This is a genomic window from Ramlibacter sp. (assembly GCF_035655895.1).
Taxonomy (GTDB): domain Bacteria; phylum Pseudomonadota; class Gammaproteobacteria; order Burkholderiales; family Burkholderiaceae_C; genus Ramlibacter.
Genome location: NZ_DASRTN010000014.1, coordinates 387403 through 441702 on the forward strand (window position 1 = coordinate 387403; position 54300 = coordinate 441702).

General features: G+C 70.5%; 57 protein-coding genes, 1 pseudogene and 2 riboswitches (2 of these 60 cut by a window edge). Of the genes and pseudogenes, 27 read left to right on the forward strand and 31 right to left on the reverse strand.

The window, feature by feature from the left end; genetic code table 11:
* The 3 genes in view from VFE82_RS18845 to ntrC are tightly spaced (at most 38 nt apart) and all read left to right on the forward strand, a layout consistent with a single transcriptional unit that may run on beyond the window.
* Positions 1-231: the final stretch of a hypothetical protein gene (locus tag VFE82_RS18845; RefSeq protein ID WP_325001875.1), read on the forward strand. It extends 267 nt beyond the left edge of the window; 231 of the gene's 498 nt are visible here — the last part of the coding sequence; the start codon falls outside the window, past its left edge; the stop codon is at positions 229-231.
* 4 nt (positions 232-235) lie between these two features.
* The gene (glnL, locus tag VFE82_RS18850) at positions 236-1324 is read left to right on the forward strand and encodes a nitrogen regulation protein NR(II) (RefSeq protein ID WP_325001876.1); all 1089 of its coding nucleotides are present in this window, start codon (positions 236-238) and stop codon (positions 1322-1324) included.
* 38 nt (positions 1325-1362) lie between these two features.
* Entirely contained in the window at positions 1363-2850 is a 1488-nt protein-coding gene (ntrC, locus tag VFE82_RS18855) for a nitrogen regulation protein NR(I) (RefSeq protein WP_325001877.1), read from the forward strand.
* Positions 2851-3011: 161 nt separating this feature from the next.
* Here the strand turns inward: ntrC and xth are convergent, their stop codons facing one another.
* The 7 genes from xth to VFE82_RS18890 form a co-directional block, all read right to left on the reverse strand.
* Entirely contained in the window at positions 3012-3788 is a 777-nt protein-coding gene (xth, locus tag VFE82_RS18860; RefSeq protein WP_325001878.1) for an exodeoxyribonuclease III, read from the reverse strand.
* 71 nt (positions 3789-3859) lie between these two features.
* On the reverse strand, positions 3860-4834 hold the full coding sequence (locus tag VFE82_RS18865; protein ID WP_325001879.1) for a tripartite tricarboxylate transporter substrate binding protein: 975 nt from the start codon (positions 4832-4834) through the stop codon (positions 3860-3862).
* A 76-nt stretch (positions 4835-4910) separates the two neighbouring features.
* Positions 4911-5528, reverse strand: coding sequence for a DUF4337 domain-containing protein (locus tag VFE82_RS18870; protein ID WP_325001880.1), 618 nt, complete (start codon positions 5526-5528; stop codon positions 4911-4913).
* A 1-nt stretch (position 5529) separates the two neighbouring features.
* On the reverse strand, positions 5530-6030 hold the full coding sequence (locus tag VFE82_RS18875) for a dihydrofolate reductase (RefSeq protein WP_325001881.1): 501 nt from the start codon (positions 6028-6030) through the stop codon (positions 5530-5532).
* Positions 6030-6845, reverse strand: a complete 816-nt coding sequence (locus tag VFE82_RS18880) for a thymidylate synthase (RefSeq protein ID WP_325001882.1) — start codon at positions 6843-6845, stop codon at positions 6030-6032. The genes VFE82_RS18875 and VFE82_RS18880 overlap by 1 nt, the downstream gene beginning before the upstream one ends.
* 112 nt (positions 6846-6957) lie before the next feature.
* A complete protein-coding gene (locus tag VFE82_RS18885; protein ID WP_325001883.1) occupies positions 6958-8370 on the reverse strand; it encodes an FAD-binding oxidoreductase in 1413 nt (470 codons plus the stop codon).
* Entirely contained in the window at positions 8367-8762 is a 396-nt protein-coding gene (locus VFE82_RS18890) for a DUF2069 domain-containing protein (RefSeq protein WP_325001884.1), read from the reverse strand. The genes VFE82_RS18885 and VFE82_RS18890 overlap by 4 nt, the downstream gene beginning before the upstream one ends.
* Before the next feature lie 23 nt (positions 8763-8785).
* Here VFE82_RS18890 and VFE82_RS18895 point away from each other — a divergent pair, with 23 nt between their 5' ends.
* Positions 8786-9988 (forward strand): YihY family inner membrane protein, encoded by a 1203-nt coding sequence (locus VFE82_RS18895; RefSeq protein WP_325001885.1) that lies wholly within the window; start codon positions 8786-8788, stop codon positions 9986-9988.
* A gap of 73 nt (positions 9989-10061) precedes the next feature.
* Here VFE82_RS18895 and VFE82_RS18900 read toward each other — a convergent pair whose 3' ends face one another.
* The 4 genes from VFE82_RS18900 to VFE82_RS18915 are packed head-to-tail and all read right to left on the reverse strand — an operon-like array spanning position 10062 to position 13808.
* Positions 10062-10394, reverse strand: a complete 333-nt coding sequence (locus tag VFE82_RS18900; protein WP_325001886.1) for a DUF962 domain-containing protein — start codon at positions 10392-10394, stop codon at positions 10062-10064.
* 30 nt (positions 10395-10424) lie between these two features.
* Positions 10425-11705 (reverse strand): cytochrome P450, encoded by a 1281-nt coding sequence (locus VFE82_RS18905; RefSeq protein WP_325001887.1) that lies wholly within the window; start codon positions 11703-11705, stop codon positions 10425-10427.
* Positions 11702-12508, reverse strand: coding sequence for an alpha/beta hydrolase (locus tag VFE82_RS18910; RefSeq protein ID WP_325001888.1), 807 nt, complete (start codon positions 12506-12508; stop codon positions 11702-11704). Before VFE82_RS18910 ends, VFE82_RS18905 begins: the two co-directional genes overlap by 4 nt.
* Position 12509: 1 nt before the next feature.
* A complete protein-coding gene (locus tag VFE82_RS18915; RefSeq protein ID WP_325001889.1) occupies positions 12510-13808 on the reverse strand; it encodes an O-acetylhomoserine aminocarboxypropyltransferase in 1299 nt (432 codons plus the stop codon).
* Between the two features lie 99 nt (positions 13809-13907).
* On the opposite strand from VFE82_RS18915, the gene VFE82_RS18920 reads away from it, so the two are divergent.
* The 6 genes from VFE82_RS18920 (at position 13908) to VFE82_RS18945 (ending at position 20584) form a co-directional block, all read left to right on the forward strand.
* Complete coding sequence (locus VFE82_RS18920) at positions 13908-14372, forward strand: CBS domain-containing protein (RefSeq protein ID WP_325001890.1); 465 nt, start codon at positions 13908-13910, stop codon at positions 14370-14372.
* Positions 14373-14404: 32 nt separating this feature from the next.
* On the forward strand, positions 14405-15502 hold the full coding sequence (aroC, locus tag VFE82_RS18925) for a chorismate synthase (protein WP_325001891.1): 1098 nt from the start codon (positions 14405-14407) through the stop codon (positions 15500-15502).
* Between the two features lie 8 nt (positions 15503-15510).
* A complete protein-coding gene (locus VFE82_RS18930) occupies positions 15511-16680 on the forward strand; it encodes an MFS transporter (RefSeq protein WP_325001892.1) in 1170 nt (389 codons plus the stop codon).
* Positions 16681-16882: 202 nt separating this feature from the next.
* Complete coding sequence (locus VFE82_RS18935; protein ID WP_325001893.1) at positions 16883-19003, forward strand: hybrid sensor histidine kinase/response regulator; 2121 nt, start codon at positions 16883-16885, stop codon at positions 19001-19003.
* Between the two features lie 15 nt (positions 19004-19018).
* Positions 19019-19477 (forward strand): TerB family tellurite resistance protein, encoded by a 459-nt coding sequence (locus VFE82_RS18940; RefSeq protein ID WP_325001894.1) that lies wholly within the window; start codon positions 19019-19021, stop codon positions 19475-19477.
* Positions 19478-19567: 90 nt separating this feature from the next.
* Positions 19568-20584, forward strand: a complete 1017-nt coding sequence (locus VFE82_RS18945) for an SDR family oxidoreductase (RefSeq protein WP_325001895.1) — start codon at positions 19568-19570, stop codon at positions 20582-20584.
* Here the strand turns inward: VFE82_RS18945 and VFE82_RS18950 are convergent.
* The 11 genes from VFE82_RS18950 to VFE82_RS19000 form a co-directional block, all read right to left on the reverse strand.
* Positions 20581-21042, reverse strand: a complete 462-nt coding sequence (locus VFE82_RS18950; protein WP_325001896.1) for a response regulator — start codon at positions 21040-21042, stop codon at positions 20581-20583. The two genes, VFE82_RS18945 and VFE82_RS18950, sit on opposite strands and share 4 nt — an antisense overlap.
* Before the next feature lie 106 nt (positions 21043-21148).
* Positions 21149-21547 (reverse strand): response regulator, encoded by a 399-nt coding sequence (locus VFE82_RS18955; RefSeq protein ID WP_325001897.1) that lies wholly within the window; start codon positions 21545-21547, stop codon positions 21149-21151.
* Positions 21548-21627: 80 nt separating this feature from the next.
* A complete protein-coding gene (locus VFE82_RS18960; protein WP_325001898.1) occupies positions 21628-22029 on the reverse strand; it encodes an Hsp20/alpha crystallin family protein in 402 nt (133 codons plus the stop codon).
* A 10-nt stretch (positions 22030-22039) separates the two neighbouring features.
* A complete protein-coding gene (locus tag VFE82_RS18965) occupies positions 22040-22489 on the reverse strand; it encodes an Hsp20/alpha crystallin family protein (RefSeq protein WP_325001899.1) in 450 nt (149 codons plus the stop codon).
* 107 nt (positions 22490-22596) lie between these two features.
* Positions 22597-25491, reverse strand: a complete 2895-nt coding sequence (gene gcvP, locus VFE82_RS18970) for an aminomethyl-transferring glycine dehydrogenase (RefSeq protein ID WP_325001900.1) — start codon at positions 25489-25491, stop codon at positions 22597-22599.
* A 79-nt stretch (positions 25492-25570) separates the two neighbouring features.
* The gene (gene gcvH, locus VFE82_RS18975; RefSeq protein WP_325001901.1) at positions 25571-25945 is read right to left on the reverse strand and encodes a glycine cleavage system protein GcvH; all 375 of its coding nucleotides are present in this window, start codon (positions 25943-25945) and stop codon (positions 25571-25573) included.
* 34 nt (positions 25946-25979) lie between these two features.
* A complete protein-coding gene (gcvT, locus tag VFE82_RS18980; RefSeq protein WP_325001965.1) occupies positions 25980-27041 on the reverse strand; it encodes a glycine cleavage system aminomethyltransferase GcvT in 1062 nt (353 codons plus the stop codon).
* Positions 27042-27153: 112 nt separating this feature from the next.
* Positions 27154-27256: riboswitch (glycine riboswitch) on the reverse strand.
* Between the two features lie 18 nt (positions 27257-27274).
* Positions 27275-27351, reverse strand: a riboswitch (glycine riboswitch).
* A gap of 55 nt (positions 27352-27406) precedes the next feature.
* Positions 27407-28684, reverse strand: a complete 1278-nt coding sequence (locus tag VFE82_RS18985) for a TRAP transporter large permease (protein WP_325001902.1) — start codon at positions 28682-28684, stop codon at positions 27407-27409.
* Complete coding sequence (locus VFE82_RS18990; RefSeq protein WP_325001903.1) at positions 28681-29175, reverse strand: TRAP transporter small permease; 495 nt, start codon at positions 29173-29175, stop codon at positions 28681-28683. The genes VFE82_RS18985 and VFE82_RS18990 overlap by 4 nt, the downstream gene beginning before the upstream one ends.
* A gap of 66 nt (positions 29176-29241) precedes the next feature.
* Positions 29242-30168 carry a TRAP transporter substrate-binding protein gene (locus tag VFE82_RS18995; RefSeq protein WP_414708786.1) on the reverse strand — a complete coding sequence of 309 codons (927 nt, stop codon included), beginning with the start codon at positions 30166-30168 and terminating at the stop codon, positions 29242-29244.
* Between the two features lie 207 nt (positions 30169-30375).
* Positions 30376-32061, reverse strand: coding sequence for an electron transfer flavoprotein-ubiquinone oxidoreductase (locus tag VFE82_RS19000; RefSeq protein WP_325001905.1), 1686 nt, complete (start codon positions 32059-32061; stop codon positions 30376-30378).
* A 125-nt stretch (positions 32062-32186) separates the two neighbouring features.
* On the opposite strand from VFE82_RS19000, the gene VFE82_RS19005 reads away from it, so the two are divergent.
* The 3 genes from VFE82_RS19005 (at position 32187) to VFE82_RS19015 (ending at position 34357) form a co-directional block, all read left to right on the forward strand.
* Complete coding sequence (locus tag VFE82_RS19005; protein ID WP_325001906.1) at positions 32187-32969, forward strand: SDR family oxidoreductase; 783 nt, start codon at positions 32187-32189, stop codon at positions 32967-32969.
* 84 nt (positions 32970-33053) lie between these two features.
* Positions 33054-33941: a DMT family transporter gene (locus tag VFE82_RS19010; protein WP_325001907.1), complete on the forward strand. Its 888-nt coding sequence runs from the start codon at positions 33054-33056 to the stop codon at positions 33939-33941.
* A complete protein-coding gene (locus VFE82_RS19015; protein ID WP_325001908.1) occupies positions 33938-34357 on the forward strand; it encodes a thioesterase family protein in 420 nt (139 codons plus the stop codon). Before VFE82_RS19010 ends, VFE82_RS19015 begins: the two co-directional genes overlap by 4 nt.
* A gap of 25 nt (positions 34358-34382) precedes the next feature.
* On the opposite strand, the gene VFE82_RS19020 is transcribed toward VFE82_RS19015, so the two are convergent.
* The 6 genes from VFE82_RS19020 to VFE82_RS19045 form a co-directional block, all read right to left on the reverse strand.
* Positions 34383-35363 carry a glycerophosphodiester phosphodiesterase gene (locus VFE82_RS19020; RefSeq protein WP_325001909.1) on the reverse strand — a complete coding sequence of 327 codons (981 nt, stop codon included), beginning with the start codon at positions 35361-35363 and terminating at the stop codon, positions 34383-34385.
* A 43-nt stretch (positions 35364-35406) separates the two neighbouring features.
* Positions 35407-36144, reverse strand: coding sequence for an amino acid ABC transporter ATP-binding protein (locus tag VFE82_RS19025; RefSeq protein WP_325001910.1), 738 nt, complete (start codon positions 36142-36144; stop codon positions 35407-35409).
* Complete coding sequence (locus VFE82_RS19030) at positions 36128-36781, reverse strand: amino acid ABC transporter permease (protein ID WP_325001911.1); 654 nt, start codon at positions 36779-36781, stop codon at positions 36128-36130. The genes VFE82_RS19025 and VFE82_RS19030 overlap by 17 nt, the downstream gene beginning before the upstream one ends.
* Entirely contained in the window at positions 36781-37461 is a 681-nt protein-coding gene (locus VFE82_RS19035; protein WP_325001912.1) for an amino acid ABC transporter permease, read from the reverse strand. The genes VFE82_RS19030 and VFE82_RS19035 overlap by 1 nt, the downstream gene beginning before the upstream one ends.
* An 82-nt stretch (positions 37462-37543) precedes the next feature.
* Positions 37544-38335: a transporter substrate-binding domain-containing protein gene (locus VFE82_RS19040; protein ID WP_325001913.1), complete on the reverse strand. Its 792-nt coding sequence runs from the start codon at positions 38333-38335 to the stop codon at positions 37544-37546.
* Positions 38336-38593: 258 nt separating this feature from the next.
* Positions 38594-39565, reverse strand: coding sequence for a tripartite tricarboxylate transporter substrate binding protein (locus VFE82_RS19045; RefSeq protein WP_325001914.1), 972 nt, complete (start codon positions 39563-39565; stop codon positions 38594-38596).
* Positions 39566-39686: 121 nt separating this feature from the next.
* Between VFE82_RS19045 and VFE82_RS19050 the strand changes: the two genes are divergently transcribed.
* From VFE82_RS19050 to VFE82_RS19060, 4 genes and pseudogenes are all read left to right on the forward strand, one after another.
* Complete coding sequence (locus VFE82_RS19050; protein WP_325001915.1) at positions 39687-41399, forward strand: long-chain fatty acid--CoA ligase; 1713 nt, start codon at positions 39687-39689, stop codon at positions 41397-41399.
* 84 nt (positions 41400-41483) lie between these two features.
* Complete coding sequence (locus tag VFE82_RS19055; RefSeq protein ID WP_325001916.1) at positions 41484-41711, forward strand: hypothetical protein; 228 nt, start codon at positions 41484-41486, stop codon at positions 41709-41711.
* Positions 41708-41944: pseudogene (locus VFE82_RS20040) on the forward strand (DUF2231 domain-containing protein); the annotation flags it as partial. The gene VFE82_RS19055 and the pseudogene VFE82_RS20040, both read left to right, overlap by 4 nt.
* A gap of 29 nt (positions 41945-41973) precedes the next feature.
* Positions 41974-42219 (forward strand): hypothetical protein, encoded by a 246-nt coding sequence (locus VFE82_RS19060; protein WP_325001917.1) that lies wholly within the window; start codon positions 41974-41976, stop codon positions 42217-42219.
* Positions 42220-42228: 9 nt separating this feature from the next.
* Here the strand turns inward: VFE82_RS19060 and VFE82_RS19065 are convergent, their stop codons facing one another.
* Complete coding sequence (locus VFE82_RS19065; RefSeq protein WP_325001918.1) at positions 42229-42708, reverse strand: hypothetical protein; 480 nt, start codon at positions 42706-42708, stop codon at positions 42229-42231.
* Between the two features lie 91 nt (positions 42709-42799).
* Between VFE82_RS19065 and VFE82_RS19070 the strand changes: the two genes are divergently transcribed.
* From VFE82_RS19070 to VFE82_RS19090, 5 genes are read left to right on the forward strand one after another with little or no spacing between them, the layout of a single operon-like run.
* A complete protein-coding gene (locus VFE82_RS19070) occupies positions 42800-44098 on the forward strand; it encodes an SDR family oxidoreductase (protein ID WP_325001919.1) in 1299 nt (432 codons plus the stop codon).
* A gap of 4 nt (positions 44099-44102) precedes the next feature.
* Positions 44103-44579 carry a DUF2269 domain-containing protein gene (locus VFE82_RS19075; RefSeq protein ID WP_325001920.1) on the forward strand — a complete coding sequence of 159 codons (477 nt, stop codon included), beginning with the start codon at positions 44103-44105 and terminating at the stop codon, positions 44577-44579.
* Between the two features lie 55 nt (positions 44580-44634).
* Positions 44635-45525: an NAD(P)/FAD-dependent oxidoreductase gene (locus VFE82_RS19080; protein WP_325001921.1), complete on the forward strand. Its 891-nt coding sequence runs from the start codon at positions 44635-44637 to the stop codon at positions 45523-45525.
* 50 nt (positions 45526-45575) lie between these two features.
* The gene (locus VFE82_RS19085; protein WP_325001922.1) at positions 45576-46688 is read left to right on the forward strand and encodes a mandelate racemase/muconate lactonizing enzyme family protein; all 1113 of its coding nucleotides are present in this window, start codon (positions 45576-45578) and stop codon (positions 46686-46688) included.
* Between the two features lies 1 nt (position 46689).
* Positions 46690-47538, forward strand: a complete 849-nt coding sequence (locus tag VFE82_RS19090) for an ion transporter (RefSeq protein WP_325001923.1) — start codon at positions 46690-46692, stop codon at positions 47536-47538.
* 19 nt (positions 47539-47557) lie between these two features.
* Here VFE82_RS19090 and VFE82_RS19095 read toward each other — a convergent pair whose 3' ends face one another.
* On the reverse strand, positions 47558-48889 hold the full coding sequence (locus VFE82_RS19095) for an NAD(P)/FAD-dependent oxidoreductase (protein ID WP_325001924.1): 1332 nt from the start codon (positions 48887-48889) through the stop codon (positions 47558-47560).
* Between the two features lie 57 nt (positions 48890-48946).
* Here VFE82_RS19095 and VFE82_RS19100 point away from each other — a divergent pair, with 57 nt between their 5' ends.
* The 5 genes from VFE82_RS19100 to VFE82_RS19120 all read left to right on the forward strand — a co-directional run bounded on the left by VFE82_RS19100 (position 48947) and on the right by VFE82_RS19120 (position 53710).
* A complete protein-coding gene (locus tag VFE82_RS19100) occupies positions 48947-49954 on the forward strand; it encodes an LLM class flavin-dependent oxidoreductase (protein WP_325001925.1) in 1008 nt (335 codons plus the stop codon).
* Between the two features lie 120 nt (positions 49955-50074).
* Positions 50075-51094: a methionine synthase gene (locus VFE82_RS19105; RefSeq protein WP_325001926.1), complete on the forward strand. Its 1020-nt coding sequence runs from the start codon at positions 50075-50077 to the stop codon at positions 51092-51094.
* A 150-nt stretch (positions 51095-51244) separates the two neighbouring features.
* Positions 51245-52429, forward strand: coding sequence for a hypothetical protein (locus VFE82_RS19110; RefSeq protein ID WP_325001927.1), 1185 nt, complete (start codon positions 51245-51247; stop codon positions 52427-52429).
* Between the two features lie 13 nt (positions 52430-52442).
* A complete protein-coding gene (locus VFE82_RS19115) occupies positions 52443-53165 on the forward strand; it encodes a ferritin-like domain-containing protein (protein ID WP_325001928.1) in 723 nt (240 codons plus the stop codon).
* A gap of 32 nt (positions 53166-53197) precedes the next feature.
* Entirely contained in the window at positions 53198-53710 is a 513-nt protein-coding gene (locus VFE82_RS19120; RefSeq protein ID WP_325001929.1) for a cupin domain-containing protein, read from the forward strand.
* On the opposite strand, the gene VFE82_RS19125 is transcribed toward VFE82_RS19120, so the two are convergent.
* Positions 53711-54300, reverse strand: partial view of an erythromycin esterase family protein gene (locus VFE82_RS19125; protein WP_325001930.1) — the 3' portion only. It continues 739 nt past the right edge of the window; the window shows 590 of its 1329 coding nt (coding positions 740-1329); its start codon lies off the right edge, out of view — the gene reads right to left on this strand; it ends in the stop codon at positions 53711-53713.

Here is a 54300-nt window from a genome sequence, read left to right on the forward strand (position 1 = left end):
GATGCCCGCCACATCCTGGAGGCCGAGCTCAGGAAGGCGCAGGCGCGCCAGGAGGAGCTGCTGAAGGAATACAACAACGGCGAGCCCGAGAAGCTCGGGCCGGAGACACGCAACCACCAGAAGTACCTGGACCGGGTGGCCGAGCTGAAGGCCAGCATCTCCCGCAACGAGAGCGACATCGCCGGCATCCAGCGCGAACTGGGCCGCCTGAACGCCTCGGCGGCCAAGTGACGGCTTGACCGCGTCCCGCCCCGACTCGCCCGCGTCGTCGGCTTCGGCGCGCTTCGGCGCGTTCGACCTGCTCGCCACGCTGGTGGCGGTGGTGGCCGCCGACGGCAGCGTGCTGTTCGCCAACGCGGCCCTCGAGGACGCGCTCGGCAGTTCCCGCCGCACCATCGAGGGGTCGAGCTTCCCGGCCTGCTTCACCGAGCCGCAGCTGCTGCGCAACGCGCTGGAGGGCGCCGGCAGCAACGAATTCGCGGCGCTGCGCTATGACGCCTGGCTGCTGCGCCACAACGCCGATCCGATGCAGGTGCACGTGGTCGTGGTGCAGACCGACCACCCGGGCGAGATCATCATCGAGCTGCTGCCGCTGGAGCAGCAGGTGCGCCAGGAGCGCGAGGAGCGCCTGATCGACCAGGCGCAGGCGAACAAGGAGCTGATCCGCAACCTGGCGCACGAGATCAAGAATCCGCTCGGTGGCATCCGCGGCGCGGCGCAGCTGCTGGAGATGGAGATCCAGGGCCGCGACCTGAAGGAATACACCCGCGTCATCATCCACGAGGCCGATCGCCTGCAGACGCTGGTCGACCGCCTGCTCGCGCCGCACCGCCGGCCGCACGTGGTGGGCGACGTCAACATCCACGAAGTGTGCGAACGCGTGCGCTCGCTGATCCTGGCGGAGTTCCCGCGTGGCCTGAAGGTGGTGCGCGAGTACGACACCTCGCTGCCCGAGTTCCGCGGCGACCGCGAGCAGCTGATCCAGGCGGTGCTGAACATCGCGCACAACGCCTGCCAGGCGCTGTCCGACCGCATCGCCGCGGGCGACGCGCAACTGGTGTTCCGCACGCGCGTGGCGCGGCAGGTCACGTTCGGTAAACAGCGCTATCGACTGGCACTGGAATTGCATGTGATCGACAACGGGCCCGGCGTGCCCGAGGCGATCAAGGACCGCATCTTCTACCCGCTGGTCTCCGGCAGGGAAGGCGGGTCAGGATTGGGGCTGACGTTGGCGCAAACCTTCGTGCAGCAGCATCATGGACTGATCGAGTGCGACAGCGTGCCGGGGAGGACGGATTTCAAGATCCTGATTCCATTGCCCTGAGTTCTTCCAACCGAATGACCTGAGGTGACTGTCCATCCATGAAGCCGATCTGGATCGTTGACGATGACCAATCCATCCGCTTCGTGCTGGAAAAGGCGCTGCTGCGGGAGGAACTCCCCACCCGAAGCTTCACGAACGCGCGCGAGGTCCTGCTGGCGCTGGACAGCGCCAACGACGACCAGGGGCCGCAGATCCTGGTGAGCGACATCCGCATGCCGGGCGGCAGCGGCCTCGACCTGCTGTCCAAGGTCAAGGAGAAGCACCCTGGGCTGCCCGTCATCATCATGACGGCGTTCTCCGACCTGGACAGCGCCGTCTCCGCCTTCCAGGGCGGCGCGTTCGAGTACCTGCCCAAGCCGTTCGACCTGCCCAAGGCGATCGAGCTGATCCGTCGGGCGGTCGAGGAAAGCCAGCGCGAGGAAGTGGCCGAGGAGCGGCTGGCGGCCGCACCCGAGATGCTGGGCCAGGCGCCGGCGATGCAGGACGTGTTCCGCGCCATCGGCCGGCTTTCGCAGAGCAACGTCACGGTGATGATCACCGGCGAATCCGGCTCCGGCAAGGAACTGGTGGCCCGGGCGCTGCACAAGCACTCGCCGCGCGCCAGCGGGCCGTTCGTCGCCATCAACACCGCGGCCATCCCGAAGGACCTGCTCGAGAGCGAACTGTTCGGCCACGAGCGCGGCGCCTTCACCGGCGCCCAGACCATGCGCCGCGGCCGCTTCGAGCAGGCCGAAGGCGGCACGCTCTTCCTGGACGAGATCGGCGACATGCCGTTCGATCTGCAGACGCGGCTGTTGCGGGTGCTGTCGGACGGCCACTTCTACCGGGTCGGCGGCCACAACGCGGTCAAGGCGAACGTGCGCGTGATCGCCGCGACCCACCAGGACCTGGAGCAGCGCGTCAAGGAAGGGGCCTTCCGCGAGGACCTGTTCCACCGGCTGAACGTGATCCGGTTGCGCCTGCCCGCGCTGCGCGAGCGGCGCGAGGACATTCCCATGCTGGCGCGGCATTTCCTGCAGCAGTCGGCCAAGCAGCTGGGCGTGGAGCCCAAGCGCATCTCCGACGCGGCGCTCACGCGGCTGACGGCTTTCGGCTTTCCCGGCAACGTGCGGCAGCTCGAGAACATCTGCCACTGGCTGACCGTGATGGCGCCCGCGCAGCTGATCGAACCCAAGGACCTGCCGCCCGAAGTGTCGCTGGCCGCCGGCGAACCGGCTGCACGCGCGGCGGCGCCGCCGGAAGCGCATCGGCCCGCAGACGCCAGCGCCGTGGCCGCGCCGTCGCCGGGGGTGGAGACGGCGCCGATGGCGGGTGGTGCGTGGGAATCCGGCCTTGAAGCCGAAGCCATGGAGCTGCTGCTGGCCGGCCGGCACGACGTCTGGGACGAGCTCACGCGGCGCTTCGAATCGCGCCTCATCCTCACGGCGCTGGCCAACACGCGCGGCCGTCGCATCGAGGCCGCCCTGAAGCTGGGCATCGGCCGCAACACCATCACCCGCAAGATCCAGGAACTGGGCCTGGAGTGACGCGCGACGGCCGGCGAGGGCGCCGGGCCGCCGCCGACCTCCATGCGCCTGCGCGCGCTGCGGTCTGCGCGGGCGCTGACCGCGGCGTCAGTCGATGGGCCGGGGCACCGCCCGGCCGGGATGTCGCGAACTCTCGCCGGCGCCCGGGCCGACGCCGGCCCTCAGAGTTCGACGGTCACCGGCGCATGGTCGCTCGGCTGCTTCCACTTGCGCGGCGTGCGGTCGATGGCGCAGGACTTCACGTGCGGGCGCAGGGCCTCGCTCACCAGGATGTGGTCGATGCGCAGGCCGCGGTTCTTCTGGTAGCCGAGCATCCGGTAGTCCCACCAGCTGAAGCTCTTCTCTGGCTGCTCGAACAGGCGGAAGCTGTCGCACAGGCCCAGCCCCAGCAGGCGCTGGAAGTGCTCGCGCTCCTCGACGGTGTGGTGGATGGTGTCGCGCAGGCCGTCCGGATCCCACGAGTCGCGGTCCTCGGGCGCGATGTTGAAGTCGCCCAGGAGCACCAGGCGTTGATGCCGCCCGAGCTCGCCGCACAGGTAGGTGTTGAGGCCCCCCAGCCAGTTCATCTTGTAGCTGAACTTGTCGCTCCCGGGCGCCTGGCCGTTGACGAAGTAGCCGTTCACCAGCCGCACCTCGCCCAGCGGGCTGTCAACGGTCGCGGCGATCACCCGCGACTGCTCGTCCTCGAAACCGCCGATGTTCCTGGCCACGTCGCGCACCGGCGTGCGGCTCAGGATGGCCACACCGTTGTAGGTCTTCTGGCCGAAGACGGCGCAGTGGGCATAGCCCGCCTCGCGCACCGCGTCGAGCGGGAACTTGTCATCGGTGAGCTTGAGTTCCTGCAGGCACAGCACGTCGACCGGGTTGGCCGCCACCCAGTCGAGCACGTGCTGCAGGCGGGCGGTGAGCGAGTTGACGTTCCAGGTGGTGATCTTCATGGGCGCCGCAGCTTACCCGAAGCACCGCCCGGAACCTGCGCAGCCCGCGCCAGTGGACGCCTGGCGGGGCCTCAGTCGGCCGTGATGTTGGCGGCCTTGATCGTCTTGGCCCAGAACGCGGTTTCGCGGGTGACCAGGGCCTCCAGCGCGCTGGGTGGCAGGTACCGCAGGTCGATGCCGGCGCCGGCGGCGCGGGTCTTGGCCTCGGGCTGCTCGAGCGCCTGCTTGATGCCGGTGCTCAGCCTGTCGATCACGTCGGGCGGGGTGCCGGCCGGCGCGAACATCCCGACCCAGGCCTCCAGCTCGAAGCCCTTCAGGCCGGCTTCCGCAGTGGTGGGGACGTCGGGCAGGCCCGGATGGCGGGTCTTGCCGGTCACGGCCAGTCCCTTGAGCTTGCCGGCCTGCACGTGCTGCATCACCGAAGGCGGCGTGGTGATGAACACCTGCACCTGGCCCGACAGCACGTCCTGGATGGCCGGGCCCGACCCCTTGTACGGGATGTGGACCATGTTGGTGCCCGTCTGGGTCTTGAACATCTCGGTGCCGACGTGCGACAGCGAGCCATTGCCCTGCGACGCGTAGCTCAGCTTGCCGGGGTTCTTCTTCAGGTACTCGATGAACTCGGGCAGCGTGTTGGCGGGCACCGATGGATGCACCGCGATCACGTTGGTGCCGGCCGTCACCAGGGCCACCGGCGCGAAGTCCTTCTGCGCCCAGGGCAGCTTGGCCATCAGGGCCGGGTTGCCGACGTGGTAGGCCGAGTACGAGCTCAGGAGCGTGTAGCCGTCGGCGGGCGCGCGCGCCACGGCACCGTATGCCACGTTGCCGCTGCCGCCGCCGCGGTTTTCCACCACGACGGACTGCGACAGCACCTTGGCCAGCGAATCGGCCACGATGCGGGCCGAGGAGTCGACGATGCCGCCCGGCGGATTGGGCACGATCACCGTGACCGGCCGGGCCGGGAAGCCTTGTGCAGCAGCCAGCGTCGTGACGGTGGCCGAGGCTGCGGCCACGAGGGCGCTTGCGAGGAAGGGTCGTCGCTGCATGGTCTTGTCTCCTTGAATTCGTTCGGACGGGTCGCTTGGGGGGAGCAGCAGGCGGGCGGCGCCACCGCCCGTGCGATCAGATGTGCAGGGCTGCCAGCGCGCCGATGCCCACGCCGATGGCGCCGAGACCGAACATGCCGTATTCCAGCCACTTCTTCTTGGTGAGCAGCGCAATCGCCGCGAGGGCAATGGACACCTGCAGCGCGGTGGTCGCCTGCGCCCAGCGGTGGTGCTGGTGCATCTGCGCTTCGCTGCGCTCGTCCCAGGCCTTGGCTTCCGCCTCGATCTTGCGCGCTTCGGCCTCGATGTCCTTCTTTTCCTTCTCGTAGCGGTCCACCTTGGCCTGGTACTTGGCACGGTCCGGCTCGGTGGCCGCCAGGTCGCGCGACATCTCGGCCAGGGACTGCTTCGTGCTCTTGGCCTGGAAGTAGTTCCACTGGTTCGAGGCCTCCGTCTTGCGGATGGCGGCGTTGTTCTTGTACAGGCCGGCGTTGGCCTGGGTGGCGCCGCCCATGTACGCGAAGATCGCACCGACCGTCGCGATGACGGCGGTGAACATCGCGATCTGGTTGGTCATGCTGCCGCCGGCGATGCCGTGGTGCGAGGACTCGCCATGACCGGCCGCGGCATGCTGGGTGGCGTGCTCCAGTTCGTGGTCGTGCGGTCCGTGGACGTGGAATCCGGCTCCTGACATGTCAATCTCCGAGCGAAGGGCTGTGGTGGTACGTGACGAAACTGAACGCCAGGCCGCCGCCCGACACGTGGCGCTCGCGCGCGACTTCGTGCCAGCCGGCGCCCAGCACGGGGGCGAACGCGTCGCCCTCGAAGGCCTGGTCGATCTCGGTGACCTGCGCCACCCGGGCCAGCGGCGCCGCCTGCGCGTACAGCTCGCCACCACCGATCACCCAGGCCTTCGGCGCGTCTGCGCAGGATGCCACTGCCTCGGCCAGGGACCCTGCGCGCTCGGCGCCCTCGGCACGCCAATTCGCCTGACGCGTCACGACGATGTTGCGCCGGCCCGGCAGGGGGCGGAACTTCGGCGGCAGCGAGTCCCAGGTCTTGCGGCCCATGATGACGGGCGCCCCCAGCGTGACCCGCTTGAAGTGCGCCAGATCCTCCGGCAGGTGCCAGGGCAGGCCGCCCTCGCGGCCGATCACGCCGTTGGCGGCGCGGGCGTACACCAGGCCCAGTTCCATCAGACCGCCACCGGCGCCTTGATCGCCGCGTGGCACTGGTAGTCCATTACCTCGAAGTCTTCGTACGCATACTCGAAGATCGAGGCCGGCCGCCGCTTGATGTTCAGCGTGGGATACGGGAAGGGCGCGCGCGAGAGCTGCAGCTCCACCTGCTCGTGGTGGTTGCTGTAGATGTGGCAGTCGCCACCGGTCCAGATGAAATCGCCCACCCCCAGGTCGCACTGCTGCGCCATCATGTGCGTGAGCAGGGCATAGCTGGCGATGTTGAACGGAACGCCCAGGAAGATGTCGGCGCTGCGCTGGTACAGCTGGCAGGACAGCTTGCCGTCCGCCACGTAGAACTGGAAGAACGCATGGCACGGCGCCAGCGCCATCTTCGGGATGTCGGCCACGTTCCAGGCGCTGACGATGATGCGGCGCGAATCCGGATTGGTGCGGATCGTCCTGACGGCTTCGGCGATCTGGTCGATCTGGCCGCCATCGGGCGTGGGCCAGCTGCGCCACTGGACGCCGTACACCGGGCCCAGGTCGCCGTCCTCGCGGGCCCACTCGTCCCAGATCGTCACCCCGCGCTCGCGCAGCCGGTTGTTGTCGCTCGATCCTTCCAGGAACCAGAGCAGCTCGTGGATGATGGACTTCAGGTGGACCTTCTTGGTGGTCACCAGCGGGAAGCCCTCGTTCAGGTCGAACCGCATCTGGTAGCCGAACACGCTGCGCGTCCCGGTGCCGGTGCGGTCGGGCTTGGGCGCGCCATGCGTGAACACATGGCGCATGAAGTCTTCGTACTGGGTGCGGACAGGGCGCGCGGAGGTCATGGGAGCGGATGTTGCGGGGGCGCGTGGCTCCCTGGAAGCGGAGTGGCCGGATTATCACGCCCGGCGTGACCGCCCGGGTTGCCGCACGGCAACGCCGGGCGCCGTCCCGGCGTCAGGCCCCCAGCACGCGGCCCGGGTTCAGCAGGTTGTCGGGGTCCAGCGCGCGCTTGACCGCCCGCATCAGCTCCAGCGCCACCGGCGACTTGTAGTGCGGCAGCTTGGCCGCCTTGAGCTCGCCGATGCCGTGCTCGGCGGAGATCGAACCGCCGAAGCGGTGCACCTGGTCGTACACGAGGGTGTTGATCCGCTCCTCGTTGGCGCGCAGGAACGCCTGCGCGTCGCCACCCTGCGGGGCCTGCACGTTGTAGTGCAGGTTGCCGTCGCCCAGGTGGCCGAAGTTCACCAGCCGCACGCCCGGGATCGACTTCTCCAGCAGGGCGCCCGTTTCCTCGCAGAACGCGGGGATGCGCGAGATCGGCACCGAGATGTCGTGCTTGACGTTCAGGCCTTCCTCGGCCTGCGCCATCGGGATGCTTTCGCGCACGTGCCACAGCTGGTGCGCCTGCGCCAGGTTCTCGGCGACCACGGCGTCGGTCGCGCAGCCTTCCTCCAGCGCGGCCTCCAGCAGCGACTCGAACTGCGCCCGCGCGTGCGCTTCCGACTCGTGGTCGGTGTTCTCCAGCAGCACGCCGTAGGGGCTGTCCTCGACGAAGGGCACGCGCTGCTGCGGGTAGTGCCGCGCCACCAGCTGCAGGGCGAAGCTCCCCATCATCTCGAAGCCGGTGAGGCCCGACCCCAGCCGGCCCTGGGCCAGCGCCAGCAGGCGCACCGCGTGCCGCACCGAGGGCACGGCGGCCCAGGCCGTCAGGGTCGCGGCCGGGCGGGGATAGAGCTTGAGCGTGGCGGCCGTGATGATCCCCAGCGTGCCTTCGCTGCCGATGAACAGCTGGCGCAGGTCGTAGCCGGTGTTGTCCTTGCGCAGCCCGGTCAGTCCTTCCCAGACCTCGCCCGAGGCCGTGACGACTTCCAGCCCCAGGCACAGCTCGCGCGCATTGCCGTACCGCAGCACCTGCGTGCCGCCGGCATTGGTGGACAGGTTGCCGCCGATGGTGCAACTGCCCTCGGCCGCCAGGCTGAGGGGGAACAGCAGGCCGGCATCGTCGGCTGCCTGCTGCACCGCCTGCAGCACGCAACCGGCCTCGACCGTCATCGTGAGGTTCTCGCGGTCGACCTCGCGCACCGCGTGCATGCGCTGCAGGCTCAGGACCACCTGCGTTCCGCTCGCGTCGGGCACGCCGCCCACGACCAGCCCGGTGTTGCCGCCCTGCGGCACGATCGAGGTGCCGGCGGCGGCGCACGCCCGGACCACCGCGGCCACTTCGGCGGTGCTGGCCGGCCGCACCACGGCCAGCGCCTTGCCGCGCACGCGCTTGCGCCAGTCCTGCTCCCAGGCACCCAGGTCGCCCTCGGTCAGGACGTTCGGTGCGCCGACGCAGGCGCGCAGGGTGTCGATCAATGCGGTCATGAGGTGGTCTTCCTTTTCCAGCCGAGCCGGCTGCGCACGTGCAGCGCGCACGCCGCGAACAGCAGCAGGCTCAGGGCGATCTGCAGGAGCGGCAGCCAGGCCGGGGCGACCGGGTCGTTCCAGGCGCGCATGGCCCCTTCGGCGACATACAGCCAGACCAGCAGGCTCACCCACCGGTAGGTGTACATGCGGTGACGCAGCAGGCCGGCCAGCGCAAGCAGCAGCGGCGCCACCTTCAGCACCCAGGCCGAACCGCCGGGTCGCAGCGGTGCGAGCACGAGCTCCCAGGCGACGCCCAGCACGATGAGGGCCGCCAGGCTGCCGACGGCGAGGGCGCGGATGCGGCGCAGGTCGGCCGGGGCCTCGCGCACTTCGTTGAGGGTCTCGTCCATGGGCGATGGCATCATAGCGGCCGATGAACGTGGCCTCGCTGCTCGCCGAGCTCTCGCGCTTTCCCTGGCTGTCGGCGGCGCGCACGCTGCGCGAGCGGTTCCGCGAGGACCGCCTGGGCCTGACCGCCAGCAGCCTCACGTTCACCACCACCATCGCCCTGGTGCCGATGGTCACGGTGGCACTGGCGGTCTTCACCGCCTTCCCGATGTTCGGCAAGCTGCAGGGCGCGGTGCAGTCCTGGCTGGTGCAGAGCCTGGTGCCCGACGCCATCGCGCGCCAGGTGCTCGGGTACCTCACGCAGTTCGCGGGCAAGGCCAGCCGGCTCGGCGTGGTCGGGCTGGGCGCGCTGTTCCTCTCGGCGCTGGCCCTGGTGCTGACGATCGACCGCACCCTCAACAACATCTGGCGGGTGCGGCGCCACCGTCCACTCGCGCAGCGGGTGCTGATCTACTGGGCCGTGATGACGCTCGGGCCGCTGCTCCTGGGCGCCAGCATCAGCGTGACTTCGTACGCCCTGTATGCGTCGCGCGGGCTGGTCAGCGGCGTTCCGGGCGTCGTGCGGTTCCTGCTCGACGTGCTGGAGTTCGTGCTGCTGACCGGGGGGCTGACCTGCCTGTACCGGTTCGTTCCGAACACGCCGGTGCGCCCGGCCCACGCGGTGGCGGGCGGCGTGGTGGCCGCGTTCGGGATCGAGGCGGCCAAGCGGCTGCTGGCCTGGTACCTCGGGCTGGTGCCGACGTACTCGGTGGTGTACGGCGCGTTCGCCACGGTCCCGATCCTGCTCGTCTGGATCTACCTTGCCTGGCTGGTGGTGCTGATGGGCGCCGTGGTGGCGGCCTACCTGCCCAGCCTGCTGGGCGCCACCCGGCGCACTCCGACCCTCCATGGCTGGCAGTTCCAGCTCGCACTCGAGGTCCTGCAGCAACTGCACCGGGTTCGCAACTCGGCGCGACGCGGGATGAACGTCGACGAGCTGGTGCGCACGCTGGGGGTGGACCCGCTGCAGCTCGAACCGGTGCTCGAATCGCTCGTGCAGCTGGACTGGCTGGGCCGCCTGAACGAGATCGACGACGCGGTCGCCACGCGCTACGTGCTGCTGGCCGACGCGCAGTCGACCGCGGTCGAGCCGCTGCTGCGGCATCTGCTGCTGCCGCGAACCGACGCGACGGCGCGGCTCTGGGGGCACGGCGCCTTGTCGAGCCTGTACCTGAAGGACGTGCTCTAGGCGGAAACGACAGGTCGTGCGCGCAGCCTGCCGGCGCCTCCAGCAGGCCGGGCAGCGAGGCCGCTGCGCCGGCCTAGAACGGGATCTTTCCGGTCCAGATGTCCTTGTACATCACCCAGTCGCCCATGAAGCTGTAGAGCGGGCGCTTGAAGCTGGCCGGCTTGTTCTTCTCAAAACCGAAGTGCCCGATCCAGGCGAAGGCATAGCCGGCGACCAGGCCGGCGGGCAGCCACCAGGGATTGCCGGTGGCGAGCAGCAGGCCCAGGCAGGCCAGCCCGAGGGACGAGCCCAAGAAGTGCAGCCGCCGGCAGGTGCGGTTGCCATGCTCGGACAGGTAGAACGGATAGAACTGCGCGAAGGACGTGAGCGTTCGCGGATCGATGGTCGTCGTGCTGGTGGCGCCCATGGTTTGTCTCCTGGTGTTGTTCGCGGCAGTTTAGGCGACGGCGAACGGCGCGTGCAGGAAGCCCCGGAAGCGTGCGCGGCCGCCCCGCACCGGCGGCGCCGTCAGGCGGTAAGCGGGAAAGCGCGCCAGGAAGCGGCCGATCGCCACCCGGCCTTCCAGCCGGGCCAGGCTGAGCCCGGCGCACTGGTGGATGCCGAACCCGAACGCCAGGTGGCGGTTGCCCACCCGGTCCAGCCGCAGCAGGTCCGCCTGTTCGAACTGCGCCGGATCGCGGTTGGCCGCACCGATGCACAGCGTGACCAGGGCGCCTGGCGGCAGCGGCACGCCGCCGACGTCGCACGCATGCAGCGCGCGACGGTTGCCCAGCTGGTTGGAGGATTCGAACCGCAGGAATTCGTCGACCGCCGCCGCGAGCACCGGCTCCGCGGCCGGATCACCGGGCCGGCTGCCGACCGCGGCGAGCAGCCACTGCTTCTGGGCGGGCCACTCCTGCAGCGACACCAGCGCGTTGCCGATCAGGTTGGTGGTGGTCTCGTGGCCCGCATTCAGGATGAAGATGCAGTTGTGCAGCAGCTCGTGTCCGGACAGCTGCTCGCCGCCTTCGCCCTGGATCAGGCGGGTCAGGACGTCGTGCTCGGGGTCGCCCGGCTGGCGGCGCCGGCGCGCGACCAGGCCACTGAGGTAGTCGAGCATCTCCGCGACGCCGCGGTCGCCGGCCTGCTGCTGCTCTGGCGACAGCCGCGGCTCCAGGGCGCCCAGGATCGCCAGCGACCAGTCGCGCAGCGGCCCGCGTTCGCCGTGCGGCACGTCCAGCAGGTTGCCGATGATCTCGACCGGGATCGCGGCGGCGAAGTCGCCGATCAGGTCGCCGCCGCCGCGCGCGGCGATGCGGTCGAGCAGGCCGTCGACCAGCGCGACGAGGCCCGGCTCCATGTCGGCGATGGCGCGCCGGGTGAGGGCGCCCATGATCAGCTTGCGCACCCGCGTGTGCAACGGCGGGTCGTTGAACACCAGGCTGGTCGTGTGGTGCGCGAGCAGCGGCGAGCCCTCGCCGTACTTGGGCGTGAACTCGACCTTCTTGTCCGAGCTGAAGGCGTGTGCGTCGCGGTACACCGCCACCAGGTCGGCATGGCGGGTCAGGAAGAACGAACCGTCCGGCATCCGGCGCACGGGCTCGCGCTCGCGCAGCACGGCGTACACCGGGAAGGGGTTGGCGTAGAAGTCCGGCGGCAGTGCCCGCAGGTCGAAGGACTGCGCGATCTCGACCGCGCGCGCCGGCGCCATCGGCGGCGTGATCGCGTCCGCGGTCATGGGCGCACGAAATCCTGCAAGGCCGCCAGCACCGCGTCGGGCGCCTCGGCCATCATCTGGTGGCCCGCGTCGACCAGCACCGTCGTCGCGCCGGCCGCTTTCGCCTGCAGGGACTGCGCGGCCTTCGGCGGCGTCATCGCGTCGCGCCGGCCCAGCACGAACAGCACCGGGCACTGCGCACGGGCCAGGGCGTCCTCGCCGCCGCGGTAGCTGTCGCAGGCGACGAACCCGCGGTGGAACAGGTTCACCCGCGGGTTGCTGGCCAGCACCCGCTTCATCAGGGCCCGCGAGCCGCCGTAGAGCCAGGTGCCGGGGCCCAGGGCGGACGGCGGCGGCGCGAGCGTCGCGTGCGAGAACACGTTGACCATGTCGATCGCCTTCATCGGCTGCGCCAGGGAACTCTCCAGCAGCGCGGCCGACACCTTCATCGGGAACGCGGTGCCGAGCAGCGCGAGGTGCGAGACGCGCTGCGGCGCGCGCGCCGCCGCCTCCATGGCCACCAGCGAGCCGAAGCTGTGGCCCACGAGTGCGGCGCGCTGCACCCCGGCGGCGTCCAGCAGGTCGAGCACGAACTGGGCCGCTTCCTCGACCGAAGCCGGCGGCTCGCCCTCGCTGCGGCAGTGCCCGGGCAGGTCGGGCGCCAGCACGTTCCAGCCGTGGTGCGCGAAGGAGCGTGTCTGCAGGATCCAGACGCTGTGGTCGTTCAGCACGCCGTGCAGGAACACCACGGTCGGACGACCTGCGGCGAATGGCCTGCCGCCCGTGTAGCAGTAGGTGCGCCGGCCCTTGACGACGAGGTCCATGTCAGGCCGCCTTTTCCGCCGCCCGCAGGGCGCGCTTGAGGTCGTCGATCAGGTCGTCCGGATCCTCCAGGCCGATGGACAGGCGGATCGTGCCCTGGGCGATGCCGGCGCCCGCCAGCGCCTCGTCGCTCATGCGGAAGTGGGTGGTGCTGGCCGGATGGATCACCAGCGAGCGGCAATCGCCCACGTTGGCCAGGTGGCTGAACACCTGGAGCGTCTCGATGAAGCGGCGGCCCTGGTCCCGGTGGCCCTTCATGTCGAAGCTGAACACCGAGCCGGCGCCGCGCGGCAGCAGCCGCCGGGCCAGCGCGTGGCTGGGGTGCGACGCCAGCATCGGGTGACCGACCCGCTCGACGAAGGGGTGGGATGCGAGGAACTGCACCACCTTCTCGGTGTTGCGCACGTGGCGCTCCATGCGCAGCGGCAGGGTCTCGATGCCCTGCAGGATCAGCCAGGCGGTGTGCGGACTCATGCAGGCGCCGAAGTCGCGCAGGCCCTCGCGCCGCGCCCGCAGCAGGAACGCGCCAACGGTCGATTCCTCGCTGAAGACCATGCCGTGGAAGCCGTCGTAGGGCGCGGTGAGGCCCGCGAACTTGCCCGAACGGTCCCAGTCGAAGCTGCCGCCGTCGACCAGCACGCCGCCGATCACCGTGCCGTGGCCCGAGAGGAACTTGGTGGCCGAGTGGTAGACCAGGTCGGCGCCGTGCGAGAGGGGCTGCATGAGCCAGGGTGAGGTGAGGGTCGAGTCCACCAGCAGTGGCACACCGGCCTCGTGGGCGATGGCCGAGACCGTGGGGATGTCCAGCACGTCCAGCCCGGGGTTGCCGACGGTTTCGCCGAAGAGCAGGCGGGTCTCGGGCCGGATCGCCGCACGCCAGCCGTCGATGTCGCCGGGTTGCACGAACGTGGTCTCGATCCCGAAGCGCCGCATCGTGTAGTGCAGCAGGTTCTGCGACCCGCCGTACAGCGCGGTGCTGGCGACGATGTGCGAGCCCGAGCCCATCAGCGTGGCGATGGCCAGATGCAGCGCGGCCTGGCCGCTCGCGGTGGCGATGGCGCCGATGCCGCCTTCAAGGGCGGCCACGCGCTGCTCGAGCACGGCGTTGGTCGGGTTGCTGATGCGTGAGTAGACGTGACCGGCGCGCTCGAGGTTGAAGAGGGCGGCCGCGTGGTCGCTGGACTCGAAGACGAAGGACGTGGTCAGGTGGATCGGCACCGCGCGCGCGCCGGTGGCGGGGTCGGGGGCGGCGCCGGCGTGCAGCGCCAGCGTGTCGAAGCCGGGGTCGGAATGGCCGGGCATGTGTCTCCTTCGTCCCCTGCGGGGCTCTGTCTCTGCGCGGAATTGTGGGCTATATTCATCCGCACCGGCCGGGGCGGCCGGCCACGAGGAGACACCGTCATGAAAGTCAGCGACATCCTTCGCGTCAAGGGCAGCATCCTGTACACCGTCGCGCCGGATGAACCGCTGTCCCGCGCGATCGAAACCATGGCGGAGAAGGACATCGGTTCGCTGGTCGTGATGGAGCACGGCGATCTGGTGGGCATGCTGACCTTCCGCGAAGTCATCCTGTGCATCGTCAAGAACAACGGCGTGGTCGGCGACCGGCGCGTGCGCACCGCGATGGACGACTACCCGCTCACCTGCACGTCCGAGACCGAGCTCGACGAGGTGCGGCGCATGATGCTGGAGCGCCATGCCCGCTACATGCCGGTGATGGACAAGCGCATGCTGATGGGCGTGATCAGCTTCTACGACGTCGCCAAGGCCGTGGTGGACAGCCAGAACTTCGAGAACCGCATGCTCAAGGCCTACATCCGCGACTGGCCCAGCGGCGAGGACGCGCACCCGACCGCGCAGCTCTGAGCGCCAGAGTCGCTCTGGGATAATCGCCGCCCATGAGCGGCAACACCTTCGGCACCCTGTTCGCGGTCACCAATTTCGGTGAGTCGCACGGCCCGGCGATCGGCTGCGTGGTCGACGGCTGCCCGCCCGGCCTGCCGCTGTCGGAAGCCGACATCCAGCCGGACCTCGACCGCCGCCGCCCGGGCACCAGCCGCCATGTCACCCAGCGCCAGGAGGAGGACCGGGTCGAGATCCTGTCCGGCGTGTACGAGGGCCTGACCACCGGCACCCCCATCTGCCTGCTCATCCGCAACACCGACCAGCGCAGCAAGGACTACACCGACATCGCCCGCACGTTCCGTCCGGGCCACGCCGACTACGCCTACATCCAGAAGTACGGGCTGCGCGATCCGCGCGGCGGCGGCCGGTCGTCGGCGCGTCTCACCGCGCCCATGGTCGCGGCCGGCGCGGTGGCCAGGAAGTGGCTGGCGCACAAGCACGGCATGCTGTTCCGCGGTTGCATGCAGCAGATCGGCGAGATCGAGATCGGCTTCGAGTCCTGGGACCACGTGCCGCACAACCCGTTCTTCGCACCGGTGGCCGATGTCTCCCCCCTGGAGGCCTACATGGACGCCCTGCGCAAGGCCGGCGACTCCTGCGGCGCGCGCATCCGGGTCACGGCCACCAACGTGCCGCCGGGGCTCGGCGAGCCGCTGTTCGACAAGCTCGATGCCGACATCGCCTGGGCGATGATGGGCATCAACGCCGTCAAGGGCGTCGAGATCGGGGCCGGCTTTGCCAGCGTCACCCAGCGGGGCACGACGCATGGCGACTCGCTCACCCCGGGCGGCTTTCGCACCAACAACGCCGGCGGCGTCCTCGGGGGCATCAGCACGGGCCAGGACCTGGACGTCTCCATCGCCATCAAGCCGACCAGCTCGATCATCAGCCCGCGCGAGACCATCGACCTGCAAGGCCAGACGACCGAGGTGGTCACCAAGGGCCGCCACGATCCCTGCGTCGGCATCCGGGCCACGCCCATCGCCGAGGCCATGCTGGCGCTGGTCGTGATGGACCACGTGCTGCGCCACCGTGCCCAGAACGCGGACGTGCAGCCGCCGCTGCCCGCGATCGCCGCTTCCTTCCTCTGACGCCCGTGATGCAGCAGGAGGCGCCGAGCGGGCGCCAGCTGGCGCCGTTCGCCGCACTGTCGGCGACCTACTTCGCCCACATCGGCTTCTTCAACCCGTACCTGCCGCTGTGGCTCAAGCACCTGGGCCTGCCGATCGTGGTGATCAGCCTGCTGACCTCGGTCCAGTCGTTCACGCGGGTGTTCGCCCCCTATGCCTGGGGAGCGCTGTCCGACCACACGGGTGAGCGCGTGCGGCTGCTGCGGCTGAGCGCCTTGATCGCCCTGCTGTGCTCGCTGGGGCTCTGGTTCGACGGCAGCGCCTGGTGGGTGGCCGCGGTCCTGCTGCTGATGTTCACGCACACCAGCTCGATGATGTCGCTGACCGAGGCGGCCATGGCCCATCTGGTGGCGGGCGACTGGGGGCGCTACGGGCGGGTGCGCCTGTGGGGTTCGGCCGGGTTCATGGTGACGGTCTTCACCGCCGGCGCCTGGTTCGAGCACTTCGGCATGGGGCATTTCCCGGGCTGGACACTGGTGACGCTGCTCGCGGTGCTGGGCTGCACCTGGTGGCTGCCCGACACCCGCGAGAAGGCGGTCCAGGCGCACGAGCGCGGCGCACCGGTGCTGCCGGTGCTGCGCCAGCCGGCAGTGCGGTGGTTCTTCGCCTCGCTGTTCTTCCACGTGATGGCGCATTTCGCCGTCTACGGCTTCTTCTCCCTGTACCTGGACGCCCGCGGCTACAGCAAGGCGATGATCGGCGCGCTCTGGGCGGTGTCGGTCGTGGTCGAAATCGCCTGGTTCTTCTCCCAGGGGCGGCTGCTGCGTGCCCTGCCGATGACGCGCTGGCTGGTGGTGTGCGGCGTCGCCACCGTCGCGCGGATGGCCCTGACCGGCGGCGGCGGCGGGTGGCTCGCCGCGCTGTTCATCGCCCAGGTGCTGCACGCGCTCACCTTCGCCACCCACCACACCGCCTGCATTGCCATGATCACCCGCCATTTCCCGGGCCGGCTGCGCGGTCGCGGACAGGCGCTCTTCACCGTCATCGGCTACGGACTGGGCGGCGTCGCCGGCGTGGTCGGCGGCGGCACCGTGGTCTCCCGGCTCGGCTTCGAGCAGATGTACGGGCTGGCTGCGGTCCTCGCGCTGGCCGCGACGGCGTGCGCGTGGCGCACGGATCGGCTGGATCGTCAGGGCTGATCGCACCCGGATGCACTTGTTACGTCAGACGTACGCCTCGGCTGGCTCATGAATTGATAGCAGCCGAGCCCGATGGCGTGGGGCTCCATGCTGTCTGGCTGAGCGGAACATGCGCATTGCATGCGTCGTGCATGGCATTCCCAGGGCCATGGGGGGAATGGTTTCCCGCTACGCTAGGACTGCCCATTGCTCTCAGCCCGCCATGCTCAGCCGGATCGACCAGCCGCCGCACGATGAGGAGAGCCGGCCGTCCGCGGCCGACCCTGACCTCCCGGATGGGATCGGTGCGGCCGGCCTCGCCGAGACCCTGCGCCAGAAGGAGGAACTGCTCCGGTTGGCGCTCGACGCGGGTGGCATGGGCATCTGGCAGGTGCACCTGCCGACCGGCCGCAGCACCTGGTGGCCCGGCATGGAGCTGCTGCACGGGTTGCCGCCGGGCACGCCGGCCGCCGAGGGGGAGAGCTACTACGACCTGGTGCATCCGGAGGACCGGGAGCGGGTGCGCGCGGCGATCGACGAGTCCATCCGCAGCACCGGCTGGCACCGCACCGAGTACCGGGTGTTCCTGCCCGAGGGCGGGGTGCGCTGGCTGGAAGGGCGCGGGTGCGTCCGGCGCGACGCCGATGACCAACCCGTGCTGATGGCCGGCGTGTGCCTCGACATCACGCGCCGCAAGCACATCGAGCACGACCTGAAGTTCCTGGCCGAAGCCAGCGCCGAGCTGGCGGGGGTGGCCGACTACGAGACCACCCTCGACCGGATCGCCCGCCTGGCGGTGCCGCACTTTGCCGACTGGTGCGCGGTGGACCTGCTCCAGCCGGACGGCACGCTCGAGCGGGTGTCCGCCGCGCACGTCGACCCGGAGAAGGTGCATCTCGCGCACGAACTCCACCGGCAGTTTCCACCCGACCCGGCGAGCACGAGCGGCACCTGGAACGTGCTGCGGACAGGGCAGGGCATGCTGGTCCCCGAGATCACCTTCGAGATGCTGCAGGCGGGCACCTCCTCCCCGGAGCTGCTCGACATCCTGCGCAACCTGGGCCTGCGCTCGTACATCGGCGTGCCGCTGAGCGCGCGCGGCCGCACGATGGGGGTGCTGACCTTCATCACTGCCGAATCCGGCCGGCGGTACGGCCCGGGCGACCTGGCGCTGGCGGAAGACCTGGCGCGCCGCGCCGCGGTGGCGATCGACAATGCGCAGCTGCTGCTCGCGCTGCGCGAGTCCGACCGGGCCAAGGACGTCTTCCTGGCCACCCTGGCCCACGAGTTGCGCAACCCGCTCGCGCCGATCTGGAACGGCCTGTCCATCATCAAGCGCGCCCGGGGCGATCCGGTGCGCATCGAACAGGTGGGCGACATCATCGAGCGCCAGGTGGGGCAGCTGTCGCGCCTGGTCGACGACCTGCTGGACGTCTCGCGCATCGGCACCGGCAAGGTCGAACTCAAGAAGGAACCGACCAACCTGGTGAGCGTCATCGCCTCTGCGGTGGAGATCAGCCGACCGCACATCGAGGCGGCGCACCACAAGCTGTCGATCTCGTTCCCCGACGAGCCCACCGACCTCGTGGCCGATCCTGCGCGTCTGGCCCAGGTGTTCTCCAACCTGCTGAACAACGCCGCCAAGTACACCCGCAAAGGAGGGCGCATCGACCTGTCGGTCGAGGCCCAGCCCGAGGAACTGGTGGTGCGGGTCCAGGACAACGGCACCGGCATCGCGCCCGACATGCTCGGCAAGGTGTTCGGCCTGTTCACCCAGGTCAAGCAGCCCACCGAGCGGCGCCAGGGCGGGCTGGGCATCGGGCTGTCGCTGGTCGAGGGACTGGTGCGTCTGCATGGCGGCCACGTCGAAGCCTTCAGCGCGGGCCTGGAGCAGGGCAGCGAGTTCGTGGTGCGCCTGCCGCGCCAGCGCCGTGCGGCGGCCGCCCGCGCCGGGATCGTCAGCCCCTCGCCGGCCCCGGCCACGCAGGCGCAGCGACGGGTGCTGGTGGTGGACGACAACGAGGATGCGGCATCGACGGTGGCCGAGTTGCTGCAGATGTCAGGCAACGACGTGCGCATCGCCAACGACGGCGCGACAGCCGTCGCCCGCACGGCCGAGTTCCGGCCGGACGTCGTGCTGCTGGACATCGGACTGCCGGACTTCGACGGCTACGAGGTCGCCCGCCGGATCCGCCGGCTGGAAGGGGTCCGCCAGCCGATCCTGATCGCGCTCACCGGCTGGGGCCAGCAGCAGGACAAGGACGCCGCCGCCCGGGCCGGGTTCGACCACCACTGGACCAAGCCGGTGGATCCGGCGCGGCTGCAGGAACTTTCGATGCGCTGAGCCGGTCGGTCGGACATGTTCCGCAGTTTCCGTGACCTGTTCGATGTGCTCGGCGGCGCTTCCGTGCCCGCGGCGCCCGATCCCCGTTCCCTGCAACTGGCGTGCGCCGTCCTGCTCGTCGAGGTGATGCGGGCCGATCCGCAGGTGTCCGTGCAGGAGCGCGAGACCGTGCTCGCGGCCTTGCGGCGCCGCTTCGACCTGGGGCCCGCGGAGCTGGAGGAGCTGGTCGCGCTGGCGGAGCAGGCCTCGCGCACCGCCTCGGACTTCCACCAGTTCACGTCCCAGGTCAACGACGCCCTCGACCAGGGCCAGAAGGTTGCCGTGGTGGAGACCATGTGGCGGGTGGCCTATGCCGACGGCGAACTCGGCGCGCACGAGAACCACGTGATCTCGCGGATCGCCGGGCTGCTGCACGTCACGCATGGCGAGTACATCGGGGCCAAGCTGCGGGCCAAGGAGGCGGCGGGGCTGTAGGCCCGCTCCGACGCGGTCGGACCGCGAACTTCTACAGGTCGCCCGGAGTGCCGTGCCCATGATGGCGGTTTGCCAGAAGGAGGCACACCCATGGACGACAAACCCACCGCGCGGGACAGCGCGCGCGGCGCCACGGACGCAGCAGCCGAGAAGCAGCGCGACATCCAGCGCGAACAGGATCGCAAGGACGACACCAAGGCCAAGGGCGGCGAGGGCGGGCAGCAGCAGCCCAAGTCGCCGCAGACCGGCCACCGCGCCCAGCCGGAGGATCTTCCGGCGCAGCACCTGCCCAAGCCCGGCCTCGAGGCCGACATGGAACTGCGCCCCCGGTTCGAGGCGCCCGACTACCGCGGCAGCGGCAAGCTCCAGGGCATGACCGCGCTCATCACCGGTGGTGACTCCGGCATCGGCCGGGCGGTGGCGGTGCTGTTCGCCCGGGAAGGCGCCGACGTGGCCATCGTCTACCTCACGGCGCACCAGGACGCGCAGGAGACCAAGCGCTGGGTGGAGAAGGAAGGCCGGCGCTGCCTGCTGATCCCCGGGGACGTGAAGGATTCGGGGTTCTGCCGATCGGCGGTCGAGAAGACCGTGGCCGAGTTCAACCGGCTGGACATCCTGGTGAACAACGCGGCATTTCAGGAGCACGCCGATTCGCTGGCCGACATCACCGACGAGCGGCTCGAAGAGACCATGAAGACCAACATCTTCGGGTACTTCTACATGGCCCGGGCGGCCCTGCCGCACCTGAAGCCCGGCGCCTCGATCATCAACACCGGCTCGGTGGTGGGCTTGCGGGGCAGCGGCCAGCTGCTGGACTACTCGGCCACCAAGGGCGCCATCCACGCGTTCACCATGTCGCTGGCGTCCAGCCTGATCGACAAGGGAATCCGGGTCAACGCCATTGCCCCGGGGCCGGTCTGGACGCCGCTCAACCCGGCCGACCAGAGCGCCGACAAGATTGCCCAGTTCGGCAAGTCCAGCGACTTCAAGCGCCCGGCCCAGCCGGAGGAGCTGTCGCCGGCCTACGTGTTCCTGGCCTCGCCGGCCTGCGCGAGCTACATCACGGGGATCGTGCTGCCGGTGACGGGATCGGTCGGCGCGACCTAGGTGGCGCCGTCGGCGCCGCCCGATGACGGCGCCGGGCCGCTGCCCAGGACCCAGAAGTCGTGCAGCCGCCGCATCTTGGCGCGCAGGTCGTCGAAGTCGGTGGCCTTGCGCACGTAGCCGCTGGCCCCGCCGGCATAGCATTCGGCGACGTCGCGGTCCTCGACCGACGAGGAATGGATCACCACCGGCAGCGTCGTGGTGCGGGGGTCGGCGCGGATGGCACGCAGCACCTCGAGCCCGCTCAGGCGCACCAGCTTGAGGTCCAGGATCACCAGCCGTGGCTGGCGGGTGGTGTCGCGGCCGGCATGCTCACCACGGCCGAACAGGAAATCGAGCGCCTGCGCGCCCTCGCTCGCGGTCACGATGCGGGCGGTCGCGCAGCAGTCCTCCAGCGCCATCACGATGAGCTCGAGGTGGTCGGGGTTGTCGTCCACCACGAGGATGGCCGGATCGTTCATGGGTTGTCCTCGCTGGTTGTGGCGCGGCGGCTCGGGCCGCGCCGGACAACTCCCCTTTGCTTGCTCCCGGTCTGCGCCGGGATGCGCGATTATGGGGCGCGGGAACTCAGCGGTCCACGGGGCCGGGCCGGCGGCCGCCGAGCGACATGCACCAGTCGAGCAGGGCGTCGGTGTCCATGGACTTGTCGAACACGTTGTCGCAGCCCAGCGCCAGGCACTGGTCGCGCACCACGCCGCTGGCGGTGGCGGTGAGCACCACCACCCTGCGGCCGGGTGCCCGGCCGCGCAGCGCCTTGAGCACATCCAGGCCGGTGCCGCTCTCGTCCAGGAGCAGGTCGACGATGGCGAGGTTCCAGTCGTTCGCGGGGTCGGCCAGCCAGGCGATCGCCTCCGATGCCTGGGCCGCCTGCCCGACGGTCCGGATGCCTGCCAGCTCCGCGAGGGCCTCCACCAGGCTCTCGCGGATGGCGTTGTTGTCCTCGACGATGAAGGCCTTGACTTCCAATCCCCGCTCCCGGGCCCACGCGGCCCGGGCGAATGATGGCACAGGCCTGCCAGCGCCGGCTGACCCGCGGGCGGCGCGGGTCAGCCGACGCGCACCTCGATCCGCCGCGGCCTGGCTTCCTCGGCCTTCGGCACTGTCAGGCGCAGCACGCCGTCCTTGAGTTGCGCCTCGATGCGGCCGGCGTCCAGCTCCCGGCTCAGCGTGAACGCCCGGCGCCAGACCGGGGGCTGGGCGTCGCCGTAGACCAGCTCCATCTCGCGCGGACCGGTGACCTCGGCCGTCCCCTCGATCGTCAGGCTGTCGCCATCCACACGGACCGAGAGGCGGTCCCGGCTCACCCCCGGCAGGTCGGCCAGCAGGGTGATGCCCGACTCGTCCTCGAACACGTCCACCGGCGGCACCCTGTGCGGAGCGCCGGAAGCGCCGGCCTGAGTGGCCTCGGCGGTCGCCCGGCCATGGCGGGTTTGCACTTCGTTCGACATGCGGACCTCCTCAGTTCACTTCGATGCGGCGCGGGCGGGACGACTCGCGCTTGGCCACGGTGATGCGCAGGACGCCGTCCCGGTAGCTGGCCTCGATGCGCGACGGATCGGCGTCTTCCGGCAGCCCGACCACGCGGCGGAACGGCCCCGCGAAACGTTCGCGGGCGTACACGCTGGTGCCCTCGCGGCCCTCGGGCAGCTCGCTGCGGCGCTCGCCGGCGATGACCAGCAAGCCGCGGTCGACGGTGACCTGCAGGGCGGCCGGGTCCAGGCCCGGCGCCATCGCCATGACCTCGATGCTCTCGGGCGTCGTCCCGACGTTGATGACGGGGAAGCCGGCGCCCGGCAGGGCCCGGATGCTGGAGCGCTCCAGCGGACGAAAGACCTGGTCGAGGACGTTCTGCAGCCGGCTGAGCTCACCGAAGACGTCCGCGGCAGGCCGGAACGATGTGTTCAGCATCGCAACCTCCATGCTCGATTCGTTGGATCGGTGCGCGGCGGGTGCCGCGCGGACAGGAGGTAGCGACACCCGCCGCGGATTTCAAGAGGGCCGCGACGCCCGTGCGCTCACTCGTAGGCCGACATCGGCACGCAGGCGCAGAACAGGTTGCGGTCGCCGTAGACGTTGTCGACCCGGCCGACCGGCGGCCAGTACTTGGCGTGGCGCCGCTCGTCGAGCACGGCGGCGCCGGCCTCGCGTGGGTACGCATGCGTCCACTCGCCCCGCAGCAGCGCCGCGGCGGTGTGCGGCGCGTGCCGGAGCGGGTTGTCGTCCTGCGGCCATTCGCCGCGTTCCACCCGGCGGATCTCCTCGCGGATCGCCACCATGGCGTCGATGAACCGGTCCAGCTCCTCCAGCGTCTCGCTCTCGGTGGGCTCGACCATCAGCGTGCCGGCCACCGGGAAGCTGAGCGTGGGCGCATGGAAGCCATAGTCGATCAGCCGCTTGGCGACGTCTTCGGCCGTGATCCCGCTCGAATCCTTCAGCGGCCGCAGGTCCAGGATGCATTCGTGCGCGACGTGACCGTTGGCGCTGGCGTACAGCGTCGGGTAGTGGTCCTTCAGGCGCGCGCTGACGTAGTTGGCCGACAGGATCGCCACCTCCGTGGCCTGGCGAAGTCCCTCGGGGCCCATCATCCGGCAGTACATCCAGCTGATCGGCAGCACCGCGGCGTTCCCCAGCGGCGCCGCGGACACGGCGCCCACGCCGTGGCCCTTCACGCCACCCGCCTCGTGGCCGGGCAGGAACGGCACCAGGTCCTCGACCACGCACACCGGCCCGACGCCGGGGCCGCCGCCGCCGTGCGGGATGCAGAAGGTCTTGTGCAGGTTCAGGTGGCTGACGTCGCCGCCGAATTCGCCCGGCGCCGCGATGCCCACCAAGGCGTTCATGTTCGCGCCGTCGACGTAGACCCGGCCGCCGTGCGCGTGCACCAGCTCGCACAGCTCCTTGACCTGCATCTCGAACACGCCGTGGGTGCTGGGGTAGGTGATCATGATGCAGGCCAGGTTCGCGCTGTGCTGCTCGCACTTGGCCTTCAGGTCGTCCATGTCCACGTTGCCGTTGGCGTCGCAGGCCGTGACGACCACCTGCATCCCCACCATCTGGGCGCTGGCCGGGTTGGTGCCGTGCGCCGACGAGGGGATCAGGCAGACGTTGCGGTGCGCGTCGCCGCGGCTCTCGTGCCAGGCCTTGATCGCCAGCAGTCCGGCGTATTCGCCCTGGGAGCCGGCGTTCGGCTGCAGCGAGATGCCCGCGTAGCCGGTGGCCTGGCACAGCCATGTGCGCAACTGCTCGTCGAGCTGCGCGTAGCCCTGCAACTGCTCGCGCGGGGCGAACGGGTGGACGTTGGCGAACTCGGGCCAGGTGATGGGAATCATCTCGCTGGTCGCGTTCAGCTTCATGGTGCAGCTGCCCAGCGGAATCATCGTGCGGTCCAGGGCCAGGTCCTTGTCGGACAGGCTGCGGATGTAGCGCAGCATCCCCGTCTCGCTGTGGTGCGTGTTGAACACCGGATGCGTGAGGAAGTCGCTGGTGCGGCGCAGTTCCTGCGGGATCCGCGGCTCGATGCCCTTGTCGAACTGCGCCACCGAGGGCAGTTCCTGGCCCTCGTGCGCGAAGATGGACCACAGCAGCTCGATGTCGGCGCGGGTGGTGGTCTCGTCCAGCGAGATGCAGAGGTACTCGTCCCAGGCGACGCGCAGGTTGGCCCCCATCGACACCGCGCGGGCGGCGATTGCCTGGGTCTGCTCGCCCGTGCGCAGGCACAGGGTGTCGAAGGCCGTCGTGTGGTGGTGCTGCCGGTAGCCCAGCCGCTCCAGCCCCTGGGCCAGGATCGCCGTGTAGCTGGCCACCCGCTGGGCGATCCGCTTCAGGCCAGCGGGCCCGTGGTAGACCGCGTACATGCTGGCGACGACCGCCGGCAGCACCTGCGCGGTGCAGATGTTGGAGGTGGCCTTCTCCCGCCGGATGTGCTGCTCGCGCGTCTGCAGCGCGAGCCGGTACGCCGGGTTGCCATGGCTGTCCACGCTCACGCCCACCAGCCGGCCCGGCATCGAGCGCTTGTACTCGTCGCGGCAGGCGAGATAGGCGGCATGCGGGCCGCCCGCGCCCATCGGCATGCCGAAGCGCTGGGTCGTGCCCACCACGATGTCGGCCCCCCACTCGCCGGGCGGCACCAGCAGCGTCAGCGCCAGCAGGTCGGCCGCGACGATCGCGGCGGCCTGCTTGTCGTGGATGCGCTTCACGTCGGGCGCCCAGTCGTGCACCCAGCCGCTGCTGGCCGGGTACTGGATCAGGGCGGCGAAGAAGTCGCCGGCCAGGGCGCGTTCCCATTCCTCGGCGGAATTGGCGACCACGACCTCGATGCCCAGCGGCCTGGCGCGCGTGCGCACCACCTCGATGGTCTGCGGATGGCAGTCGCCTGCCAGCACGAAGGTGCTGGAGCGGCTCTTGACGCTGCGCTTGGCCAGCGTCATGGCCTCGGCCGCGGCGGTCGCCTCGTCCAGCATCGACGCATTGGCGATCGGCATGCCGGTCAGGTCGCACACCATGGTCTGGAAGTTCACCAGGGCTTCCATGCGGCCTTGCGAGATCTCGGCCTGGTACGGCGTGTAGGCGGTGTACCAGGCCGGGTTCTCCAGGATGTTGCGCAGGATCACCGGCGGGGTGTGCGTGCCGTGGTAACCCTGGCCGATGAAGCTGCGCAGCACCCTGTTGCGCGAGGCGATGCCGCGCAGCTCCGCCAGCGCCTGGGCTTCGGTCAGCGGGGCCGGCAGCTTCATGGCGGCCGAGCGCGCGATGGATCGCGGCACGATGCTCTCGACCAGGGCGCGCCGCGAGGCCTCGCCGATCACCGACAGCATGTGGCGTTCGTCGGCCTCGCCGATCCCGATGTGGCGCGGGATGAACTCGGCGCGGTTTTCCAGGTCGCCCAGCGGGGGGGCGGATTGCATCAACATCGACAGACTCCGTGCTTGCTCACAGGGACTCCGGCGCGCGCGCAGGCGGAGCGCATGGCCGGGAGAGGGCGCTGTGCCCTCAGGCGTTCTTGGAAAACTCCGTGTAGGCCGTCTCGTCCATCAGGCCCTCGAGCTCGCCGGCGTCGGCCAGGCGGACCTTGAAGAACCAGCCCTGGCCGAGCGGATCGCTGTTGGCCAGGGCCGGATCGGCGCGCAGCGCCTCGTTGACCTCGACGACCTCGCCATTGACCGGCATGAACACGTCCGCCGCGGCCTTGACCGATTCGACGACGCCCGCGACCTCGCCCTTGGCGTAGCGGCGGCCGACCTCGGGCAGGTCGACGAACACGACGTCGCCCAGCGCATCCTGCGCGTGCACGGTGATGCCGACGACGGCCGGCTGGCCGTCCTCCAGCTGGATCCATTCGTGGTCGGACGTGTACTTCAGGGCCATGGCGCTTCTCCTTCTTGGTTGAATCGGGTCGGGCTCAGCCGCGGTGGTAGCGCTGCGGCACGAACGGCATCGCGGCGACTTCCATCGGCACCGGCTTGCCGCGCACGAGGGCCTGCAGCCGGGTGCCCGGCGCCGCGTGCGCACTGGCCACGTAGGCCATCGCCACCGGCTTGTCGATCGTGGGGCCGAGCAGGCCGCTGGTGACTTCGCCCACCGGCCGGCCGGTGCCGTCCTGCAGCGGCGTGTGCTCGCGCACCGGCACGCGCTCCAGCGCCACCAGGCCGACGCGCCGGCGTTCCACCGGCACCGCGCCCTCGAGCTGGCCCAGCACGCGATCGGCGCCGGGAAAGCCGCCCGCGCGCGCGCCGCCGGTGCGCCGCACCTTCTGCATCGCCCAGGTCAGGCCCGCCTCGACGGGCGTGGTCGTCGTGTCGATGTCGTTGCCATACAGGCACAGGCCCGCCTCCAGGCGCAGCGAGTTGCGGGCGCCCAGGCCGACCGGCCGGACCTCAGGCTGCGAGAGCAGGGCACGCGCGAGGGCCTCTGCCTGCGCAGCCGGCACGGAGATCTCGAAGCCGTCCTCGCCGGTGTAGCCGCTGCGGGTGACGAACAACTCGCCGCCCTGCCACGCGAAACGTTCGCCGGTCATGAACACCAGCCGCTCGACGCCGGGCACCAGGCGCTGCAGCGCGTTCACCGCCTGAGGTCCCTGCAGGGCGAGCAGGCCGCGATCGGGCAGGGGGACGATGTCGCAGCGGGAGCCGATGCGATCGCGCAGGTGGGCGATGTCGCCTTCCTTGCAGGCGCCGTTGACGATGACGAACAGGTCCTCGCCCCGGTTGACGAACATGAGGTCGTCGATGATGGTGCCCTCGTCCGTCAGCAGCAGGCCGTAGCGCTGCTTGCCGGGCGCCAGGCCGACCACGTCGACCGGCATCAGCGACTCGAAGGCCGCCGCCGCATCGGCCCCCACCAGGCGCAACTGCCCCATGTGCGAAACGTCGAACAGGCCGGCGGCGCTGCGCGTGTGGTGGTGTTCCGCCATCAGGCCGGCCGGGTATTGCACCGGCATCGAGTAGCCGGCGAACGGCACCATGCGGGCCCCCAGCTCGAGGTGCAAGGCGTGCAGCGGGGTGGTGCGAAGCTCAGGCGTGGCAGCGGGCAAGCGGTTCTCCAGCGGGGCGGCAAAACCATGGTATCGGCCATGGCCGGCCCCTGCTGTCCGCTTTACCTGAGAGATTCACCCCTTACACGGGGTTTGCTCCTTCGGTGGACCGGGTCGAGCCGCGGTCTCTCTCCAGCAAGGAACGCCCCGTGCACCGGGGCGGTCGTCAGTCCTGGGTACCTGAGCGTTCGGCTGTGCGCCTGCGCCTTCGGCGGCTCCTCGGAGGAGCGCTCTCCTGACGCGGCGGATTGTAACGGCACGGGGCGCCGCCGAGCCACGTCGGCGCCCGCGTGCTGTCAGCGTGCGTAGACCAGGTCGCGCAGCCCGAGCGACAGCGCCGGCACGTAGGTGACGACCATCAGGCAGGCCAGCACCACCAGCACGAAAGGCACCAGCTGCGAGATCATGCGGTCGAGCGAGATGCGCGCCACCGTGCAGGCGGCGAACAGGTTCACGCCGAAGGGCGGCGTGATCATGCCCAGCGCGAGGTTCACCACCATGATCAGGCCGAAGTGCACCGGGTCGATGCCGAAGTGCTGGGCGACCGGCGCCAGGATGGGGGCGAGCACGATGATGGCCGCGCTCGTCTCGATGAACATGCCGATCACGAACAGCGCCGCGTTCACCCCGAGCAGGAACAGCGCCGGCGACTGCAGCACCGCCTCCAGCCAGCGCCCGATCGCGTCGGGCACGCCGGCGCGCGTGATCAGGAAGGCGAACAGGCCCGCGTTGGCGATGATGAACATGATCACCGCCGACGAGATGGCGGACTTGCGCAGGATCGCGCCCAGATCCTTCACGCCGATCTCGCGGTAGACCAGCATGCCCACCACCAGGGCATAGAACACGGCGACGGCGGAGGCCTCGGTGGGCGTGAACACACCGCCGTAGATGCCGCCCAGGATGATGACGGGCATCATCAGCGCCCAGCCGGCCTGCAGCAGTGCCCGGCCGAATGGGAGCCGGCCCTCGCCGTCGTTCTTGCCCCAGCCCTTCCACTTGCACCAGGCCCACACGAAGACCATCAGGGCGACGCCGATCAGCAGGCCGGGGCCGAAGCCGGCGATGAACAGCTCGCCGATCGACACTTCGGCGCTGACGCCGTACAGGATCATCGGGATCGACGGCGGGATGATGACGCCGAGTTCGGCGCTCGTGGCCTGCAGGGCGGCCGCGTAGCTGACCGGGTAGCCATGCTTGATCAGCGCGGGGATCAGGATCGCGCCGATGGCGAACGTGGTGGCGACCGAGGAGCCCGAGACCGCCGCGAAGATCATGCAGGTCAGCACGCAGGTGATCGGCAGGCCGCCCTGCACGCCGCCCACGATGCTCTTGGCGAATTCCACCAGCCGGCGCGAGATGCCGCCGGTCTCCATCAGGTTGCCCGCCAGGATGAAGAACGGGATGGCCGCCAGCGGAAACTTGTTGATCGAGCCGAACATCTCCTTGACGGCGATGAGCATGCTGGCGTTGCTGGCCTGGATCCCCAGCACGGAGGCCAGCCCGATGGAGACGGCGACGGACATGCTGAGCGCAAAGCACAGCACCATGGTCGTGAGCATGGCGGCGGTCATTGGGCGGTCTCCAGTTCCAGGCGGCGCGGATCGAGGTAGTTGCCCACGATGCCGAAGGTGCAGAAGAGGGCGCCCACGGGCATCGCCACGTAGCCCCAGAACATGGAGATCGACTCCAGTCCGGCCATCGACTGGACCTGGCCGCGCACCGAGTAGTCCCAGCCCCACCAGAGGATCACCAGGATCAGCGCCAGCGCGGCGAGGCTGACGACGGCGTCGAGCGCGCGCCGGGTCTTCGGGCCGCTCCACCGGTAGAGGACATCGACGCTGACCATCGCGCCCTGCCGGAACGCGGCGGGGATCGCCAGGAACACCATCCAGATCAGCGCCAGGCGGATCAGGATCTCGGTCCACTCGGCGGGCGTCTCCAGCACGAAGCGGGTGATGATCTGGAACATGCCCAGGCTGCTGGCCACGACCAGCATCAGGCAGGCGCCGGCCATGGCCAGGCCCGTGGTGACGCGCTCGATGCGCAGGAAGGTGTCTTTCAAGTCCGTCGGCCGCGCGCGCGGCCCCCGAGAGGCAGACCAGCCCGCGGCGCGGGCCGGGCCGCAGGCTTACTTGTAGTTGCGGATGCGCTCGAGCGTCGCCTTGCCGAACTGCTTCTCGAACTCGGCGTTCACCGGCGCCAGCGCCTGCACGAACTTGGCCTTGTCGAGGTTGTCGATCACCGTCATGCCCTTGGCGCGCAGGTCGGCCACGCCCTTGGCGTCGTCCTCGTCGACCCGGGCGCGGTTGGCCTTGGTGGCCTCTTTGGCAGCGTCCAGGAAGGCCTGCTTGTCGGCGGCGCTGAGCTTGTCGAACGCGCCCTTGTTCATCAGGAAGATGCAGGGCGAGTAGACGTGGCCGGTCAGGCTCAGGTGCTTTTGCACCTGGTCGAACTTGGAGGCGATGATGACCGACAGCGGGTTCTCCTGGCCGTCGACGGTGCCCTGCTGCAGGGCGGTGAACACCTCGGGGAAGGCCATCGGCGTGGTGATGATGCCGAAGCCCTTGTACGCGGCGATGTGCACCGGGTTCTCCATGGTGCGCATCTTCAGGCCCTTGAGGTCCTCGGGCGCCTTCACGTCCCGCTTGCTGTTGGTCATGTGGCGGAAACCGTTCTCCGCCCAGGCCAGTGCCTTGAAGCCCTTGGCATCGAACTTGGCCAGCAGCTCCTGGCCGACCGGGCCATCGAGGACGGCGCGGGCATGGGCCTTGTCGCGGAACAGGAACGGCACGTCCAGCACCTTGGTCTCGGGCACGAAGTTGGGCACCGGGCCGCTGGAGCTGAAGGCCAGCTCCTGGGTGCCCAGCTGGACCGCCTCGATGGATTCGCGCTCGCCGCCCAGGGAGCCGTTGTAGAAGGTCTGCACCTTGTAGCGCCCGCTGGTGCGCTTCTCGACTTCCTTGGCGAAGGTGTCGATCGCCACGCCCTGGTGCGAGTTCTGCGCGGTGGAGATGCTGATCCTCATCGTGGTCTGCGCCAGCGCGGCGCTGCCCATCAAGAGGCCGGCGGCCAGTGCCGCAAACAATCTGTTTAGTTTCACGCGTGTCTCCTCAGGCAAAGCCGACAATGAGCCGCGAGGATGCACAGTCCTGCTGCACTGCGCCACGGGAGTTCTACCGAGACGGGACCATGAAAAAAGCCGGCAAGGCCGGCCTTCTGCCGGCCGGACGAGGCCGGCCGGGTCGGTGGCGCCTGCCGGCGCTCACATGTTGGTGTAGTTCGGGCCGCCGCCGCCCTCGGGCACCACCCAGACGATGTTCTGCGTCGGGTCCTTGATGTCGCAGGTCTTGCAGTGCACGCAGTTCTGGGCGTTGATCTGCAGCCGTTCGCCGCCGGCGCCTTCGTCCTTCACGAACTCGTAGACGCCGGCCGGGCAGTAGCGCTGCTCGGGGCCGGCGAACTTGTGCAGGTTCACCTGGACGGGCACCGAGGGGTCCTTGAGCGTCAGGTGGGCCGGCTGGTTCTCCTCGTGGTTGGTGTTGGAGATGAACACCGAGGAGAGCCGGTCGAAGGTGAGCTTGCCGTCCGGTTTCGGATAGACGATCGGCTTGCACTCGGACGCGGGCTTCAGGTACACGTGGTCGGGCTTCTCGCGGTGCAGCGTCCAGGGCATGCGGCCGCCCAGCAGCTTCTGCTCGATGCCGGTCATGAGCGTGGCGACGGTGCGACCCTTCTTGAACCACTGCTTGAAGTTGCGGGACTTGTTCAGCTCCGCGTGCAGCCAGGACTTCTCGAACGCCTCGGGGTAGGCGGTCAGCTCGTCGTGCTGACGGCCCTCGCCGAGCGCCGCGAATGCCGCCTCGGCGGCCAGCATGCCGGTCTTGATGGCGGCGTGGCTGCCCTTGATGCGCGAGGAGTTCAGGTAGCCGGCGTCGCAGCCGACCAGCGCGCCGCCCGGGAACACGGTCTTGGGCAGCGACAGCAGCCCGCCCACCGTCAGCGCGCGGGCGCCGTAGCCCAGGCGCTTGGCGCCCTTGGGTCCTTCGAAGTACCAGCGGATGTTCGGGTGGGTCTTGAACCGCTGGAACTCCTCGAACGGCGACAGGTACGGGTTGCTGTAGTCCAGCCCGACCACGAAGCCGATGGCGATCTGGTTGTCCTCCATGTGGTAGAGGAACGAGCCGCCGTAGGTCATCTCGTCGAGCGGCCAGCCCGCGCTGTGCAGCGCCAGCCCCGCCTGGTGGCGCGACGGATCGATCTCCCAGACTTCCTTGATGCCGATGCTGTAGCTCTGGGGGTCGCGCCCCGCATCGAGCTTGAAGCGGCTGATCAGCTGGCGGCCCAGGTGGCCGCGCGAGCCCTCGGCGAACACCGTGTACTTGGCATGCAGCTCCATGCCGAGCTGGAAGTTCTCGGTGGGCTGGCCGTCCTTGCCGACGCCCATGTTGGCGGTGGCCACGCCGCGCACCGAGCCGTCGTCGTTGTAGAGGACCTCCGCGGCCGGAAAGCCCGGGAAGATCTCGACGCCCAGCGCCTCGGCCTGCTGCGCGAGCCAGCGCGTGAGGTTGGCCAGGCTGGCGACGTAGTTGCCGTCGTTGTGGAAGTTCTTGGGCAGCAGGAAGTTGGGCGTGCGCTTGGCGCCGGTCTCGCCCAGGAACAGGAAGATGTCTTCCGTCACCGGCGTGTTGAGCGGTGCGCCCTTGGCCTTCCAGTCGGGGATCAGCTCGGTCAGCGCGCGCGGGTCGACGATCGCGCCCGACAGGATGTGCGCGCCAGGCTCGGAGCCCTTCTCGAGCACGACAACCGAGACGTCGCGCTCGTGCTGGGCCGCCAGCTGCTTCAGCCGGATGGCCGTCGCCAGCCCCGCGGGACCGGCACCGACGACGACCACGTCGTACTCCATCGCTTCGCGCGGACCGTACTGGGCGAGGATCTCTTCTTGTGTCATGGCGTGGGATGTGGAAGTGCGCGCAACCGCGGGATGGGCGCGCTGGCGGGACAGCATTCTATGCGGCGGTCCTGCACAATCGGACCCCTTCGCCCTCCGGCGGACCCTTCAGGCAGGAGACCTTCGTGAGCTACAGCATCGATCTTTCCGGGCGCGTCGCCTTCGTGACCGGCGCCTCCAGCGGCCTCGGCGCGCAGTTCGCCCGCACCCTTGCGCGCTCCGGCGCCGCCGTGGTGCTGGCCAGCCGGCGTGTCGAGAAGCTCAAGGACCTGCGGGCGCAGATCGAGGGCGAGGGCGGAGACGCGCATGTGACACCGCTGGACGTGACCGATCTCGACAGCATCCGCTCCGCCGTGGCGCATGCCGAGACCGAGGTCGGCTCGATCGACATCCTGGTGAACAACTCGGGCGTGAGCACCACGCAGCGCATCCAGGACGTGACCGAGGACGACTACGACTACGTCTTCGACACCAACGTCAAGGGCGCCTTCTTCGTCGCGCAGGAGGTCGGCAAGCGGATGCTGGCCCGCGCCAAGGGCGCCGCGCCGGGCACCTACACCGGCGGGCGGATCATCAACGTCGCCTCGATGGCCGGCCTGAAGGTGCTGCCGCAGATCGGCGCCTACGCGATGAGCAAGGCGGCGGTCGTGCAGATGACCAAGGCGATGGCGCTCGAGTGGGGACGCTTCGAGATCAACGTCAACGCCATCTGCCCGGGCTACATCGACACCGAGATCAACCACCACCACTGGTCGACCGAGCAGGGGCAGAAGCTGGTGCAGATGCTGCCGCGCAAGCGTGTCGGCCGACCCGAGGACCTGGATGCGCTGGTCGTTCTGCTGGCCAGCAGCGAGAGCCATTTCATCAACGGTGCGGTGATCGCCGCCGACGACGGCTTCGGTGTCTGATCGTCGGGCGCTGCTGCGCCGGGGCGGGCGCCACGCCGCATCGGGTCCCTCGACGCCGCGCCGCACCACCTTGCGCGCCTGCCGATGCTGACGGGCGTGCTCGCCGGCCTGGGCGCGGGCGCCCTCTGGGGGCTGGTGTTCGTCGCACCCCGGATGGTGGCCGGCTATTCGCCGGTCGATCTCACGGCCGGCCGCTACGCGGCCTACGGCGCGCTCGCCGCAGTCCTTATGGTGTCCCGCCTGCGCCGACGCCCGCTCCCCAGTGGTGCACAGGCGCTGGCCGCCGCCGGCATGAGCCTGCTGGGCTTCACCGGCTACTACCTGCTGCTGGTGCTGGCGGTGCGCGATTCCGGCACCGAAGTGCCCACGCTGGTGATCGGCACCATCCCGGTCTGGGTGATGCTGCTGGGCAAGCCGGGCCACCTGCGCTGGCAGGCCCTGGCGCCCGGGCTGCTCCTGACGCTGCTCGGCCTGGCGCTGATGGTGCAGGCGCCCGAGGCGGGCGCGGCGGCGCTGCCGCATTTCTGGCGCGGCGTGCTGCTGGCCATCGCCGCGCTCGTGTGCTGGACCGCCTTTGCCGTCCTGAACGCGGCCTGGCTGCGGCGGCATCCCGACGTCGAGGCGACCGACTGGGCCAACTGGCTGGGCCTGGCCACCGGCGCCGGGGCGCTCTTGCTCTGGGTGGCGGCCGGGTCGCCGGCACGCGACCTGGCGGCGCAGCCCGATCGCGCGCTGTTCGTCCTGCTGGCCGTGGCCACCGGGGTGGGCTCCGCCTGGCTGGCCACCATCCTCTGGAACATCGCGAGCCGGCGCCTGTCGGTCAGCCTCTGCGGGCAGCTGATCGTGAGCGAGACCCTGTTCGCGCTGCTCTATTCTTTCGCCTGGGACGGGCACTGGCCGGGCCCGTCGCAACTGGCCGCCGCGCTGCTGTTCACCCTGGGAATCCTGGCCTCGATCAAGGCGCACCGATGAAGCTGGAACTGCCGACGCACAAGAAACTGGTCCACCAGATGACCATGCCGATCCGCTGGGGCGACATGGATGCGATGGGCCACGTCAACAACACCCTGTACTTCCGCTACCTGGAGACGCTGCGGATCGACTGGTTTCGCTCGCTCGAGTGCCTGCCCGACCCGAAGGGCATCGGCCCGCTGATCGTCAATGCGTTCTGCAACTTCCACCGGCAGCTGGAGTTCCCCGGGGAGATCCGGCTGCAGATGTACGTGAGCGACCCGGGGCGCAGCTCGTTCGAGACCTGGGCCACCATCGAGCGCGCCGACGATCCCGGTGTGGTCTATGCGTCCGGCGGGGCCACCACGGTGTTCGTCGATTTCCCGGCACAGAAGTCGGTGCCGATTCCCGACTGGTTCCGGCAGCACCTGGCCTGAGCGGCCGTCCTGCGGCGGTTCCGCCTCAGGGCGCCGTGACCGCCGGCGGCAGCGGCATGCCGCGGCGCTCCATCGCAGCGCGCACGCGGTCGGGGTAGTCGGAGATGATCCCGTCGACGCCCAGGTCGAGCATGCGCGCGATGTCGGCGTCCTCGTTGACGGTCCAGGGGATCACCCGCAGCCCCAGCGCCTGGCCTTCGCGCACCGCGTCGGCCGTCAGGGCCTGGAAGTTGGGCGACCACGCGTGCCCGCCGGCGGCCTTGACCATGCGCGGCACGCTGCCGTGCTCGGCCAGCGTGAAGCCGGCGGTCCACAGCGGCGAGTCCAGGTTGCTGCCGCGTGGCGACTGCGTCGTGAGGTAGACCGTGCGCATCCGCGGCGCCGCGGTGCGCAGCACCTGCAGCGCGCGCCAGTCGAAGCTCTGCACCATCACCCGGTCTTCCATGCCGGCCTCCCGGATCACCTTCAGCAGCGCCTGCACGAAGGCCTCCGGCGGCAGGGTGTTCTCCGGATGGCGCAGGTCCATCTTGGTCTCAATGTCGAACTGCACGTGGTCGGCGCCCAGCTGCTTGACGAGCGCGAACACCGCGGCCAGCGTCGGCATGCGGGTGCCGTCGACCGGCCGCTGGTTCGCAAAGGTCTGCGCGGCGTTGCTGCCGGGGCGCAGCCGGCCGACGTCGTAGGCCTGCACCTGGGCGTGCGTGAGCTGGCGGATGGCCAGCGGCTTGTCGATCCACCGGCCGTCCGGGCCGCGCACCAAGTCCGGGTTGAGCACCGGGTCGTGCGAGACGACCACCACGCCGTCGGCCGTGACGGCCGCATCCATCTCCAGCGTCGTCACGCCGACGCGCAGCGCACGCTCGAACGCCGGCAGGGTGTTCTCGGGCAGCAGGCCGCGGGCGCCGCGGTGTCCCTGCAGGTCGAACGCCAGGGCTGCCGGGCTGGCGGTGGCCAGCAGGAGGGACAAGGCCGCGGCGGCGGCGGTGAACGCGTGGACGGATCGCATGCGCGGCATTGTGCCGCCGGCGGCCGGCCGCGCGCCTGCCTGGTCAGTCGCGCAGCGAGGACAGGAACTGCTGCAGCTCGGGCGTGTGCGGGGCGCCGAACAGCTGCTCGGGCGGGCCCATCTCGTGCACCCGGCCCTGGTGCATGAAGATCACGCGGTCGCTCACCTTGCGGGCGAAGCCCATCTCGTGCGTGACCATCAGCAGGGTCATGCCGTCCGCGGCCAGGGCTTCGACCACGCGCAGCACCTCGCCGACCAGTTCGGGGTCGAGCGCGCTGGTGATCTCGTCGCACAGCAGCACGGCAGGCTCCATGGCCAGCGCCCGGGCGATGGCCACGCGCTGCTGCTGGCCGCCCGACAGCTGGTCGGGCATGGCGTCGAACTTCTCGCCCAGGCCGACCCGCTCCAGGAGCCGGCGCGCCTGTGCCTGCGCGGCGACCTTGTCCTTGCGGCGCACCAGGGTCGGGGCCAGCATCACGTTGCGGCCGACGGTCAGGTGCGGGAACAGGTTGAAGTTCTGGAAGACCATGCCCACGCGCTGGCGCAGCTCGCGCATTGCGCGCGCGTCCTCGTGCAGCAGCGGGCGGCCGTCCACCGACAGCGCGCCATGCTGGAAGGTCTCCAGGCCGTTGATGCAGCGCAGGAGCGTGCTCTTGCCCGAGCCGCTCCTGCCGATGATGGCGATCACCTCGCCCGGCGCCACCTGCAGGTCGATGCTCTTGAGCACCTCGTGGTCGCCGAAGGACTTGCGCAGGGCGGCGATGTCAACGATGTGCGGCATGCAGGCCTTCCTCCAGGCGGCGGGACAACAGGCTGATCGGCCAGCACAGCGCGAAGTACAGCAGCGCCACGCAGCTGTAGACCACGAAGGGCTGGAGCGTGGCGTTGGTGATCATGGTGCCGGCCTTGGTGAGCTCCACGAAGCCGATCACCGAGGCCAGGGCCGTGCCCTTGACCACCTGCACCAGGAAGCCGACCGTGGGCGGCACCGCGATGCGCAGCGCCTGCGGCAGGATCACATGGCGCAACTGCTCCGGGAACGACAGCGCCAGGCTGCGCGCCGCCTCCCACTGGCCGGCGGGAATCGCCGCCACGCAGCCCCGCCAGATCTCGGCGAGGAACGCACTGGTGTAGAGCGTGAGGGCCAGGGCCGCCGCGGTCCACGGCGAGGTGTCGATGCCGAACAGGGCGAAGCCGAAGTAGGCCAGGAACAGCTGCATCAGCAGCGGCGTGCCCTGGAACAGCTGCACGTGGGCGCCTGCCAGCCACGCCGCGGCGCGCGAGCCTTGCAGGCGTGCCACCAGGAGCAGCAGGCCGACCAGGCCGCCGCCCAGGAAGGCGATCAGCGACAACGCCACGGTCCAGCGCGCCGCCAGCAGCAGGTTGCGCAGGATGTCCCAGAGGGTGAAGTCGACCATCAGCGTCCGGCGGGCCGGCGGCTGCCGAACAGGAAGCGCGCACCGGCCCAGTCGAGCAGCCGGCGCACGCCCGCGGCCAGCAGCAGATAGAGGGCGGTGGCCACGATGAAGGCCTCGAACGGCCGGAAGTTGCGGCTCTGGATCAGGTTGGCCGCGTAGCTCAGTTCCTCGGTGGAGATCTGGCCGCACACCGCCGAGCCCAGCATCACGATGACGATCTGGCTCACCAGCGCCGGCCACACCTTGCGCAAGGCGGGCGGCAGCACCACGCGCAGGAACACCTGGGTGCGGTCGAGGGCCAGGCTCAGTGCGGCTTCCACCTGGCCGCGCGGCGTGGCGTCGAGGCCGGCGCGGATGATCTCGGTGGCGTAGGCGCCAAGGTTCACCACCATGGCGAGCACCGAGGCCGTCTCCGGCGACAGCCGCACGCCGGCGGCCGGCAGGCCGAAGAAGACGAAGAACAGCTGCACGATGAAGGGCGTGTTGCGCACCAGTTCGACATAGGCGCCGACCACCAGCCTGGGGCCGGCCGGGCCCTGGCTGCGCACCCACGCGCAGGCCACGCCGACGGCGACCCCGATCACGGCGGCGACGGCCGTGAGCGCGAGCGTCCATGCCACGCCCTTGAGCAGCAGCGGCCACTGGCCGAGCACCGCCGCGAAGTCCAGGGTGATGCGCATCAGGGGCGGCCGCCGGCGACGGCCGTCCGGCCCGCGGGAGCCGCGTCGCGGCAAGGGCCGGCGTGGTCAGCGCCCGGACGGCTCACTGCGGCAGGTCGCCGGCGGGACGGCCGAGCCATTTCATCGCGATCCGGTCCAGGTCGCCACTCTTGCGGGCGTCCGCCAGGATCTCGTTGACGCGGGTGCGCAGCTTGTCCTCGCCCTTGCCGACCCCGATGAAGTTGGGCGAATCCTTCAGCGCGAACTTGTACTCGGTCGGCAGCTGCGGGTTCTTGACCATCATGGCGCCGGCGACCTGTGCGCTGGTGGCGAGCAGCTGCACCTGGCCGGCCACGTAGGCCGAGACGGTGGCATTGTTGTCCTCGAAGCGGCGCAGTTCGGTGCTCGGGGGCGCGACCTTGGTCAGCTCCATGTCGTCGACCGAACCGCGGGTGACCGAGATCGACTTGCCGGCGATGTCCGCGGGCACCTTGACGGCCAGTGTGCGCGGCCCGAACACGGCGATGTAGAACGGCGCGTAGGCGCTGGTGAAGTCGATCACCTTCTCGCGCTCCGGGTTCTTGCCGAGGGTGGAGATCACCAGGTCGGCCTTGCGCGTCTGCAGGTAGGCGATGCGGTTGGCGCTGGTGACGGGCACCAGTTCGGCCTTCACACCCAGCTTGGCGGCGATGTACTGCGCCACCTCGATGTCCAGCCCCTGCGGCTTGAGGTCGGTGCCGACGAAGCCGTAGGGCGGAAAGTCGGTGGGGATCGCCACCCGGATCTCCCTGGCCTTGAGCACGTCGTCCAGCGCGCCCTGGGCGGAGGCGGTGCCGGCGGCCAGCCAGGCGAGGGCGGCCAGGGCCAGGAGAAAGCGGCGTGGGGAGGGGTTCATGGCAGGTCGCATCGTGGTGGATCGGAGCACGCAAAGGCGTGCCACGGTCTCGATGCAAGCTCCGTGCCGAGCCGATGCGCAGCTCCGGCGTGCCCGAGGCGGCACTGGCGCATGCCGGAGGGCGCACCAAACTGCGCCCGTGTGCGGCGGTGATGCACCGCACAGGGGAGTGGCCCGTCGCGCGGCACCGGGGTTCCCGTTCCCGGCGCAGGCCGGCGGCGCGGGCGAGTGGCCGGCCGCGGGCGCTCGCGCTGGCGGTCAGTCCAGCCGCGCGCCGGACTTCTTCACCGCGTCCGCCCACCGCGGCATCTCGGCGGCCAGGAAGCGGCCGAACTCCTCGCTGCCCAGGAAGGCCGGATCGGCGCCCTGCGCGACCATGCGGCTGCGCACGTCGGGATTGCCGAGCACCTGGCGGAAGGCGTCGCTCAGGCGGGCGCGCACGTCGGCCGGCAGGCCCGCCGGCGCGAGGAAGCCGTAGAAGCCGACCACCTCGAAGTCCTTGAGGCCGGTCTCGCGCACCGTCGGGATGTCGGGCAGCGCGGGATTGCGCTCGCGGCTGGTGACCGCCAGCGCGCGCACCTTGCCCTGCTTGTGGTAGCCGGCCGCCTGTGGAATGGACTCGGCCATGAACTGCACCTGCCCACCCATCAGGTCGGTGAAGGCCGGTGCGCTGCCGCGGTACGGGATGTGGACCATGAACAGGCCGGTGGCGCTCTTGAACATCTCGGGCACCAGGTGGCTGATGCCGCCATTGCCGGCCGAGCCGTAGTTCACCTGCCCGGGCCGGGCCCGGGCATACGCCACGAAGTCCTGCAGCGTGGCCACCGGCAGCTTGGGATTGACCAGCAGCGCGAGCGGCTGCATGGCGGTGCGCGCGATGGGGGTGAAGTCGCGCACGGTGCTGTAGGGCAGCTTCGTGTAGAGCGCCGGGTTGATCACCATCACCCCGGTGTTGGCGAGCATGAGGGTGTAGCCGTCCGGCGCTGCCTTCATCACCTCCTGCGCGCCGACCGTGCCGCCGGCGCCGGCCTTGTAGTCGATGACCACGGGCTGCCCGAGCACGGCCTGCAGCTTGTCGCTCAGCAGGCGGGCATGCTGGTCCAGGGGTCCGCCGGCCGGGAACCCGATCACGATGCGGATCGGCTTGTCGGGGAAGGCGGCGTTGGCACCGAGGGCAAGGCAGGCGAGGGCCAGTGCGGCCAGGCGGGGCAGGAGACGTGGGAGCGGCATTCTGGGAGGTGCGAAAGGCTGGGTCCGGCATGATAAGAGCGGCCCCGCGCCGTCACCCAGGGGACGCGCTTGGGGCTTCCCCGAGGCACCGGGCCCGGCGCCGGGCGCTAGGCTCCCGGACATGCCCGAATTCGCAGTGCCCCCACGTCCCCACCACGCGGTCTGGCCCAAGCGCCTGCCCCATTCGCTCACGCCGCCGCAGACCTCGCTGTGGGACAACCTGGCCGTCAGCGCCCGGCGCTACCCGGACAAGCCCGCGCTGGTGTTCTTCGGCCGCGTGCTCACCTACACCCAGGTCGTCGGAATGGCCGAACGGCTGGCCGCGCGCCTGCACGCGATGGGCGTGCGCAAGGGCGACCGCGTGATGCTGGACATGCAGAACTGCCCGCAACTGGTGATCGCGCATTTCGCGATCCTGCGGGCCAATGCGGTCGTCGTGCCGGTCAATCCGATGAACCGGGCCGAGGAGCTCAAGCACTACATCACGGACCCGGATGCCCGTGTCGCCATCGCCACCGGCGACGTCGCGGGCGAGATCGCCAGGGCCGACGCGCAGCTGCCGGCCGGGCAGCGGCTGGCGCACCTGATCGTCACCCAGTACACCGACGCGTTCGACGCGGCGGTCACCGGGCCCGATGCGCCACCGGCCGCGTGGCACGACTGGCTGCTCACGCGGCACCCGCTCCCGGCGCTGACGGAAGGCCGGGTGACCGAGTGGACCGCCGCGCTCGCCGACGCGCCGCCGTTGCCGCCGCTCGAGGTCGGGCCGCAGGACCTGGCGGTCCTGCCGTACACCAGCGGCACCACCGGCCTGCCCAAGGGCTGCAAGCATCCGCACCGCACGCTGATGCACAACGCCGTGGCGAGCAGCGTGTGGGGCAACGGCACGGCCGAGAACGTCGCCCTGCTGGTGGTGCCCATGTTCCACATCACCGGCATGGTGAGCGTGATGCACGCCAGCATCTACCTGGGCTCGACCCTGGTGGTGATGCCGCGCTGGGACCGCGAACTCGCCGGCCGGCTGATCTCCGGCTGGAAGGTGACCACCTGGACCAACATCCCCACCATGGTCATCGACCTGATGGGCAGCCCGAACTTCGACCACTACGACCTCTCCAGCCTGGGCCACATCGGCGGCGGCGGGGCCGCCATGCCGCAGGCGGTGGCGCAGCGCCTGCTCGACCAGTTCGGGCTGCGCTACGTCGAGGGCTACGGCCTGACCGAGACCGCCGCGCCGTCGCACACCAATCCACCCGATGCGCCCAAGCAGCAGTGCCTGGGCGTGCCCTTCATGAGCTGCGACGCCCGCGTGATCGATCCCGAGACGCTGCAGGAGGTGGCGCCGGGCGAGCAGGGCGAGATCATCATCTGCGGCCCGATGGTGTTCGACGGCTACTGGAAGCGCCCCGACGCCACCGCCGATGCCTTCATCGAGTTCGACGGACGCCGCTTCTTCCGCTCGGGCGACCTCGGGCGCATGGACGAGCAGGGCTACTTCTTCATCACCGACCGCCTGAAGCGGATGATCAACGCGTCGGGCTTCAAGGTCTGGCCGGCCGAGGTCGAGGCGCTGATGTTCCGGCACCCGGCGATCCAGGAGGCCTGCATCATCTCGGCCAGGGATGCGTACCGGGGCGAGACCGTCAAGGCCGTGGTGGTGCTGCGCGCCGCGCACAAGGGCCAGGTCAGCGAGCAGCAGATCATCGACTGGTGCCGCGAGAACATGGCGGTGTACAAGGTGCCCCGCATCGTCCAGTTCGTCGAGGCCCTGCCCAAGAGCGGCAGCGGCAAGGTGATGTGGCGCACCCTGCAGGAAGCCGAGCCGCGCACCTGACCTGCGCGGCGGCGCATCGGCATGGGCATGGGCATGAGGATTGCCTCCGGGAGCCATCGGCATCCCTTCGCCATCCATGCAGCCATGACCCCGGAACACCAGACATTCGTCCGCAACGTCACGCCCGAGCGCAACGAGCAGGAACCGCTGGGCCCGCAGCCCAGCTATGACGACGTGCTCGACGTGGCCGTCGAGTACACCTTCCCCGCCAGCGACCCGGTCGCCGTGCAGAGTTGCTGCAAGGAGATCGACCGGCGGGAGCACCAGTCGCACGGGCCGCAGGACAAGCCGGAGTCGCCGGAGCGGCCGTGAGCCGCCACGCCGGGCCGCCGGGCCATCCGGCGCACCGGATGATGCGCGCCGTCCCGCTGGGCCTGCTGGCCGCCGCCGTGCTGCTCGACCTCATCGACACCGCGACCGGCACGGGCGCGTTCAACCTGGCCGCGTACTGGCTGGCCGCCGCCGGTCTGCTCGGCGGCGCGCTGGGGGCCCCTTTCCGCCTGGCCGACTGGCTGCATGCGCCACCCGGCACGCGGGCGCGGCGCATCGGCGCCGTGGTGGCGGCCGCGTTGCCGTGCTGCTCCTGTTCGGCGCCGGCTGGCTGCTGCGCACGCCGGAATCCGAGGTCGGCTGGCTCCCGCTGGTGCTGGAATGCCTCGCGGCCGCGCTCGCGCTGGTCGCGACCTGGCTGGGCGGCGCACGGGCTGGGGGGAGGGCCGAGACGATCGACGACTGTCCCGGCCTGGCCATCCCCGGTGCGTTGCGGCCGGGCGCAGGCGGGCGCGTCGCGCCTGGCGAGCGGGCCGCCAGTGCCCCCTGAACCGCGGGTTCAGCCGCGCCGGGCCCGGCGCACGGCCACGCTGCCCAGCGCCAGCCCGAGCGCGAAGCAGGCGTATGCCGCGACCAGCGACCGCGTGCCGACGCGGTGCTGGAAACCGGGCGTGAACCGTTCCGGCGTCAGCTTGAGGTCGACGAAGGCCGCCACGGCGCCGGTCGCGGCGGCGGCGGCCAGCGCAGGCAGGGGCTGCTCGGCTTCGGGCCGGTTGGCCAACGCGCGCGCATGCAGCACGGCCCAGAAACTGGCGGCGACATGGTGGATCAGGTACCCCGACAGGGTGTGCCGGCGGTCCGCACGGTCGGCCTGCAGCGCCTCGCGCTGACCCCAGAGCCACTGGCTGGTGGCGTTCATCGGGGCGGCAGCCGACCGGGCCTCGCGGGCACCGGCCGCTGCCAGCACGGCGGCGGAGAACAGGCTGGCCAGGCTGCCGGAGACGGCAGCTTCGCGGAGCGCGGCATTCCAGTTGGTCATGCCGCAGTCTAGGAGCGCCCCGCCGGCGTCGGTGGTCGGGATTGCAAGCCGTAACCGCCGAGCCGGCACGTCTTCACGCATGATCGGCCGCATGCGTGTCCTGCTGACTGGCGCCACCGGCCTCATCGGTGGGGCGATCGCGCGTGCCCTGCTGCGTCATGGGCACGAGCTGATCTGTGCGGTGCGCGACCCGGCCCGCCTGACGATCGCCGGGCCGCGCTGCCGCGCGCTCGCCGCCGACCTGGCGGCGGTGCCCACCGCCGCCTGGTGGCAGCCGCACCTGCAGGGCATCGACGCGGTGGTCAATGCGGTCGGCATCCTGCGCGAGCAGGGCACCCAGACCTTCGAGGCCCTGCACCACGCGGCGCCCGCCGAACTGTTCCGCGCCAGCGCGCGGGCCGGCGTCGGGTGCGTGGTCCAGGTCTCGGCGCTGGGAGCGGATGCGCACGCGAGCACCGCCTATCACCTCAGCAAGCGCGCCGCCGACGACGTGCTGCGGTCCCTGCCGCTGGCCGGCGCGATCGTGCAGCCCTCCCTGGTGTTCGCGCCCCAGGGGGCGAGCAGCGGGCTGTTCCTGCTGCTGGCGTCGGCTCCGGTGCTGGCGTTCCCGCTGCGGGGCGCGATGGCGGTCCAGCCGGTGCACCTGCACGACGTCGTGGCCGGGGTGTTGGCACTGCTGGAACAGCCGCCCCGGCCGCTGGAGACGATCGCCTTCGTCGGGCCCCGACCGCTGGCCCTGCGCGACTACCTCGGCGCCCTGCGCGGCCAGCTCGGCCTCGGACGCGGGCCGCTGGTGCTGCCGCTGCCGGTCGGCCTGTTCCGCCTGGGCGCGCGGGTGGCCGGCCACCTGCCCGGCAGCGCGCTCGACCCCGACACCGCGCACATGCTGCTGCAGGGCAACGCCGCCCCGGCGCCGCGGTTCGCCCGGCTGCTGGGCCGGGCACCCCGCGACGCCGCCACCTTCGTGGAGGACGGCCAGGCGGAGCTGCTGCGACCGAAGGCGGTGCTCGGCTGGGCCGTGCCGGCACTGAAGGCGTCCCTGGCGCTGCTCTGGATCTGGACCGCGGCGGTGTCCTTCGGCCTCTATCCCGTGGAGGGCAGCCGCGAGCTGCTGGCCCGGGTCGGCCTGCACGGCGCGCTGGCCACGCTCGCGCTCTACGGCGCCGCGACGCTGGACCTCCTGCTCGGGGTGCTGACGCTGTGGGCGCCGGCGCGCTGGCGCTCTTCAGTGTGGCTCGGCCAGCTGGCGCTGATCGCCGGGTACACCGGATTGATCACCCTTTTCCTGCCCGAATACTGGCTGCATCCCTACGGGCCCATCAGCAAGAACCTCCCCATCATGGCAGCCATCGCTCTGCTCTGGGGGCTGGAACCTGGCCCGCGGCGCTGACGGCATGGACTACCTCGCGCTCAAATGGCTGCACATCCTCTCCTCCACCGTGCTGTTCGGCACGGGCGTCGGCTCGGCTTTCTACCTGCTGGTGGCCACGCTGGGACGCGACGCGCGCACGGTGGCGGCGGTGAGCGGCTGGGTGGTGATCGCCGACTGGCTGTTCACGACCACCACCGCGGTGCTGCAGCCGCTCACCGGCTGGTGGCTGGTGCGAAGCGCCGGCATGCCCTGGAGCCAGCCCTGGCTGGCCTGGTCGGTGGGCCTGTACGCGGTGGCGATCGCCTGCTGGCTGCCGGTGGTCTGGATCCAGCTGCGCCTGCGCGAGGAGTCCCGCCGCTGCGTGCGCGATGGCCAGGCGCTCTCGGCGCGCTACTGGCGCTTCTTCGCGGCCTGGGCCGCCCTGGGCTTCGTCGCGTTCTTCGCCTTCCTGGCCATCTTCTGGATGATGGTCACCAAGCGGCTTCCCTTCGCGGGCTGACGCGCGCGCCCGCGGCGGCGATGCCCCGCGCGCCGTCGGCCCCGGGATGCACGCGATGAGCGACGTGCTCGACTGCCTGGTGATCGGTGGCGGGCCGGCCGGCCTGACCGCGGCCGTGTACCTGGCACGCTACCGGCGCAAGCTGCAGGTGGTCGATGCGGGGGACAGCCGGGTCGGCTGGATCCCGCGCACCCGCAACGTCCCCGGCTATCCGGACGGCATCCGCGGCACGGACCTGCTGCAGCGGCTGCGCGAGCACGCCCAGCGCTACGAGGTCCCGATGGCGCAGGGCGCGGTCGGGTCGCTGGCCGTCAGGGGCGATGCCTTCGAAGCCATGGTGGACGGCCGCCCGCTGCTGGCGCGCAAGGTGCTGCTGGCGACGGGCGCCCGCGACGTCGAGCCCGACCTGCCCGGGCTGCGCGAGAGCCTCGCGAGCGGCAACGTCCGCTACTGCCCGGTGTGCGACGGCTTCGAAACGCAGGGGCAGCGGGTCGCCGTGCTGGGCAAGGGCCTGCACGGCCTGCGCGAGTCGCTGTTCGTGGCGGGTTTCGACAACCAGGTCACCTGGCTGTCGATGGGGTCGCAGGAGGAGCTGCCGCCCGAGCAGCTCGCCCGGCTGCGGGCGCGCGGCGTGCTGATCACCGACCAGCGGCCGCTGCACATCCGGTGCGAGGCGGGCCAGGGCGTGGAGCTGGAGATGGTCGACGGCCGGCGGCTGTCGTTCGACGTGCTGTATCCGGCCCTGGGTCTGCGCCATGCCTCCGCGCTGGCCACCGGACTCGGTGCCGGGGTCCAGCCGGATGGACAGCTGCTGGTGGACGACCACCTGCAGACCACCGTGCCGGGCCTCTACGCGGCCGGCGACGTCGCGGCCGGGCTCAACCAGATCAGCGTGGCCTACGGACAGGCGGCCATCGCCGCCACGGCGATCCACAACGGTCTGTGACCGCGGCCGGGCTCCGGGCGCGCGCTACCATCGCGCCGCAAGGAGACACCATGAGAATCAAGCACGTCGAGCCGTTCGTTCTGCACGTCCCGGTGACCGGTTCGCAGATCGCCGACAGCACGCACACCATCACGCACTGGGGCGTGGTCGGCGCCCGCATCGACACCGAAGACGGGCTGTCCGGCTACGGTTTCACCGGCACCCACGCCCACCTTCCCAGCGACCAGCTCATCGCGCGCTGCATCGCCACCTGCCATGCACCGCTGCTGCAGGGGGAGGATGCGAACGACGTGCAGCGCCTGTGGCTCAAGCTGGCGCGCAATCCCGCCCTGCAGTGGATCGGCCGCGCCGGCATCACGACGCTGGCGCACGCCGCGATCGACATCGCCCTGTGGGACCTGAAGGCCAAGGCGGCGGGTGTGCCGTTGTGGAAGCTGCTGGGCGGGCAGGTGCACGAGCGGGTCCGGGCCTACAACACCGACATCGGCTGGCTGAGCATCGCTGACGACAAGCTGGTCGAGGGTGCCCTGCGCGCGGTGGACGGCGGGTTCACCGGGATCAAGATCAAGGTGGGTTCCACCGTCGAGCGCGACCTGCGCCGCCTCGAGGCGGTGCGCCGCGCGGTCGGACCCGAGGTGACGGTGGCCGTCGACGGCAACGGCAAGTGGGACCTCGCGAGCTGCCTGCGCTTTTGCCGGGGCGCGGAGCCGTTCGACGTGTACTGGTTCGAGGAGCCGCTCTGGCACGACGACGTGAAGTCCCATGCGCAGCTGGCGCGGGCCACCACCATTCCGGTGGCCCTGGGCGAGCAGCTCTACACCCAGGATGCCTTCAGCGAGTTCTTCCACCAGGAGGCGATCCACTGGGTGCAGCCCGACGTGACCCGCATGGGGGGCCTGACCGAGGTGCTGCGCGTGTGCGAGGCGGCGCATGCATACCGGCTGCCGGTGGCCCCGCACGCGGGCGACATGAGCCAGGTGCACGTCCACCTGAGCTACGGCCACCCGGCCTGCGCGGTGCTCGAATACATCCCCTGGATCAAGGACTGCTTCACCGACCCGGCGAACGTCGTGGACGGCTTCTTCGGGCTGCCGCAGCAGCCCGGCGCGGGCACGACGCCGACCCGCCAGGCGCTGGAGCGGTTCAGCCGCCCGGCGGTCTGAGATGGAGCGGCCGGCGCCGGACGCGCCCCCGCAGCAGCCCTGGCGGGCACGCCTGTACCGGGTGATCTGGGAGTCGGACACGCCCGCCGGCCGGTTGTTCGACCAGATCGTCGTCGTGGCCATCCTGGTGAGCGTGGCGGTGGTGCTCGCCGACAGCGTGCAAAGCTGGCACGAGCGCTTCCGCGTCCTGTTCACCAGCGTGGAGTGGTTCTTCACCGTCATCTTCACGGCCGAATACCTGGCCAGGGTGCTGAGCGTCCGCCGGCCTGCCCGCTACATGCTCAGCTTCTTCGGCCTGGTCGACTTGCTGGCGGTGCTGCCCACCTACCTGGCGCTGTTCCTGCCGGAGTTGCACGCGCTGATCGACGTGCGGGTGCTGCGCCTGCTGCGCGTGTTCCGGATCTTCCGCCTGACCGCCTACGTGGCCGAGTACCAGGTGATGGGCGAGGCGCTGTATGCGAGCCGGCGCAAGATCCTGGTGTTCCTGGTCGCGGTGCTGATGATCGACCTGGTGGTGGGCACGCTGATGTACGTGGTCGAGGGGCCGGAGCATGGCTTCACCGACATCCCGACCTCGATCTACTGGGCGATCACCACCATGACGACGGTCGGGTTCGGCGACATCACGCCGCGGACCGACCTCGGCCGCTTCATCGCCTCGACCATGATGCTGCTGGGTTGGGGCACGCTGGCCGTGCCCACCGGCATCGTGACCGCGGAGATGACGATGCGCCGGCATGCCAGGGCGCCGCTGGTGCCGCGCAGCTGCGGCACGTGCGGCGCGACCGGCTATGGCCCGGAGGCGAACTACTGCCAGCAGTGCGGCGCCGCCTTGCCGCCCTCGGCCTGAGGTCGCCCGGCCCAGGGAATCAGCCGTCGCTGGTGACCGGCTCGATGTCGGTCACCACCCGCGCATAGCGCTGGTGGCTCCAGTAGGCCGCCGCCCAGTCGAACAGCACGACGATGCGGTTGCGAAAGCCGATCAGGAACCAGATGTGCGCGAACAGCCAGAACAGCCAGGCCGGGTAGCCACTGAACTTGAGGTGCCCGAACGGGGTGGTGAGGTCCACCACGCCGGCATTGCGGCCGATGGTCGCCAGGTTGCCGTAGTCGCGGTAGCGGAAGTTCGCCACCGGCCGGCCGGCGATGCGCGCGAGGATGTTGGACGCCGCCAGCCGGCCCATCTGCTTGGCCGCCGGCGAGACGCCCGGCACCGGGCGGGGCTCGCGACCCGGGACGTGGCTGCTGGCCGCCGCCAGGTCGCCCACCACGCTGATCTCCGGATGGCCGGGCAGTGAGAGGTCGGGCTGCACCTGCACCCGGCCGGCCCGGTCCAGCGTCGCGCCGGTCGCCTGGGCGACCTGGCGCCCGAGCGGCGAGGCGGCGACCCCCGCGGCCCACACGATGCAGCGGCTCTCGATCCGGTAGGCCTCGCCCTGGCCCGGGCGCACCTCCAGGCCGTGCGCGTCGATGGCCGTCACGCGGGCGCCGGTGCGCACCTCGACCCCGAGCTTCTCCAGAAGGCGGCGGGCGCGGTCGCTCAGGTCCTCCGGCATGGACTGCAGCACGCGCGGGCTGCCTTCGAGCAGCAGCACCTTGGCCTGGGCGGGGTCGATCCGGCGGAACTCGCCGGGCAGGGTGTGCCGGGCGATCTCCGCCAGCGTGCCGGCCATCTCGACGCCGGTCGGCCCGCCGCCGATGACCACGAAGGTGAGCCAGGCCGCGCGGCGGGCCGGGTCGGTCTCCTTCTCGGCCGTCTCGAACGCGAGCAGCACCTTGCGGCGGATCCCGAACGCATCGTCCAGCGTCTTCAGGCCGGGTGCGAACGGTGCCCAGTCGTCGCGGCCGAAGTAGCTGTGGGTCGCGCCGGCCGCGACGATGAGGTGGTCGTACGGCAGCGCGCCATCGTCCTTCAGCCGGACCACCCGCCGCGCCGCGTCGATGTCCACCACCTCGCCGAGCAGGGTGGTGACGTTCGACTGCTTGCGGAACAGGTGGCGTACCGGCGCCGCGATGGCCGGGGCGGAGAGGCCCGCGGTCGCCACCTGGTAGAGCAGGGGCTGGAACAGGTGGTGGTTGGTGCGGTCCACCACCGTGATGTCGACGTCGGCGTGGCGCATGGCGCGCGCGGCCTCGAGGCCGCCGAACCCGCAGCCGATGATCACGATCCGGGGACGGGCGGCGGCAGCTTCTGAGTGCATGGCCGGATTATGGGCGCCGTGACTGCAGGGGCGTGGACCTTGTGCGAAGCTCGCGCCATGACACCCCCGCTGCGCCTTTCCGTCCTCGACCAGTCCGTGGCCCGCGCCGGCCGGCCGCACGACGAGTCGATCCGGCACACGGTCAGCCTGGCCGAGCGTTGCGAGGAACTCGGCTACCAGCGCTTCTGGCTCAGTGAGCACCACGCGCTGCCGACCCTGGTGGGAACCGCGCCCGAGGTCCTGATGGCGGCCATCGCCGCGCGCACCCGGCGCATCCGCATCGGCAGCGCCGGCGTGATGCTGCCGCACTACTCGCCGTTCAAGGTCGCGGAGCAGTTCCGCGTGCTGGACGCGTTGGCACCCGGCCGCATCGACCTGGGTGTCGGCCGCGCGCCCGGCGGCGACCAGCGCACGGCACGGCTGCTCAACCCCGACGCGCAGTCGGCCGCCAGCTTCCCGCAGCAGGTGCTCGAGCTCAAGGCCTGGGTGAGCGGGGAGGACCTGCCGGTCGGCCATCCGGGCCATGGGGTGCGGGCCCTGCCGACGGGCGCGACGGCGCCGCAGCTGTGGATGCTGGGCAGCTCCGGCTATGGCGCGCAGCTGGCCGGCCACTACGGCATGCCGTACGCGTTCGCACACTTCATCACCGACGGCGAGGGCTGCGAGCAGGCGCTCGCGCTGTACCGCTCGACCTTCCGGCCCGGGCTGCTCGCCAGGCCGCAGGCGACGGTCTGCCTCGCGGTGCTGGCCGCGCCGACGCAGGAGGAAGCCTGGCACCTGTTCAAGAGCCGCGAGCGCGCCCGCATCGATCGCCGCAGCGGGCGGTTCGGTCCGCTGCTGCCGCCCGAGGAAGCCGCCCGGGAGTACGACTCCGCGGAGCAGATCGAGGCCGAGATGCTGCGCGGCCGCGCCATCGTGGGCAGTTCGGAGCAGGTCCGGGATCGGCTGCTGGTGTTGGCGGCCAAGTGGCAGCTCGACGAACTCGTGCTGGTGACCTGGGCCTGGGACCCGGCGGCGCAGCGGCGCTCCTACGAACTGCTCGCGCAGGCGTTCGAGCTGGCCTGACGGCGATGGCACGTCGTGACGACGTGCACGTGCGCGGCCCCGGGGCAGCCCCGGTGGCGCGGCGCGGCGCCCACGCTAGGATGGCGCAGGCCGGCCTTCGCCCGGCGTCCAGGAGCGCGCATGTTCCCCACCGCCATCGCCGGCAGCCTGCCCAAGCCCTCGTGGCTCGCCGAGACGCACAAGCTCTGGCCCCGATGGAAGCAGCAGGGCGACGCGCTGCGCGAAGCCAAGGCCGATGCCACGCTGCTGTGGATCAAGGCCCAGGAGGACGCCGGCCTGGACATCGTGGGCGACGGTGAGCAGTCGCGCCAGCACTTCGTGCACGGCTTCCTCGAGCAGGTCGAAGGCATCGACTTCGAGCACAAGGTGAAGATGGGCATCCGCGACAACCGCTACGACGCGATGGTGCCGCAGGTGGTCGGGCCGCTGCGGCTGAAAGGGCGGGTGCATGCGTTCGAGGCGCGGCTTGCCCGTGCCCACACCCGGCGCCAGCTGAAGTTCACGCTGCCGGGGCCGATGACCATCGTCGACACGGTCGCCGATCGCCACTACCACGACCGCGTGGCCATGGCGATGGCCTTCGCCGACCTGCTGAACCAGGAGGCGCTGGCCCTGCAGGCGGACGGCGTCGACGTGATCCAGTTCGACGAACCCGCCTTCAACGTGTACATGAAGGACGCGGCCGCCTGGGGCGTGCAGGCGCTGGAACGCGCGGCCCGCGGCCTGACCTGCACGACTGCCGTCCACATCTGCTACGGCTACGGCATCCAGGCCAACGTCGACTGGAAGCAGACGCTGGGCCAGGAATGGCGGCAGTACGAGCAGGTGTTCCCGGCCCTGGCCGCCAGCTCGATCCGGCAGGTGAGCCTGGAGTGCTACCACTCGCACGTGCCGCCCGAGCTGATGACGCTGCTGGCGGGCAAGGACGTGATGGTCGGCGTGATCGACGTCGCGAGCGACACGGTGGAGACGCCGCAGGAAGTGGCCGACACCATCGGCCGGGCCCTGCAGTTCGTCGCCCGCGAGCGCCTGATCCCGTGCACCAACTGCGGACTGGCGCCGATGGACCGCGAGGTCGCCCGGCGCAAGCTCGAAGCGCTGGGCCAGGGCGCCGCGCTCGCCCGGGAGCGCTACCGCTGACCTTTCGGCAGGACTTGCTGTCGGATTGACCGGCCCCCCGGGTGCGGGCGCCGTGGGGCCGGGCACGCCTGTGCCGGGCATCCCGTGCGGCCGGGCATCCCGATTGCCATGGAGGGAGTTCGTTTCCCCGCAACCAACAGGAAGGATCCCATGGCCATCAATCTCTTCAACGACCATGGTGTCGCGCTGGACAAGCAGCGCTTCACCTGGAAGGACCTGGTGCAAAAGCCGATCAGCAAGCTCGACGACGACGCGTACACGCGCATCCGCGTGATCCTGATGAACGGCATCGAGCTCGACGCCCTGCGCGTGGAGCAGGTGCTCCTGCGCATGAACCGCGACGCGCGGGTGCAGCTGGCCCAGCTGTCGCGCGTCGAGCACCACCAGGCCACCGCGATCAACTGGATGCTCTCGGCCGACCATTCGCCGCTGGAGACGACCATCGCCTACGAGCAGGTCGCGATCGAGGTGACGGCGTCCGTGGCCCAGCTGGAGCCCGACCCGTACATGGCGCAGGGATTCCGCTACGCGCTGCTGGAGGACTTCGACCACCTCTACCGGTATTCCGCGCTGCTGGATCGGCTGGAAGGCAAGGACGCCAACAACATCACCCAGGGCTACACCGACATCGTGCCGGGGCGGCCGACCACGGTGCACCACCGCGCGCCGGAGAACGACCTGCTCGAGAGCTACTCGCGCGACGCGGCCCTGGCCACCAAGCTGCACGCGATCACCCTGACGGGTGGCGAGTACCAGACGCACGACTACTACATGAACGTCGGCCCGCTGTTCGCCGACCCCGTCGCGCGCATGCTCTACGCCGAGATCGCCTCGGTGGAGAGCGAACACATCGTCCACTACGGCTCGATGCTGAACCCGGACGAGAGCCCGCTCGAGAAGCTGATGCTGCAGCAGGCCACCGAGGTGTGGAACTACCAGGCCTGCGCGGCGCAGGAAACCAATCCGCGCATGAAGGCGCTGTGGGAGCAGTTCCTCGACTACGAACTCGGCCACATGCAGCTGGCCATCCGGCTGTTCAAGGACCTCGAGCGACGCGACCCGGCCGAGGTGCTGGGCGACGGCAACCTGCCGGCCGGCATCGAATTCAAGAGCCAGCGCGAGTTCCTGCGCAAGACCCTGGTGGAGGTCCCGATGCGCAAGAACGGCACGCAGTTCGTCCAGGAGGACGACGAGGCCGTGTCCTCGCTGACGTACCGCAACCACATGAACTCGCAGGGCTCGCCGTCGCAGAGCGTCTCGAGTGGCTACCAGTGGACGCCCGGCACCGAGCTCAACCGCCAGTCCGCCGCCGCCACCGAGCCCGCCACCGTTTGAAGGAGCACGAAACATGGACAACACGACCACCGTCGGCATGAACCGCACCGGGCTCGACATGGCCCCGATGAGCAAGGACACCCTGGTCCAGTACGCCCAGGAGCAGGCAACCCGTGCGTCGGACGAGCCCACCGGCATCAACGACCTGCGCAAGACCTACGCACTCGAGTCCGACCGCGTCGGCACGGTGCCGGTGCCGGCGCGCCTCAAGGGCATGGCCTCGACCGTCATGGACAAGCTCAAGGGCACCAACCCCGAGGTGCTGATCGACAAGCTGGGCGAACGGCTGGCCTACGAGCGCACCGGCGTGCGGCTGTACGAGGCGCTGATCACCAAGGTGAGCGCGGCCGCCACCGGCCCCATCGTCGACGTCGCCGCCCTGCAGCAGATCCGTGCGGACGAGGAGTCGCACTTCCACCTGCTGGCGCGCTGCCTCTCGCAGCTGGGTGCCGACCCGACGGCGATGACGCCCTGCGCCGACATTGCCGGCGTCGCGGCGCTCGGCCACCTGCAGGTGATCACCGACCCGCGCACCACGGTCTCGCAGGCGCTCAACTCGATCCTCATGATCGAGCTGGGCGACAACGCGAGCTGGGAGCTGCTGATCGAGCTGGCGCGGGCCGCGGGCCACGACCAGCTCGCCGAGTCCTTCACCGGCGCGCTGCAAACCGAGCAGCAGCACCTGGTGACGGTGAAGAACTGGCTGCGCGAGGCCGTCCTCGAAGAGGCGACCTGACGCCGGAAGCGGGCTGCGGTAGGCTTGCGGCCATGGGCCACGACCACGAGCATCCGCACCCGCATCCCGCCGGCCAGGATCCGGCCGAACGCTGGAAGCACGATGGCGTCCGGGTGGTCCCCGGCAACCAGCTGGACGGCAACACCGCCCAGACGCCGGGGATGGACCGCAAGGCGGCGATCGACTTCGCCCGGGTCGGAGCCCGCAAGCTGTGGGCCGGCACGGTCACCATCCATGCAAATGCCAAGACCGGCGCCCATCACCATGGGCCGCTGGAGAGCGTGATCTATGTCGTGCGCGGGCGCGCCCGCATGCGCTGGGGCGAGCACCTCGAGTTCACCGCCGAAGCCGGGCCGGGCGACTTCATCTACGTTCCGCCCTACGTGCCGCACCAGGAGATCAATGCCAGCCCGACCGAGCCGCTCGAGTGCGTGCTGTGCCGCAGCGACGGGCAGGCGGTGGCCATCAACCTGGACATCGAACCGGTCGAGAAGCCCGAGCAGGTCCTGTGGGTGGACCCCACCCACCCGGGCGGCGCGGTCTAGTCACACGCCTTCCGGATAGGTCTCGGGCACCTCGGGGCCGGCCGGCTGCGGGTCGCCCTCGTCCAGCGGCTCCACGGCACGCGTGCGGTCGATGTGGATCACCGCGTCGAACTGCGCGCCGATGCGCGCCTCGAAGTAGTGGCTGCGCCGTTCCGTCTCCGGCAGGTAGATGACGCCGATGGCGCGCTCCAGCAGCGGCTCGTCCAGCGTTTCGCGCAGGCGCGCATCGGCTGCCGGCAGCAGCAGGAAGCGCTCGCCGACCCCGTGGAACAGCGCCTCCCAGCTGCCTTCCAGGCCCGGCCGCACCTGCCGCACCCGCCCGGGCTGGTCCCATTGCGTGGCGGCACGCACGGTGCCGTCGTGGGTGGTGAAGCCGACCAGGAAGGTGTCGTCCGGCCAGCGCTTGCGCATCAGCTCCCCGACGTTCCATTCGCCCTGTTCCGCCATGCCGGTCGCCCGCGCGTCGCCCAGGTGCGAGTTGTGGGCCCAGACCGCCATGCGCGGGGCGGTTCCCGTGCGCTCCTGCAGGTGCGCGCTCAACGCCTGCAGGGTGTCGGCCATGTGCAGGTCGCGCAGGTTCCACGAGGAGG

What these genes read in the sequence shown, in the direction of transcription:
- VFE82_RS19085 (WP_325001922.1), top strand. Translation starts at nt 45,576, where the DNA reads ATGAGAATCAAGCACGTCGAGCCGTTCGTTCTGCACGTCCCGGTGACC.
- VFE82_RS18910 (WP_325001888.1), bottom strand. Translation starts at nt 12,508, where the DNA reads ATGGACCTCGTCGTCAAGGGCCGGCGCACCTACTGCTACACGGGCGGC.
- VFE82_RS19080 (WP_325001921.1), top strand. Translation starts at nt 44,635, where the DNA reads ATGAGCGACGTGCTCGACTGCCTGGTGATCGGTGGCGGGCCGGCCGGC.
- VFE82_RS18890 (WP_325001884.1), bottom strand. Translation starts at nt 8,762, where the DNA reads ATGGACGAGACCCTCAACGAAGTGCGCGAGGCCCCGGCCGACCTGCGC.
- VFE82_RS19095 (WP_325001924.1), bottom strand. Translation starts at nt 48,889, where the DNA reads ATGCACTCAGAAGCTGCCGCCGCCCGTCCCCGGATCGTGATCATCGGC.
- VFE82_RS19065 (WP_325001918.1), bottom strand. Translation starts at nt 42,708, where the DNA reads ATGACCAACTGGAATGCCGCGCTCCGCGAAGCTGCCGTCTCCGGCAGC.
- VFE82_RS18960 (WP_325001898.1), bottom strand. Translation starts at nt 22,029, where the DNA reads ATGTCGAACGAAGTGCAAACCCGCCATGGCCGGGCGACCGCCGAGGCC.
- VFE82_RS18900 (WP_325001886.1), bottom strand. Translation starts at nt 10,394, where the DNA reads ATGGGCGCCACCAGCACGACGACCATCGATCCGCGAACGCTCACGTCC.
- VFE82_RS18935 (WP_325001893.1), top strand. Translation starts at nt 16,883, where the DNA reads ATGCTCAGCCGGATCGACCAGCCGCCGCACGATGAGGAGAGCCGGCCG.
- VFE82_RS18995 (WP_414708786.1), bottom strand. Translation starts at nt 30,168, where the DNA reads ATGGGCAGCGCCGCGCTGGCGCAGACCACGATGAGGATCAGCATCTCC.
- VFE82_RS18965 (WP_325001899.1), bottom strand. Translation starts at nt 22,489, where the DNA reads ATGCTGAACACATCGTTCCGGCCTGCCGCGGACGTCTTCGGTGAGCTC.
- VFE82_RS19105 (WP_325001926.1), top strand. Translation starts at nt 50,075, where the DNA reads ATGTTCCCCACCGCCATCGCCGGCAGCCTGCCCAAGCCCTCGTGGCTC.
- VFE82_RS18865 (WP_325001879.1), bottom strand. Translation starts at nt 4,834, where the DNA reads ATGCAGCGACGACCCTTCCTCGCAAGCGCCCTCGTGGCCGCAGCCTCG.
- VFE82_RS18915 (WP_325001889.1), bottom strand. Translation starts at nt 13,808, where the DNA reads ATGCCCGGCCATTCCGACCCCGGCTTCGACACGCTGGCGCTGCACGCC.
- VFE82_RS18875 (WP_325001881.1), bottom strand. Translation starts at nt 6,030, where the DNA reads ATGGAACTGGGCCTGGTGTACGCCCGCGCCGCCAACGGCGTGATCGGC.
- gcvP (WP_325001900.1), bottom strand. Translation starts at nt 25,491, where the DNA reads ATGTTGATGCAATCCGCCCCCCCGCTGGGCGACCTGGAAAACCGCGCC.
- VFE82_RS19030 (WP_325001911.1), bottom strand. Translation starts at nt 36,781, where the DNA reads ATGGTCGACTTCACCCTCTGGGACATCCTGCGCAACCTGCTGCTGGCG.
- ntrC (WP_325001877.1), top strand. Translation starts at nt 1,363, where the DNA reads ATGAAGCCGATCTGGATCGTTGACGATGACCAATCCATCCGCTTCGTG.
- VFE82_RS18950 (WP_325001896.1), bottom strand. Translation starts at nt 21,042, where the DNA reads ATGAACGATCCGGCCATCCTCGTGGTGGACGACAACCCCGACCACCTC.
- VFE82_RS19035 (WP_325001912.1), bottom strand. Translation starts at nt 37,461, where the DNA reads ATGCGCATCACCCTGGACTTCGCGGCGGTGCTCGGCCAGTGGCCGCTG.
- VFE82_RS18880 (WP_325001882.1), bottom strand. Translation starts at nt 6,845, where the DNA reads ATGACCTCCGCGCGCCCTGTCCGCACCCAGTACGAAGACTTCATGCGC.
- VFE82_RS19050 (WP_325001915.1), top strand. Translation starts at nt 39,687, where the DNA reads ATGCCCGAATTCGCAGTGCCCCCACGTCCCCACCACGCGGTCTGGCCC.
- VFE82_RS18885 (WP_325001883.1), bottom strand. Translation starts at nt 8,370, where the DNA reads ATGACCGCATTGATCGACACCCTGCGCGCCTGCGTCGGCGCACCGAAC.
- VFE82_RS18985 (WP_325001902.1), bottom strand. Translation starts at nt 28,684, where the DNA reads ATGACCGCCGCCATGCTCACGACCATGGTGCTGTGCTTTGCGCTCAGC.
- VFE82_RS18945 (WP_325001895.1), top strand. Translation starts at nt 19,568, where the DNA reads ATGGACGACAAACCCACCGCGCGGGACAGCGCGCGCGGCGCCACGGAC.
- VFE82_RS18895 (WP_325001885.1), top strand. Translation starts at nt 8,786, where the DNA reads ATGAACGTGGCCTCGCTGCTCGCCGAGCTCTCGCGCTTTCCCTGGCTG.
- VFE82_RS19110 (WP_325001927.1), top strand. Translation starts at nt 51,245, where the DNA reads ATGGCCATCAATCTCTTCAACGACCATGGTGTCGCGCTGGACAAGCAG.
- VFE82_RS19040 (WP_325001913.1), bottom strand. Translation starts at nt 38,335, where the DNA reads ATGAACCCCTCCCCACGCCGCTTTCTCCTGGCCCTGGCCGCCCTCGCC.
- gcvT (WP_325001965.1), bottom strand. Translation starts at nt 27,041, where the DNA reads ATGGTGCCGTTCGCCGGCTACTCGATGCCGGTGCAATACCCGGCCGGC.
- VFE82_RS18930 (WP_325001892.1), top strand. Translation starts at nt 15,511, where the DNA reads ATGCAGCAGGAGGCGCCGAGCGGGCGCCAGCTGGCGCCGTTCGCCGCA.
- VFE82_RS19115 (WP_325001928.1), top strand. Translation starts at nt 52,443, where the DNA reads ATGGACAACACGACCACCGTCGGCATGAACCGCACCGGGCTCGACATG.
- VFE82_RS19070 (WP_325001919.1), top strand. Translation starts at nt 42,800, where the DNA reads ATGCGTGTCCTGCTGACTGGCGCCACCGGCCTCATCGGTGGGGCGATC.
- aroC (WP_325001891.1), top strand. Translation starts at nt 14,405, where the DNA reads ATGAGCGGCAACACCTTCGGCACCCTGTTCGCGGTCACCAATTTCGGT.
- VFE82_RS18940 (WP_325001894.1), top strand. Translation starts at nt 19,019, where the DNA reads ATGTTCCGCAGTTTCCGTGACCTGTTCGATGTGCTCGGCGGCGCTTCC.
- gcvH (WP_325001901.1), bottom strand. Translation starts at nt 25,945, where the DNA reads ATGGCCCTGAAGTACACGTCCGACCACGAATGGATCCAGCTGGAGGAC.
- VFE82_RS19120 (WP_325001929.1), top strand. Translation starts at nt 53,198, where the DNA reads ATGGGCCACGACCACGAGCATCCGCACCCGCATCCCGCCGGCCAGGAT.
- VFE82_RS19000 (WP_325001905.1), bottom strand. Translation starts at nt 32,061, where the DNA reads ATGACACAAGAAGAGATCCTCGCCCAGTACGGTCCGCGCGAAGCGATG.
- VFE82_RS19100 (WP_325001925.1), top strand. Translation starts at nt 48,947, where the DNA reads ATGACACCCCCGCTGCGCCTTTCCGTCCTCGACCAGTCCGTGGCCCGC.
- VFE82_RS19015 (WP_325001908.1), top strand. Translation starts at nt 33,938, where the DNA reads ATGAAGCTGGAACTGCCGACGCACAAGAAACTGGTCCACCAGATGACC.
- VFE82_RS19055 (WP_325001916.1), top strand. Translation starts at nt 41,484, where the DNA reads ATGACCCCGGAACACCAGACATTCGTCCGCAACGTCACGCCCGAGCGC.
- VFE82_RS19090 (WP_325001923.1), top strand. Translation starts at nt 46,690, where the DNA reads ATGGAGCGGCCGGCGCCGGACGCGCCCCCGCAGCAGCCCTGGCGGGCA.
- VFE82_RS19025 (WP_325001910.1), bottom strand. Translation starts at nt 36,144, where the DNA reads ATGCCGCACATCGTTGACATCGCCGCCCTGCGCAAGTCCTTCGGCGAC.
- VFE82_RS18905 (WP_325001887.1), bottom strand. Translation starts at nt 11,705, where the DNA reads ATGACCGCGGACGCGATCACGCCGCCGATGGCGCCGGCGCGCGCGGTC.
- VFE82_RS19020 (WP_325001909.1), bottom strand. Translation starts at nt 35,363, where the DNA reads ATGCGATCCGTCCACGCGTTCACCGCCGCCGCCGCGGCCTTGTCCCTC.
- xth (WP_325001878.1), bottom strand. Translation starts at nt 3,788, where the DNA reads ATGAAGATCACCACCTGGAACGTCAACTCGCTCACCGCCCGCCTGCAG.
- VFE82_RS18920 (WP_325001890.1), top strand. Translation starts at nt 13,908, where the DNA reads ATGAAAGTCAGCGACATCCTTCGCGTCAAGGGCAGCATCCTGTACACC.
- VFE82_RS19075 (WP_325001920.1), top strand. Translation starts at nt 44,103, where the DNA reads ATGGACTACCTCGCGCTCAAATGGCTGCACATCCTCTCCTCCACCGTG.
- VFE82_RS18870 (WP_325001880.1), bottom strand. Translation starts at nt 5,528, where the DNA reads ATGTCAGGAGCCGGATTCCACGTCCACGGACCGCACGACCACGAACTG.
- VFE82_RS19010 (WP_325001907.1), top strand. Translation starts at nt 33,054, where the DNA reads ATGCTGACGGGCGTGCTCGCCGGCCTGGGCGCGGGCGCCCTCTGGGGG.
- VFE82_RS19045 (WP_325001914.1), bottom strand. Translation starts at nt 39,565, where the DNA reads ATGCCGCTCCCACGTCTCCTGCCCCGCCTGGCCGCACTGGCCCTCGCC.